The organism is Pseudomonas sp. HP_14 (assembly GCF_055283875.1).
Window position 1 is genome coordinate 1 of the sequence record NZ_JBTOQI010000042.1, and the last position, 57,671, is coordinate 57,671.

At 58.1% G+C, this 57,671-nt stretch carries 48 protein-coding genes and 1 pseudogene (1 of these 49 running past the window's edge); 26 read left to right on the forward strand and 23 right to left on the reverse strand.

The window, feature by feature from the left end:
* Positions 1 to 145: 145 nt before the first annotated feature.
* From bioF to ACYASS_RS20670, 9 genes are all read left to right on the forward strand, one after another.
* Positions 146 to 1,336: an 8-amino-7-oxononanoate synthase gene (gene bioF, locus ACYASS_RS20630; protein ID WP_463587497.1), complete on the forward strand. Its 1,191-nt coding sequence runs from the start codon at positions 146 to 148 to the stop codon at positions 1,334 to 1,336.
* Positions 1,329 to 2,060 carry an alpha/beta fold hydrolase gene (locus tag ACYASS_RS20635; protein WP_463587498.1) on the forward strand — a complete coding sequence of 244 codons (732 nt, stop codon included), beginning with the start codon at positions 1,329 to 1,331 and terminating at the stop codon, positions 2,058 to 2,060. The genes bioF and ACYASS_RS20635 overlap by 8 nt, the downstream gene beginning before the upstream one ends.
* Positions 2,053 to 2,865: a malonyl-ACP O-methyltransferase BioC gene (bioC, locus tag ACYASS_RS20640; RefSeq protein ID WP_463587499.1), complete on the forward strand. Its 813-nt coding sequence runs from the start codon at positions 2,053 to 2,055 to the stop codon at positions 2,863 to 2,865. The genes ACYASS_RS20635 and bioC overlap by 8 nt, the downstream gene beginning before the upstream one ends.
* A gap of 28 nt (positions 2,866 to 2,893) precedes the next feature.
* Entirely contained in the window at positions 2,894 to 3,574 is a 681-nt protein-coding gene (gene bioD, locus ACYASS_RS20645; RefSeq protein ID WP_243244345.1) for a dethiobiotin synthase, read from the forward strand.
* 292 nt (positions 3,575 to 3,866) lie between these two features.
* The gene (locus tag ACYASS_RS20650; RefSeq protein ID WP_122664119.1) at positions 3,867 to 4,163 is read left to right on the forward strand and encodes a pyrroloquinoline quinone biosynthesis protein PqqE; all 297 of its coding nucleotides are present in this window, start codon (positions 3,867 to 3,869) and stop codon (positions 4,161 to 4,163) included.
* 376 nt (positions 4,164 to 4,539) lie between these two features.
* Positions 4,540 to 6,345, forward strand: coding sequence for a phenylacyl-CoA dehydrogenase (locus ACYASS_RS20655; protein ID WP_243244226.1), 1,806 nt, complete (start codon positions 4,540 to 4,542; stop codon positions 6,343 to 6,345).
* A 412-nt stretch (positions 6,346 to 6,757) separates the two neighbouring features.
* Positions 6,758 to 8,050, forward strand: coding sequence for a GGDEF domain-containing protein (locus tag ACYASS_RS20660; protein WP_463587500.1), 1,293 nt, complete (start codon positions 6,758 to 6,760; stop codon positions 8,048 to 8,050).
* Positions 8,051 to 8,333: 283 nt separating this feature from the next.
* Positions 8,334 to 10,112 (forward strand): acyl-CoA dehydrogenase C-terminal domain-containing protein, encoded by a 1,779-nt coding sequence (locus ACYASS_RS20665; protein ID WP_463587501.1) that lies wholly within the window; start codon positions 8,334 to 8,336, stop codon positions 10,110 to 10,112.
* 378 nt (positions 10,113 to 10,490) lie between these two features.
* A complete protein-coding gene (locus tag ACYASS_RS20670) occupies positions 10,491 to 10,652 on the forward strand; it encodes a YqaE/Pmp3 family membrane protein (RefSeq protein ID WP_049826708.1) in 162 nt (53 codons plus the stop codon).
* A gap of 111 nt (positions 10,653 to 10,763) precedes the next feature.
* Here ACYASS_RS20670 and ACYASS_RS20675 read toward each other — a convergent pair whose 3' ends face one another.
* From ACYASS_RS20675 to ubiE, 12 genes and pseudogenes are all read right to left on the reverse strand, one after another.
* Positions 10,764 to 12,707 (reverse strand): methyl-accepting chemotaxis protein, encoded by a 1,944-nt coding sequence (locus ACYASS_RS20675; RefSeq protein WP_463587502.1) that lies wholly within the window; start codon positions 12,705 to 12,707, stop codon positions 10,764 to 10,766.
* A gap of 420 nt (positions 12,708 to 13,127) precedes the next feature.
* Complete coding sequence (locus tag ACYASS_RS20680; protein WP_463587638.1) at positions 13,128 to 13,991, reverse strand: methyl-accepting chemotaxis protein; 864 nt, start codon at positions 13,989 to 13,991, stop codon at positions 13,128 to 13,130.
* A pseudogene (locus ACYASS_RS20685) lies at positions 13,983 to 15,041 on the reverse strand (methyl-accepting chemotaxis protein); the annotation flags it as partial. The gene ACYASS_RS20680 and the pseudogene ACYASS_RS20685, both read right to left, overlap by 9 nt.
* Positions 15,042 to 15,215: 174 nt before the next feature.
* Positions 15,216 to 15,923: a 16S rRNA (uracil(1498)-N(3))-methyltransferase gene (locus ACYASS_RS20690; RefSeq protein ID WP_463587503.1), complete on the reverse strand. Its 708-nt coding sequence runs from the start codon at positions 15,921 to 15,923 to the stop codon at positions 15,216 to 15,218.
* Positions 15,920 to 16,714 (reverse strand): twin-arginine translocase subunit TatC, encoded by a 795-nt coding sequence (tatC, locus tag ACYASS_RS20695; protein WP_111754659.1) that lies wholly within the window; start codon positions 16,712 to 16,714, stop codon positions 15,920 to 15,922. The genes ACYASS_RS20690 and tatC overlap by 4 nt, the downstream gene beginning before the upstream one ends.
* A complete protein-coding gene (gene tatB / locus ACYASS_RS20700; RefSeq protein ID WP_463587504.1) occupies positions 16,711 to 17,202 on the reverse strand; it encodes a Sec-independent protein translocase protein TatB in 492 nt (163 codons plus the stop codon). Before tatB ends, tatC begins: the two co-directional genes overlap by 4 nt.
* Positions 17,203 to 17,212: 10 nt before the next feature.
* Positions 17,213 to 17,485, reverse strand: coding sequence for a twin-arginine translocase TatA/TatE family subunit (locus ACYASS_RS20705; RefSeq protein ID WP_027901648.1), 273 nt, complete (start codon positions 17,483 to 17,485; stop codon positions 17,213 to 17,215).
* A 40-nt stretch (positions 17,486 to 17,525) separates the two neighbouring features.
* A complete protein-coding gene (locus ACYASS_RS20710; protein WP_122664128.1) occupies positions 17,526 to 17,858 on the reverse strand; it encodes a phosphoribosyl-ATP diphosphatase in 333 nt (110 codons plus the stop codon).
* Between the two features lie 3 nt (positions 17,859 to 17,861).
* The gene (gene hisI / locus ACYASS_RS20715; protein ID WP_122664129.1) at positions 17,862 to 18,254 is read right to left on the reverse strand and encodes a phosphoribosyl-AMP cyclohydrolase; all 393 of its coding nucleotides are present in this window, start codon (positions 18,252 to 18,254) and stop codon (positions 17,862 to 17,864) included.
* 68 nt (positions 18,255 to 18,322) lie between these two features.
* Positions 18,323 to 19,942, reverse strand: a complete 1,620-nt coding sequence (gene ubiB / locus ACYASS_RS20720; protein WP_463587505.1) for a ubiquinone biosynthesis regulatory protein kinase UbiB — start codon at positions 19,940 to 19,942, stop codon at positions 18,323 to 18,325.
* Positions 19,939 to 20,562: a ubiquinone biosynthesis accessory factor UbiJ gene (locus ACYASS_RS20725; RefSeq protein ID WP_463587506.1), complete on the reverse strand. Its 624-nt coding sequence runs from the start codon at positions 20,560 to 20,562 to the stop codon at positions 19,939 to 19,941. Before ACYASS_RS20725 ends, ubiB begins: the two co-directional genes overlap by 4 nt.
* Positions 20,562 to 21,332, reverse strand: coding sequence for a bifunctional demethylmenaquinone methyltransferase/2-methoxy-6-polyprenyl-1,4-benzoquinol methylase UbiE (ubiE, locus tag ACYASS_RS20730; RefSeq protein ID WP_463587639.1), 771 nt, complete (start codon positions 21,330 to 21,332; stop codon positions 20,562 to 20,564). The genes ACYASS_RS20725 and ubiE overlap by 1 nt, the downstream gene beginning before the upstream one ends.
* A 143-nt stretch (positions 21,333 to 21,475) precedes the next feature.
* On the opposite strand from ubiE, the gene ACYASS_RS20735 reads away from it, so the two are divergent.
* The 3 genes from ACYASS_RS20735 (at position 21,476) to ACYASS_RS20745 (ending at position 23,317) form a co-directional block, all read left to right on the forward strand.
* Positions 21,476 to 21,754, forward strand: a complete 279-nt coding sequence (locus ACYASS_RS20735) for a polyhydroxyalkanoic acid system family protein (protein ID WP_243244238.1) — start codon at positions 21,476 to 21,478, stop codon at positions 21,752 to 21,754.
* A 272-nt stretch (positions 21,755 to 22,026) separates the two neighbouring features.
* A complete protein-coding gene (locus tag ACYASS_RS20740) occupies positions 22,027 to 22,452 on the forward strand; it encodes a phasin family protein (protein WP_243244239.1) in 426 nt (141 codons plus the stop codon).
* 10 nt (positions 22,453 to 22,462) lie between these two features.
* Positions 22,463 to 23,317: a phasin family protein gene (locus ACYASS_RS20745; protein ID WP_463587507.1), complete on the forward strand. Its 855-nt coding sequence runs from the start codon at positions 22,463 to 22,465 to the stop codon at positions 23,315 to 23,317.
* Between the two features lie 183 nt (positions 23,318 to 23,500).
* On the opposite strand, the gene ACYASS_RS20750 is transcribed toward ACYASS_RS20745, so the two are convergent.
* From ACYASS_RS20750 to ACYASS_RS20795, 10 genes are all read right to left on the reverse strand, one after another.
* The gene (locus tag ACYASS_RS20750) at positions 23,501 to 24,115 is read right to left on the reverse strand and encodes a TetR/AcrR family transcriptional regulator (RefSeq protein WP_463587508.1); all 615 of its coding nucleotides are present in this window, start codon (positions 24,113 to 24,115) and stop codon (positions 23,501 to 23,503) included.
* A gap of 139 nt (positions 24,116 to 24,254) precedes the next feature.
* Positions 24,255 to 25,940 carry a class II poly(R)-hydroxyalkanoic acid synthase gene (phaC, locus tag ACYASS_RS20755; RefSeq protein WP_463587509.1) on the reverse strand — a complete coding sequence of 562 codons (1,686 nt, stop codon included), beginning with the start codon at positions 25,938 to 25,940 and terminating at the stop codon, positions 24,255 to 24,257.
* 156 nt (positions 25,941 to 26,096) lie between these two features.
* Positions 26,097 to 26,951, reverse strand: coding sequence for a poly(3-hydroxyalkanoate) depolymerase (gene phaZ / locus ACYASS_RS20760; RefSeq protein ID WP_122664138.1), 855 nt, complete (start codon positions 26,949 to 26,951; stop codon positions 26,097 to 26,099).
* Between the two features lie 243 nt (positions 26,952 to 27,194).
* Entirely contained in the window at positions 27,195 to 28,874 is a 1,680-nt protein-coding gene (gene phaC, locus ACYASS_RS20765) for a class II poly(R)-hydroxyalkanoic acid synthase (RefSeq protein WP_243244244.1), read from the reverse strand.
* A 340-nt stretch (positions 28,875 to 29,214) separates the two neighbouring features.
* Positions 29,215 to 29,592, reverse strand: a complete 378-nt coding sequence (locus ACYASS_RS20770) for a gamma-butyrobetaine hydroxylase family protein (RefSeq protein ID WP_122398295.1) — start codon at positions 29,590 to 29,592, stop codon at positions 29,215 to 29,217.
* A gap of 139 nt (positions 29,593 to 29,731) precedes the next feature.
* Positions 29,732 to 31,069 (reverse strand): HslU--HslV peptidase ATPase subunit, encoded by a 1,338-nt coding sequence (gene hslU, locus ACYASS_RS20775; protein ID WP_122664141.1) that lies wholly within the window; start codon positions 31,067 to 31,069, stop codon positions 29,732 to 29,734.
* A gap of 68 nt (positions 31,070 to 31,137) precedes the next feature.
* On the reverse strand, positions 31,138 to 31,668 hold the full coding sequence (hslV, locus tag ACYASS_RS20780) for an ATP-dependent protease subunit HslV (RefSeq protein WP_027901992.1): 531 nt from the start codon (positions 31,666 to 31,668) through the stop codon (positions 31,138 to 31,140).
* 387 nt (positions 31,669 to 32,055) lie between these two features.
* The gene (locus ACYASS_RS20785; RefSeq protein ID WP_122664142.1) at positions 32,056 to 32,736 is read right to left on the reverse strand and encodes an SPOR domain-containing protein; all 681 of its coding nucleotides are present in this window, start codon (positions 32,734 to 32,736) and stop codon (positions 32,056 to 32,058) included.
* A gap of 1 nt (position 32,737) precedes the next feature.
* Entirely contained in the window at positions 32,738 to 34,474 is a 1,737-nt protein-coding gene (argS, locus tag ACYASS_RS20790) for an arginine--tRNA ligase (protein WP_463587510.1), read from the reverse strand.
* 136 nt (positions 34,475 to 34,610) lie between these two features.
* Positions 34,611 to 36,830, reverse strand: a complete 2,220-nt coding sequence (locus tag ACYASS_RS20795; protein ID WP_463587511.1) for a primosomal protein N' — start codon at positions 36,828 to 36,830, stop codon at positions 34,611 to 34,613.
* Between the two features lie 176 nt (positions 36,831 to 37,006).
* Here ACYASS_RS20795 and rpmE point away from each other — a divergent pair, with 176 nt between their 5' ends.
* From rpmE to ACYASS_RS20810, 3 genes are all read left to right on the forward strand, one after another.
* Positions 37,007 to 37,234, forward strand: coding sequence for a 50S ribosomal protein L31 (gene rpmE, locus ACYASS_RS20800; protein ID WP_122664146.1), 228 nt, complete (start codon positions 37,007 to 37,009; stop codon positions 37,232 to 37,234).
* A gap of 11 nt (positions 37,235 to 37,245) precedes the next feature.
* Positions 37,246 to 38,061 (forward strand): thermonuclease family protein, encoded by an 816-nt coding sequence (locus ACYASS_RS20805; RefSeq protein ID WP_463587640.1) that lies wholly within the window; start codon positions 37,246 to 37,248, stop codon positions 38,059 to 38,061.
* Positions 38,062 to 38,325: 264 nt separating this feature from the next.
* Complete coding sequence (locus ACYASS_RS20810) at positions 38,326 to 39,594, forward strand: malic enzyme-like NAD(P)-binding protein (RefSeq protein WP_463587512.1); 1,269 nt, start codon at positions 38,326 to 38,328, stop codon at positions 39,592 to 39,594.
* A gap of 152 nt (positions 39,595 to 39,746) precedes the next feature.
* Here ACYASS_RS20810 and ACYASS_RS20815 read toward each other — a convergent pair whose 3' ends face one another.
* Entirely contained in the window at positions 39,747 to 42,203 is a 2,457-nt protein-coding gene (locus tag ACYASS_RS20815; RefSeq protein WP_463587641.1) for a penicillin-binding protein 1A, read from the reverse strand.
* A 221-nt stretch (positions 42,204 to 42,424) separates the two neighbouring features.
* On the opposite strand from ACYASS_RS20815, the gene ACYASS_RS20820 reads away from it, so the two are divergent.
* The 11 genes from ACYASS_RS20820 to ACYASS_RS20870 form a co-directional block, all read left to right on the forward strand.
* Positions 42,425 to 43,489 carry a pilus assembly protein PilM gene (locus tag ACYASS_RS20820; protein ID WP_463587513.1) on the forward strand — a complete coding sequence of 355 codons (1,065 nt, stop codon included), beginning with the start codon at positions 42,425 to 42,427 and terminating at the stop codon, positions 43,487 to 43,489.
* Positions 43,489 to 44,055, forward strand: a complete 567-nt coding sequence (locus ACYASS_RS20825; RefSeq protein WP_463587514.1) for a PilN domain-containing protein — start codon at positions 43,489 to 43,491, stop codon at positions 44,053 to 44,055. Before ACYASS_RS20820 ends, ACYASS_RS20825 begins: the two co-directional genes overlap by 1 nt.
* Positions 44,052 to 44,675: a type 4a pilus biogenesis protein PilO gene (pilO, locus tag ACYASS_RS20830; RefSeq protein ID WP_122664152.1), complete on the forward strand. Its 624-nt coding sequence runs from the start codon at positions 44,052 to 44,054 to the stop codon at positions 44,673 to 44,675. Before ACYASS_RS20825 ends, pilO begins: the two co-directional genes overlap by 4 nt.
* Positions 44,672 to 45,199 (forward strand): type 4a pilus biogenesis lipoprotein PilP, encoded by a 528-nt coding sequence (pilP, locus tag ACYASS_RS20835; RefSeq protein ID WP_243244251.1) that lies wholly within the window; start codon positions 44,672 to 44,674, stop codon positions 45,197 to 45,199. Before pilO ends, pilP begins: the two co-directional genes overlap by 4 nt.
* A 56-nt stretch (positions 45,200 to 45,255) precedes the next feature.
* Complete coding sequence (gene pilQ / locus ACYASS_RS20840) at positions 45,256 to 47,358, forward strand: type IV pilus secretin PilQ (RefSeq protein WP_243244252.1); 2,103 nt, start codon at positions 45,256 to 45,258, stop codon at positions 47,356 to 47,358.
* A gap of 4 nt (positions 47,359 to 47,362) precedes the next feature.
* Positions 47,363 to 47,881: a shikimate kinase AroK gene (aroK, locus tag ACYASS_RS20845; RefSeq protein WP_087271137.1), complete on the forward strand. Its 519-nt coding sequence runs from the start codon at positions 47,363 to 47,365 to the stop codon at positions 47,879 to 47,881.
* Between the two features lie 128 nt (positions 47,882 to 48,009).
* A complete protein-coding gene (gene aroB / locus ACYASS_RS20850) occupies positions 48,010 to 49,113 on the forward strand; it encodes a 3-dehydroquinate synthase (RefSeq protein WP_463587515.1) in 1,104 nt (367 codons plus the stop codon).
* Positions 49,114 to 49,122: 9 nt separating this feature from the next.
* A complete protein-coding gene (locus tag ACYASS_RS20855) occupies positions 49,123 to 50,742 on the forward strand; it encodes an ExeA family protein (protein ID WP_463587516.1) in 1,620 nt (539 codons plus the stop codon).
* A 356-nt stretch (positions 50,743 to 51,098) separates the two neighbouring features.
* Positions 51,099 to 55,547 carry a glutamate synthase large subunit gene (gene gltB / locus ACYASS_RS20860; RefSeq protein ID WP_463587517.1) on the forward strand — a complete coding sequence of 1,483 codons (4,449 nt, stop codon included), beginning with the start codon at positions 51,099 to 51,101 and terminating at the stop codon, positions 55,545 to 55,547.
* Positions 55,548 to 55,668: 121 nt separating this feature from the next.
* Positions 55,669 to 57,087, forward strand: a complete 1,419-nt coding sequence (locus tag ACYASS_RS20865; RefSeq protein ID WP_463587518.1) for an FAD-dependent oxidoreductase — start codon at positions 55,669 to 55,671, stop codon at positions 57,085 to 57,087.
* A gap of 567 nt (positions 57,088 to 57,654) precedes the next feature.
* On the forward strand, positions 57,655 to 57,671 hold the 5' portion of the coding sequence (locus ACYASS_RS20870) for a dermonecrotic toxin domain-containing protein (protein ID WP_463587519.1). The gene runs 3,175 nt beyond the window's last position; 17 of the gene's 3,192 nt are visible here — the first part of the coding sequence; it begins with the start codon at positions 57,655 to 57,657; its stop codon lies beyond the right edge, outside the window.

The window sequence follows — 57,671 nt, forward strand, 5'->3', positions numbered from 1 at the left end:
ACCCGTGGTGTCTCCCCCCTATTAGTCTGGGGGGGGGGGTGGGGGTGGGGGTGGCGCTGGCCCCGTTTTTGGCGCCCCACCCCCCGGCCCCCCCCCCCCGCTCCCACATGGATCTCCAGACAGTTTCCCTCCTTGAGGCCCCCCCATGTCTTTCGATCTGAGCGCACGTCTGGCTTCCCGGCGCGCTGACAACCTCTACCGCCAGCGCCCCTTGTTGCAAAGCCCGCAAGGACCCGAAGTGGTGGTCGACGGCAAGCCGTTGCTGGCGTTCTGTAATAACGATTACCTGGGGCTGGCCAATCATCCCGAGATTATCGCCGCCTGGCAGGCCGGTGCTGACAAGTGGGGTGTTGGCGGCGGTTCTTCGCATCTGGTGATTGGTCATAGCAGCCCGCATCACGAACTGGAGGAAGCGCTGGCCGAGCTCACCGGGCGCCCGCGTGCGCTGCTGTTCTCCAATGGTTACATGGCCAATCTTGGTGCCGTTACTGCGTTGGTGGGGCAGGGCGATACCGTCCTCGAGGACCGGCTCAATCACGCGTCACTGCTGGATGCCGGTTTGCTCAGCGGCGCCCGCTTTTCCCGGTATCTGCACAACGATGCCCAGAGTTTGAGTTCACGTCTGGAGAAAGCCGTTGGCGATACGCTGGTGGTTACTGATGGCGTGTTCAGCATGGACGGCGACATCGCCGATTTGCCGACGTTGGCCCAAACCGCGAAAGCCAAAGGCGCCTGGCTGATGGTCGATGACGCTCATGGTTTCGGCCCCTTGGGAGCCAATGGCGGGGGCATCGTCGAACACTTCGGTCTAGGCATCAATGAGGTGCCGGTATTGATCGGCACGCTGGGCAAGGCGTTCGGCACATCCGGGGCCTTCGTGGCTGGCAGCGACGAGTTGATCGAAACCATGATTCAGTTTGCCCGCCCCTACATCTACACGACCAGTCAGCCGCCCGCGCTGGCTTGCGCAACCCTGAAAAGCCTTGAGCTGCTGCGCACCGAGCATTGGCGTCGTGAACACCTGACGCAACTCATCGCGCAGTTTCGCGCCGGGGCCGAACAGATTGGCCTGACGCTGATGGACAGCTTCACGCCGATCCAGCCGATCCTTATTGGCGATGCCGGGCAGGCGCTGCGACTTTCGGAAATGCTGCGTGAACACGGTCTTCTGGTGACCGCGATTCGTCCTCCTACCGTACCCGTAGGCAGCGCGAGACTGCGCGTGACGTTATCCGCCGCACACAGCACCGCACAAGTGCAGCTATTGTTGAATGCATTGGCGCAGTGTTACCCGCTGCTGGGCATGAGCGAACAGGCGGAGCCAGAGCATGCGTGATCGGTTGATTCTGTTACCGGGTTGGGGCTTGGGTATCTCGCCTCTGGAGCCTTTGGCCGCTGCGTTGCGTGGCCTGGATGATCATTTGCGGGTGGAAATCGAGCCGTTGCCAGATCTGGACAGCAGCGACCCTCGCGAATGGCTCGATGAACTGGATTCGACGTTACCCGATGACGCCTGGCTGGGTGGCTGGTCGCTGGGCGGCATGCTCGCGGCAGAGTTGGCGGCGCGTCGGGGTGAGCGTTGCTGTGGCTTGGTGACGCTGGCCAGCAACGCCAGTTTCGTGCCTCGCGGCGCCTGGCCCAATGCAATGCCTGCCGGAGATTTCGATGCGTTTCTGACCGGGTGCATCGATCATCCTGACGCGACCGTGAAGCGCTTCAGTCTGCTGTGCGCGCAAGGTGCTGAGGATCCACGTGCGATTTCACGCCTGCTCAAGGCTGGCGCGCCACATGGCCCGGTCAACTCGTTGGTGCATGGCCTGCAATTGCTGGAGCAACTCGATACCCGTAGCGCGTTGCAAACATTTCGGGGGCCGCAGTTGCACCTGTTCGCAGGACTGGATGCCTTTGTTCCGGCCGAAGCTGCGAGCGATCTGCTGGCGCTTTTACCCGACGTGGAGGTGGGGCTGATCGAGCAGGCCAGCCACGCCTTCCTGCTGGAAAATCCTCACGGTGTCGCGGCGGCGATCCACGCGTTTCTTCATGAGTCCGGTGATGACTGATCTTTCCAATCCACGGCTGCCAGGCGGTTTGCCAGATAAACGCCAGGTGGCTGCATCTTTTTCCCGTGCAGCGGGCAGCTATGACAGCGTTGCCGAGTTGCAGCGCGCGGTGGGCGGCGAACTGTTTTCACGTCTCCCTGCCGAGCTTAAACCCGCTCGCTGGCTGGATCTTGGCAGTGGCACCGGCTATTTCAGCCGGGCACTGGCCGAGGCGTATGACGGTACCGAAGGGGTTGCGCTGGACATTGCCGAAGGCATGTTGCGCCATGCACGGCCGCTCGGTGGCGCTGAACATTTTGTGGTTGGCGATGCAGAGCGCATGCCGCTGCGGGATGAGCATTTCGGGCTGATTTTCTCCAGCCTCGCGGTGCAGTGGTGCGCGGATTTTGCTGCGGTGCTGGGGGAAGCCCGTCGGGTGCTGCAGCCCGGTGGAGTATTCGCTTTTGCCAGTCTGTGTGTCGGCACACTTTATGAGCTACGCGACAGCTGGCAGGCGGTCGACGGTATGGTTCACGTCAATCGCTTCCGGCAACTCGAGGAATACCGTCGGCTGTGCGCAGCGAGTGGTATGCGCGTGCGCTCCATTGAGGTCAGGCCTCATGTTTTGTACTACCCGGATCTGCGCAGCCTCACTCACGAGTTGAAGGCTTTGGGTGCACACAATCTGAACCCGGGACGCCCAGGCGGTTTGACCGGACGCGCACGGCTACTAGCCTTGATTGAGGCGTACGAAGGTTATCGTCAGCCACAAGGTTTACCGGCGACCTACCAGGTCGTCTACGCGGTGCTGGAAAAAACCGTCTGAGTTCTTCATGTCAAAAGGGATTGCCGAGATGAGCCGTGCGTACTTCATCGCAGGCACCGACACCGATGTCGGTAAAACCACCATCGCTGCGGGGCTGCTACAGGCTGCCCGATCCAGTGGATTGAGTACCCTTGCAGGCAAGCCGGTGGCTTCGGGCTGTGCGGTTGGCCCTGACGGGCTGCGTAACCCGGACGCTCTTGCACTGATGGCCGAGAGTTCTGTGAAGTTGGGTTATGACGAGGTCAACCCGTTTGCCTTCGAGCCCGCCATCGCGCCCCATCTGGCCGCCCGTGAGGCGGGTGTCGCCTTGACGGTGCAGGCGCTGCTCGGCCCGATGCGTTTATTACTGGCCCGCAATGCCGATTTCACCCTGATCGAAGGCGCGGGCGGCTGGCGCGTACCCTTGGCGGATCAGGCCAATCTGTCGGATTTGGCCATCGGCCTGCAATTGCCCGTGATTCTTGTCGTCGGCGTGCGGCTGGGGTGTATCAGTCATGCGTTGCTGACTGCCGAGGCCATCGCTGCAGATGGGCTGCAGTTGGCGGGGTGGGTGGCCAATATCATCGATCCGAAAACCTCACGGCTTGAAGAGAATCTGGCGACCCTTGCTGAGCGATTGCCTGCGCCGTGTCTGGGGCGCGTCCCTAAATTGAAGAAAGCAGGCGCTGACGCGGTGGCGGAGTATCTGCATCTGGAGTTGCTGGATTGATCGCTGCGTGGTTTATGCAGGAGCAGCCGAAGGCCGCGATTGCGGTCTGTCTGACCCACCGCTTCGCGACCGTCGTAACCTCCGATGGCTCCTACCGGGAATCGGTGTGGCTAGAATGTGCGCCACTGCACAAAAAATGATCAATGTAGTGCAGGCCGAAACAGTAAACTGGCCAGGCCAGAAAGACTAAGCCTATGAAGAGGCTTTGTGCCATTAGTCTTTTTGTCGGGTGTTTCACCGGGTTTACTGCTTAAATAAGCCCGTGTTCGCTTTACGAACAGAGGATCGATTTATGCAAATCACCATGAACAACACGCTGTATCCAGGCCTTAGCGCTATGGAAGTTGGGCAGTCGCGTGTCGATCAGGCGGCTACTCAAATCGCCAGCAGCAATATTGAAGTCTCCGGCAGAAGCCAGTCTTCGGACTTCCAGCTGGAAAACCTGCGTTCGGTTGATCGCTCTCAGCGTTCAGATCTGTCCGCTAATCTGGTTGAGATGGCCTCTGGCAAAAACCAGGTTGAAGCCGGTGTAGCCGTGCAAAAAGCCAGCGACGAAATGCTCGGCACTTTGATTGATACTTACGCCTGATTGATACCTGCGCCTGATTCATCCCTCCTTTGTAACTCTCCTTTGCCGTGCGATCTTCGCACGGCACGCGCTGAATTTCCTGCTATCACCCGCTTCTATTTCCTCTGCCCCACCTCTGCAAATTCGCCTCTCTGAACTAGACTCACGCCATCGACGAACGGCTTGTGCTGCGCTGCACGCCTGAATCTGTACGCCCTGCAAACCATCTGAAAATGAAAGGTTGTGGACGCATGCTTGACAAGGTTTGGGCGTAAACGTATGTTTCAAACATCTGTTTGACCGCTAGGCATCCGAGATTGTCCGGTGGTTGGGGAACGTTCCCGCAGCGACCGATCGGTCACACATTTCCAGGTTTCATCAGCAGAGGTTTATCGCTATGCCTGACTACAAGGCCCCCTTGCGTGATATTCGCTTCGTTCGTGACGAACTGCTCGGCTACGAAGCGCATTATCAAAGTCTGCCGGCTTGCCAGGACGCTACTCCAGATATGGTCGACGCCATTCTTGAAGAAGGCGCCAAGTTTTGTGAGCAGGTGCTGGCACCGCTGAATCGTGTTGGTGATCTGGAAGGTTGTACCTGGAGCGAGTCAGGCGTGAAGACGCCGAGCGGGTTCAAAGAGGCTTACAAGCAATTCGTCGAAGGCGGCTGGCCAAGTCTGGCCCACGACGTTGAGCACGGCGGTCAGGGCTTGCCGGAATCGCTGGGCCTTGCGGTCAGTGAAATGGTTGGCGAGGCCAACTGGTCGTGGGGCATGTATCCAGGCTTGTCTCATGGTGCGATGAACACCATTTCCGAGCACGGTACCGAAGAGCAGCAGCACCAATATCTGACCAAGCTGGTTTCGGGCGAATGGACCGGCACCATGTGCCTGACCGAATCCCACTGCGGCACCGACCTGGGCATGTTGCGTACCAAGGCCGAACCACAGGCTGATGGCTCGTACCGGGTTACCGGCACCAAAATCTTTATCTCGGCTGGCGAACACGACATGGCCGACAACATCGTCCACATCGTATTGGCGCGCCTTCCGGACGCTCCAGCGGGTACCAAAGGCATCTCGCTGTTCATCGTGCCGAAATTCCTGCCAAACGCTGACGGCAGCGTTGGCGAGCGCAACGCCGTGACCTGTGGTTCTCTGGAACACAAGATGGGCATCCACGGCAACGCGACCTGTGTGATGAACTTCGACGCGGCTACTGGCTTCCTGATCGGTCCTGCGAACAAGGGCCTCAACTGCATGTTCACCTTCATGAACACCGCGCGTCTGGGTACCGCACTGCAAGGTCTGGCCCACGCTGAAATCGGTTTCCAGGGTGGTCTGAAATACGCACGTGATCGTCTGCAAATGCGTTCCCTGACTGGCCCGAAAGCGCCGGACAAGGCTGCTGACCCGATCATCGTTCACCCCGATGTGCGGCGCATGCTGCTGACCATGAAGGCGTTCTCTGAAGGCACCCGCGCCATGGTGTACTTCACCGCCAAACAGGTGGATATCGCCAAGTACAGTGAAGACGCTGAGCACAAGAAGCAGGCTGACGCGCTGTTGGCATTCATGACGCCGATTGCCAAGGCGTTCATGACTGAAGTGGGCTTTGAGTCCGCTAACCACGGTGTACAAATCTACGGTGGACACGGTTTCATTGCCGAGTGGGGCATGGAGCAGAACGTTCGCGACAGCCGTATTTCGATGCTGTACGAAGGCACCACCGGTATTCAGGCGCTGGACCTGTTGGGTCGTAAAGTGCTGATGACTCAAGGCGAGGCGCTCAAGGGCTTCACTAAGATCGTCCACAAGTTCTGCCAGAACAACGAAGGCGCCGAAGCGGTTCAGGAGTTCATCACTCCGCTCGCAGCTTTGAACAAGGAATGGGGCGAACTGACCATGAAAGTGGGCATGGCCGCCATGAAAGATCGTGAAGAAGTCGGTGCCGCCTCGGTGGACTACCTGATGTATTCCGGTTATGCCTGCCTGGCGTACTTCTGGGCTGACATGGCACGTGTGGCTTCCGAAAAACTGGCTGCCGGTACCAGCGAAGAGGCGTTCTATACCGCCAAGCTGCAGACTGCGCGTTTCTACTTCCAGCGCATCCTGCCACGTACCCGTTCGCACGTTGCCGCCATGCTGTCGGGTGCCAACAACCTGATGGACATGAAAGAAGAGGATTTCGGCCTGGCTTACTAAGCCTCGCCGGTTTCACTCAAAGCCGCTTCTCCTTCGGGGGAAGCGGCTTTTTTTTGGGGAGCGGATCCCGGTAGGAGCGAACTTGTTCGCGAGGCGATGTGTCAGGTATGGCTGTTCGCGAACAAGTTCGCTCCTACCGGTGATGTCATCGCCCATTCGGGTCCTGCGCAAAGCAAATCCGGATGAGGCAGGGATTACGGGTAGGAGCGAACTTGTTCGCGAGGCGGTGTGTCAGGTATGGCATTTCGCTGCCGTCACGCGATCTTCATCTCCTGCCAATAAACATTTCCGGGATCCTGCCGTTAAAGAAAGTAGCCTGCTATTTAGTTCTTCTGAATGCATATCCGAGCGGATGAAGGCACAATGCCAGCTACTGAGTTCTTTACCCTGTGATGGGTAGGAGACATCCCTTTTGTTGCGTTCTTCTGCTGCACGTTTGAGTCATTTTTTGCCGTCGCTATTTTTATTGCTTGCGGGGCTGGCGGCCGCCTATGTCAAAGACTTGAACGTGTTCTTCACGTCCCTGTTCAACGTGCTGCCTACGCTGGTTCTTCTGCTGGGCGGCGCGTATTGCTGTGTCTATCGGCGTCAGCGCGAGCTGTTCTTGATGATCACCGTGTATACCGCTTACTTTCTGCTCGATACCCAGACCGATTATTTCCGCGACAACGGCGTTGTTCGTGAAGACGCGGCTGTGGTGTTCCACCTGGTGTGTCTGCTATTGCCGCTGCTTTATGGCGTTTACGCCGCGTGGGAGGAGCGAACTCATCTGGTTCAAGACCTGATAGCGCGGCTTGCGGTGTTGGTCGCTGTCGGCGCGGTTGCGCTGGGGCTTGAGCAGAGCTACCCCGCGGCATTGCTCGCTTCGCTGGCGGAAATCCGTTGGCCAGCGTTGCATGGCTCGTGGATGAGCCTGATTCAGCTGTCTTATCTGTCCTTCCTGATTGCCTTCGGCCTGTTGATTGCGCAATACGTTCGCAAGCCTCGGCCGTTGCATGCCGCGCAGTTGATCGGGTTGCTGGGGTTATTCTGGGCGCTGCCGAAAACGTTCATTTTGCCGTTCACCCTGAACATCATGTGCAGTCAGGTGATGTTGATGATTGCCGCCGGTGTTGCCCATGAGGCCTATCAAATGGCGTTCCGCGACGAACTGACCGGCTTGCCCGGGCGTCGGGCTCTCAATGAGCGCATGCAGCGTCTGGGGCGTAATTACGTCCTGGCGATGAGCGACGTCGATCATTTCAAGAAATTCAACGATACCCACGGCCATGACGTAGGTGATCAGGTGCTGCGTCTGGTGGCCAGCAAACTGTCGAAGATCACTAATGGCGGCGGCAAGGCTTATCGCTACGGCGGTGAGGAATTCGCCATTGTCTTTGCGGCAAAATCCATCGAGGAATGTATTCCGCATCTGGAAGCCATTCGCGAAGTGATCGCCAACTATGAAATCCAGTTACGCAATCCGGATAACCGTCCAAAAGACGATCAGCAAGGTCGTCAGCGTCGAGGTGCAGGGCCCGCGACCAGCGTGTCGGTGACCGTCAGCATTGGTGTTGCCGAGCGGCTGCCGGAGCACCGTACCCCCGAAGAAGTCCTCAAAGCCGCCGACCAGGCGTTGTATGCGGCCAAAAGTGCGGGGCGTAACTGCGTCATGTCTCACGGGCAGAGCACCAAGCGCGGTGCTGTGCGGACCGCAGCAGCTTAGGCTTTAATTCCTGGCAACCCTTTTCTTGCAGATGTGTAGGAGCGCGCTTGCCCGCGATGCTTTCGCTTGGGCGCCTAATCAGCACTGAGATCAAAATCTAACACGGGCAAGCGTGCTCCTACGGTTACTCTTTAGTGACCAGATCATATAATAAAGTCACAAATCGACCCTATGTGTCGCTCTCGGTGTTCGAGTACACTCGTCCCATCGATCTTGATTTCGTGTGTTTTCTGCGCGATTACTCTACTCCAGACGTTCCGCTCCTGTTCCCGTGAGGTTTGCCATGGCTGACTACAAAGCGCCGCTGCGCGATATGCGTTTCGTACTTAATGAAGTCTTCGACGTCTCGAAGCTTTGGGCGCAGTTGCCAGCGCTGGCCGAAACCGTTGATGCCGAGACAGTCGAAGCGATCCTGGAGGAAGCAGGCAAAGTCACCAGCAAGAGCATCGCGCCGCTGAGCCGCAATGGTGATGAACAAGGCTGCAGCTGGAACGATACTGCCGTCACCACCCCCACTGGATTTCCACAGGCCTATCAAACCTATGCCGAAGGCGGCTGGGTAGGCGTTGGCGGTAATCCTGATTTCGGCGGCATGGGCATGCCCAAAGCAGTTTCGGCTCAGGTCGAGGAGATGCTCAATTCGGCAAGCCTGGCCTTTGGTCTGTATCCGATGCTGACTTCGGGGGCATGTGTTTCGATCAATACCCACGCCACCGAAGAACTCAAGGCGACGTACCTGCCCAATATGTACTCCGGCGCCTGGTCTGGCTCGATGTGCCTGACTGAAGCGCATGCCGGTACTGATCTGGGCATTATTCGTACGAAAGCCGAGCCTCAGGCCGATGGTTCGTACAAAGTCAGCGGTACGAAGATTTTCATCACCGGTGGCGAGCACGACCTGACCGAGAACATCATCCATCTGGTGTTGGCCAAGCTGCCGGATGCTCCTGCAGGGCCTAAAGGCATCTCGCTGTTCCTGGTGCCCAAGTTCATGGTCAATGCCGATGGCAGCCTGGGCGCGCGTAATACCGTGAGCTGCGGCTCTATCGAGCACAAGATGGGTATCCAGGCTTCAGCAACCTGCGTGATGAACTTCGATGAAGCGACGGGTTATCTGATCGGTGAGCCGAACAAAGGCCTGGCGGCGATGTTCACCATGATGAACTACGAGCGCCTTGGTGTCGGTATCCAGGGCCTGGCCTCCGGCGAGCGCTCTTATCAGAACGCTATTGAATATGCTCGTGATCGTCTGCAAAGCCGTTCACCGACGGGCGCTCAACAGCCCGAAAAAATGGCTGACCCGATCATCGTGCACCCTGATGTCCGGCGCATGTTGCTGACCATGAAGGCACTCAACGAAGGCGGCCGTGCGTTCTCCACTTACGTGGCCATGCAGCTGGATATCGCCAAATTCAGCGAAGACGAAATTGCGCGGCAGCGAGCTGATGAGCTGGTGGCGTTGTTGACACCAGTGGCCAAGGCATTTCTGACCGACATGGGGCTGGAAACGACCATTCACGGTCAACAGGTGTTTGGCGGCCATGGCTATATTCGTGAGTGGGGCCAGGAGCAATTGGTGCGTGATGTGCGCATCACCCAGATTTACGAAGGCACTAACGGCATTCAGGCTCTGGATCTGGTCGGTCGCAAGATCGTGGGCAGTGGTGGGGCGTATTACACGCTGTTTGCTGATGAGGTCCGTGGCTTCATCGCTGGCTCTGATGCGTCGTTGAGTGAGTTCACCAAGCCATTGGGTGCGGCACTCGACACGCTGGACGAGTTGACTCACTGGGTTCTCGATCGCGCCCGCAATAATCCTCAGGAGATCGGCGCAGCTTCAGTCGAGTACCTGCATGTATTTGGCTACACCACTTACGCTTACCTGTGGGCGATGATGGCAAAAGCCGCGCTGGGTAAGGAAGCTCAGGAAGATTTCTACGCCAGCAAGCTGGGTACTGCGCGTTTCTACTTCGCTCGCTTGCTGCCACGTATCCACTCGTTGAGCGCGTCGGTCAAGGCGGGAAGTGAGTCGCTGTTCCTGCTGGACGCGGCGCAATTTTGACGACAGAAGCTTTGTAAGCATTTGCTTACAGTGCGTGGTGCTGTTTTGCCTCTATCGCTGTAATGGATCCAAAGTTAATCTTTGTTCCACGGACGTAGCGCAGGAAGCGCAACAAATAACACGGACACGTAAGGATGCCTGCCAGGATGGTGGGGAGAAATGGATGTCAGGGAAACAGTCTGCAAAACCCCGCCTAGGCGGGGTTTTCTTATTGGGGGCGATTTAACTGCAGGCAAGCTGCGGGCTTGATCGATACCGTTGAGGCACCCAGTTACGTTAGGTAATGGCTTGTTGCCAGATCAAAATGGAACCTCTTTCATCACCCATGGGTCCATTCGCTGTGTGGCTTACGAGAGCCATTTAATCTGGAGTTAACCCATGGACATTATTCGCATCATTTTCGCAATTCTGCTGCCGCCCGTGGGCGTCTTCATGCAAGTCGGTTTCGCTGGCGCGTTCTGGCTGAACATCCTGCTGACGATCCTTGGCTACTTCCCCGGCATCATCCACGCTGTGTACATCATCGCCAGCCGTAAGTGATTCGCTGAACATGTTGGAGCGAGGCTTGCCCGCGAATCTATCGCCTCGGTGTGCCTGAAACGCCGCGTTATCGTTCTTCGCGGGCACGCCTCGCTCCAACAGATAAACGCGCTAGCCCACCCGAAACTTCGCCACCATTCCCTGCAAATGCGTGCCCAAGCGCGCCAGCTCGACGCTGGACGCGGCTGTTTGATCGCTTGCCGCAGCCGTCTGCTCTGAAACATCCCTGACACTGATGATATTGCGGTTGATCTGCTCGGCCACCGCGCTTTGTTCTTCGCTGGCGGTGGCGATCTGTTGGTTCATGTCCTGAATGGTCGATACGGTGCGGGTGATCTGCTCCAGCGCGTTACCCGCGCGGCGGCTCAACTGCACGCTGTTGTCGGTCAGGCTGCGGCTGTTGTCCAGTGTCGTGGCCACTTGTTGAGTGCCGCTCTGCAGTGCTGCGATCAAGTCTTCGATTTCCTCGGTGGACTGCTGGGTGCGTTGCGCCAGACCGCGAACTTCATCGGCAACCACGGCAAAGCCCCGTCCCGCTTCCCCGGCTCGCGCGGCCTCGATGGCGGCGTTAAGCGCCAGCAGGTTGGTTTGCTGCGAGACTGATTTAATGACATCCAGCACACCACCGATTTTGTCGCTTTCCAGCTTCAGCAGATTCATGGCCTGAGTCGATTTCTTGACCTCCTCTGCCAACTGCTCAATTTGCCCGATGGCCTGCCCGACGACCTGGTCACCTTCCCGGGCCTGCTGGTCGGCTTGCGCGGCTGCTTGAGAGGCGTCTTGAGCACTGCGCGCCACTTCATGCACGGTAGCGGTCATTTCGTTCATGGCTGCGGCCACCTGATCGGTCTCGTCTTTCTGACTGTTGACCCCGATGCTGGTCTGTTCGGTCACGGCAGACAGTTGCTGCGCCGCATCGGTAATCTGCGCGACGCCCTGGCTAATCCCGCTGATTAACTGTCGCAAGCTCATCGTCATGGCCTGCATGCTGCCTTGCAGTTGTCCCATTTCGTCTTTGCGCTGGACCTGCAGGTCTTTGCTCAAGTCGCCCTTGGCGATTCTTTCTGCGGCCGCCAGAGTTTCGCGCAGCGGCGCGATAATCTGTTGCGTCATGACCCACGCGGCAAGCAAGCCAAGCAGCATGGCCATTGCTGCAACGCTGCTGAGTGTGGTGCGTGAGGCGCCGGCTTCTGTGTCGCGTTGCTGGCTTTGCAGGGCAAGCAGTTCGGCGACACTGCTCAGCATTTTGTCACCGAGGTCTTCGAGCGTTTCCTGAGCGGCTTCCACTTTGACCTGGCTGTCCTTGAACTGAGTGAGCTGAGCACGATAGCGCTCAAGCGCCTCTTTAGCCGGTTGCAAGCCTTTCAGGCTGGCGTCGGCCTGATCCTGGCCAATCTGCTGCACCTCTTTCAATGATTCGTCGATAGCCGCGATAGCTGCTGTTTCGTAGGCCTCGTGCGCAGTGAAGGTGTAGGCCTGCACCTGAAAGCGAGCATTCTGAATCTGCTGTTTGAGTTGTGAGATGTTGGTGAACTCTTCCAGCCTTTCGCCATTGTCCTGTTCCTGGCTAACCGCTTTGAGCACTTCACTCTCAACCAGCGCAACGGCCTGCACCGCTTGTTCCGATTGTTGCTCAAGCTGGGTTCGGGACAGGTCTCGCCGGTGGTTCTCTTCACTGAGCGTCGTGAAGGTGTGCTCCATGTCGGATACGATTTTGCTTTGCCCGGTCAGTAAGTTAACGCTGGTACTGTCGTCGGTTTCTTTCCGCAAGGTGGCCAGATGGCTCTCTAGCCCATTGAGCTGATTGACCACCTTGTTCGCATTTTCAGAGCTGTTTTTCTGGCGATAGATGATGCGGTCAGTCCGCAAGTCTTTGGTCATGTTGCTCAGCAGCCCGATGGAAGTCAGGGACTCCGAGCGCTCGATCATGGTGTCCAGGCCATGCCAGCCCGTCAGGGTGATGGCCATCGTGAGCATCAGTACCAGACCGAAACCCAGCGATAACTTGAGTCTCACGCTGGCATTGCCAAGTGTGTGATTGATCCATCGAAACATCGGGAAGCTCCTGCAAATGTGCGAAACAGGTAGGCACCTGGATAGCCAGGGCCTACGTTGTCAGCGCATCGGCTGGAGAAAGAAGAGCGCGACCTGAGCAGGTCGTAGGGGGATTCTGAGTGGAGTGTGTGAATGGGGTTACACGGTTTATGTCGGAGCTGCCCCGGTGTCTATGTCTCCCCGCTGTCTCGCGGCAAACATGGGATCTGTTGGAGCGAGGCTTGCCCGCGAAGAACGATAACGCGGTGCATTTGGCCTATCGAGTCGACTGGTTCGCGGGCAGGCCTCGCTCCAACACAAAAACCTCACTTATTCAGTAAGTTGTAATTTGTTCGAAAGCGCTTCCGAAGGCTGCGAAGCGCTTATCCTGACACTCCGCTATCGCAGCCTTCGGCAGCTCCTACAGATGATTCTGAGCTGTTAAACCTTGAACTTGCTCACCATCACCTGCAAATGATTACCCAGCCGCGCCAGTTCAACACTGGACGCTGCGGTTTCTTCGCTGGCTGCTGAGGTTTGCTCGGAAACGTCGCGCACGTTAAGAATGCTGCGATTGATCTCTTCGGCGGTAGCGCTTTGCTCTTCTGCGGCAGCGGCAATTTGCTGGTTCATCGCCTGTATCGCCGAAACGGTCTTGGTGATGTTTTCCAGCGAGCTACCGGCCCGGCGCGTTAACTCCACGCTGCTGACGGTCAGTTCCCGGCTGTTATCCATGATGGTCGCTACTTGCTGTGTGCCACTCTGCAGGCCTGCAATCAGTTGCTCAATCTCTTCAGTGGACTTCTGAGTGCGCTGGGCGAGGCTGCGCACTTCGTCAGCGACCACTGCGAAACCACGTCCGGCTTCACCGGCACGCGCGGCTTCGATTGCGGCGTTGAGGGCAAGCAGGTTGGTCTGTTGTGCCACCGACTTGATCACATCCAGCACGCTGCCAATCTTGTCGCTTTCGCGCTTGAGCTCGTTCATCGCTTCGGTAGAGTTGCCCACTTCCGAGGCCAGACGTTCGATTTGGGTTATCGCTTCGTTAACCACGCGATCACCTTCACGAGCCTGCTGATCGGCTGCGACGGCCGCTTCAGATGCTTCCTCGGCGTTACGCGCGACTTCCTGCACAGTGGCGGTCATTTCGTGCATCGCGGTGGCCACTTGATCGGTCTCGACTTTCTGGCTGTTCACCCCGGCGCTGGTTTGCTCCGTCACTGCAGATAGCTCTTCTGCCGCGCTGGCAATCTGGGTCACCCCGTCGAGAATCCCGCTGATCAACTGGCGCAGGTTGACGGTCATGCGCTGAATGCTGGTTTGCAACTGACCCATCTCGTCGCGGCGATCAACGATCAGGTCATGACTCAAGTCGCCGTTGGCAACGCGCTCGACAATGTTCAGGGTCTGCAGCAATGGAACGACGATCTGACGGGTGATGATCCAGGCCGCGATTGCGCCGAACAGCAGGGCCAGCACGGTGACCAGCGTCAGGGTCGATTTGGCTTTTGAACTCTCCGCTTCGCGCTTCTTGTACTGGTCACCGTTAAGTTTTGCGCTCAGGTCGAGCAGGTCCGTACCTTCTTTGGTCATGATTGCCAGCGCTTCTTTACTGGCGGCCTGTGCGTCGCGGTATTGATCCACCGCTGACTGATAGGCTTTCAAACCGGCTGTTGCGCCCTGCAGGCCCGACAAGTAGGTCGACGGGATGCTGCCTGCCAGCGTATTGATACCGACCAGCGCTTCATCGATGGCGGCTCTGGCGTTCTTTTCGAACTCCGGTTTACCGCTGTAGGTGTAGCCCCGGACCTGAAAGCGGGCTTGCTGGATCAGTTTGCTGACTCCGACGGCATCGTTGAACTGCACAATACTGTCACCCTGCAGCAAAGCTGCTTCGATTTTGTCGATTTCGACAACAGCTCTGTCGGCCGCATCCCCCATCAAGCTCCGGCTGGCTTCACGAGCGGTGATGGCCTTGATCATTTCGTTGAACGTTTTGCGATAGTCATTGGCCGATTGTTGCTGCTCTTCCAGCCACTGCTGGCTATCGAGGCTGACGACCATGCCGCGCGCTTTCTTGATGCTGGCGTCGACTTTATCGAGGGTGGCATTCATGGCTGCAGCAGCTTCAGCATCGTACTGACGCTCATAGACCAGGCGACGGATACGCAGCTCCATGGTTTGGTTGGCGACATCCGCGATCGCTCCTAGCTTGTCGCCACGTTCGATCAGTGCTCCGACGCTGAGCCAGCCGGTCACTGTGATCAATGCGGTCAACAGTAAAACCAGGCCGAAACCAAACCCGAGTTTTAGACGGACGCTCATATTGCCGAGACTTTTGCCGAGCAAACCCATGCGGAACTCCTTGGGATGAACTTGTTATAGGTATTTTCCTACAACCTGCATCGGCAGGGAGAAGTCGAACTGAAGGGCGGAACGTTATGGTCACTCCTACAGAGGTCGCGTTTACCTCGCGCTAGTGCTATGCGAAAGGCAAAGGGCAGCGTCTACAAAAGTGTTTGCTGTCTATCAGAACAACCGGGCCAACAACGCAGTCACCGCCGTTTCAACCCGCAGGATGCGGTCGCCGAGTTGCACCGGTTGCAGGCCTGCTTTGCTGAGCAGGTCAATTTCATAGGGAATCCAGCCGCCCTCGGGGCCAATGGCCAGGGTGACTTGCCCGGTTACAGCGCGTGGGCAGGCGGGGAAGGTGCCGGGATGTCCGACCAGACCCAACGTGCCTTGGGCCAGTTGTGGCAGGCGATCCTCGACAAACGGTTTGAAGCGCTTTTCGATAATAATCTCGGGCAACACACTGTCGCGTGCTTGTTCAAGGCCGAGAATCAGTTGCTCGCGAATAGCTTGAGGTTCAAGGAATGGCGTCTGCCAGAAGCTTTTTTCCACACGATAACTGTTGAGCAGAATGACCTTGGGCACCCCCATGGTCGCAACCGTCTGAAACACCCGACGCAGCATTTTCGGGCGGGGCAGGGCCAATAACAGGGTTAGCGGGAGTTTGGCGGGCGGGGCGCTGTCGAGGGTAACGCGCAACTCGGCTTCATGTGCTTCGAGTCGCAGCAGTTCGGCGCTGCCCAGCAGGCCGTCAATACGGCCTACGCGCAAGGTGTCGCCGACTGCTGCGCGATGCACCTCTTGCATGTGCTTGAGGCGCCGGTCGCGCAGTACGACCCGGTCAGCCGCAACAAAATCGGCGTCTTCGAGAAGCAGCAGGTTCACGGCTGAGTCGCGGGCGGCTGGTCTTGCTTGTCTTGTTCGGGCTGATCATCGGCATGATCGCCGCGTTTGGTGATCAGCGAACTGCACAACACCCCAATCTCGAACAGCAGCCACATCGGCACAGCCAGCAGTGTCTGGGAGAAGATGTCCGGTGGTGTCAGGATCATACCGACCACGAAGCAACCGATGATCACGTAAGGGCGGATCTTTTTCAGGTACTTCACGTCAACGATGCCGATCCACACCAGCAGCACGACGGCTACTGGAATCTCGAACGCCACACCGAACGCAAAGAACAGCGTCATGACGAAGTCCAGATAACTGGCGATGTCCGTCATCATCGAAACGCCTTCCGGCGTCACGCTGGCGAAGAAGTGGAATATCAGCGGGAAGACCAAGTAATAAGCGAAGGCCATGCCCGAATAGAACAGGATGATGCTCGACACCAGAAGCGGTACCGCGACGCGCTTCTCATGCTTGTACAGGCCTGGTGCGATAAAGCCCCAGATCTGATGCAGGATCACCGGCATGGCCAGGAACAGCGCCACCATCATGGTCAGCTTGAACGGCGTGATGAACGGCGAGGCCACATCGGTGGCGATCATCGTTGCACCTTCGGGCAGGAAAACCCGGAGCGGCGCCGAAACGAAGGTGTAGATCTTCTGGGTGAAGTAAAACAGGCAGGCGAAGATCACGAAAATCGCCAGTACGCATTTCAGCAGGCGCGAACGGAGTTCTGTGAGGTGCGAGACCAGCGGCATTTGCTGGTCGTTTTCCGGAATATCGCTCATGGGGCTCGCGGTGGCAGTGACGAATCGTTGGCGGAAGATGCGTTGGGTAATGGCGCTGCTGGCGACACGTGCGCAGGTTCAGTCTCGACATGGGGCGTCGGTTCAGCAGCGGGCGTAGTGCCCGCCGGAGCAGCCGGACCCAGATCAGCGGCAGGTGTCACAGACGGCGTGTTCGGGATGGTCGAAACCACCGGCTCAGCAGGCGTCTGCTCAGTTGCCGGAGGCGGATTGGCCGGCTGCTGCTGCGGAGACATGATCTTGCGCGCTTCTTCTTCCAGCGACAGGATGTGCTCGTTATGCAGTTGCCGACGGATTTCATCGGCGCCTATTTCGCGTTCAACTTCCTGTTTGATCGCATTGAAACTGCGCTTGAGCCGACCGATCCACAGGCCGGCGGTACGCGCAGCGCCCGGCAGACGCTCGGGGCCAAGCACCAACAGGGCGACGAGACCGACCAGCAGCAGTTCAGAGAAGCTGATACCAAACATTCAATACGACCTAGTCTTTGCGGATTGGCTCTTCGACTTTATGCGCTTGCGCGTCGATGGTGTGCGGCTGGTTCAGGGGCGAGCCCTGTGGCGCAGCTTGCGGCGGTTGCTGAGGTTGCACCGGCGGTTGCTCGGCAGGCTTCTCATCATCGTTCATGGCTTTACGAAAGCCCTTGATCGACTCACCGACATCGCTGCCCAGACCCTTGAGCTTCTTGGTGCCGAACACCAGTACCACGACAACCAGAATGACGATCCAGTGTTTCCAGTCAAAAATACCCATGAAGCAATCCTCGTAGAAATTTCAAGCTCGAAAGTGAAAGTCAGTCAGCGGTGCGTGCGGCTTTTTCCGCATGCCCGGACAAGCCGAAACGACGGTCCAGTTCATCGAGCACTGCCTGTGGATGCTGACCGAGTGACGCAAGCATCACCATGCTGTGGAACCAGAGGTCAGCGGTTTCGTAGATGACATCGCTGCAATCGCCGCTGACAGCGGCATCCTTGGCGGCAATGATGGTTTCGACCGACTCTTCGCCGACCTTTTCCAGAATCTTGTTCAGTCCCTTGTGATACAGGCTGGCGACGTAAGAGCTGTCGGCAGCGGCACCTTTGCGCGACTCCAGCACTTCGGCCAGGCGGGTCAAGGTATCAGTCATGTTTCAGTGTCCTGCGTGATAAATAGCTTCAGGATCTTTCAGAACCGGTTCAACGGTCTTCCAGGTGGCGTCTTCATAGACGCGGTAGAAGCAGCTTTCGCGCCCGGTATGGCAGGCAATGCCGCCAATCTGCTCAACCATCAGGATGATCACATCGGCATCGCAGTCCAGACGCAGTTCATGAAGCTTCTGCACATGTCCCGATTCTTCGCCTTTACGCCAGAGTTTGCCACGCGAACGCGACCAATAGATTGCACGATTCTCTGCGGCGGTAAGGCTGAGGGCCTCACGGTTCATCCAGGCCATCATCAGAACGCGCCCGGTCTTGTGATCCTGAGCAATGGCAGGCACCAGACCGTCGCTGTCCCACTTGATTTCGTCCAGCCAGTCTTTCATATCTACTCCGGCAGCCGGGCTTCAGGCCTCGGCGGATTCAACAGTGTGCCAGCGGCCAGCGCTGCTGGCTATCGGCGGATGACCAGATACAGGCCCGCCACCAGCATGATCCAGGCGGGCCAGGCGATCGGCGCCACCAGTGCAGTGCCTTCAGCGAACAGCGTCGAGGCCATTACCGCACCGCCGCCCAGCAGCGCCGAACCCAGCAAGCGCAACGCCCAGCCATCACCGCGCTCGCGCCAGGGCGGCGGCGGATCGGCCTTGTGCGGTTGCGACATGCGCTCCAGCAGGTCGCGAGTCATGTTGGCCAGGTGAGGTATTTGCTCGACCTGAGATTGCAGATTGCCGAACAATGTTTTCGGGCTGACGCGTTCACGCATCCAGCGCTCCAGAAACGGCTGCGCGGTGCTCCACAGATCCAGATCCGGATACAACTGACGGCCCAGGCCTTCGATATTCAACAGGGTCTTCTGCAACAGGACCAGTTGCGGCTGGACTTCCATGTTGAAGCGCCGGGCCGTCTGGAACAGACGCATCAGCACCTGACCGAAGGAAATATCCTTGAGTGGCTTCTCGAAGATCGGCTCGCATACGGTACGAATCGCGGCTTCAAACTCGTTGAGTTTGGTTTCTGCTGGCACCCAACCCGAATCGATGTGCAACTGGGCAACGCGACGATAATCGCGTTTGAAGAAGGCAAACAGGTTACGGGCCAGATAATCCTGATCTTCCGGTGTCAGGCTGCCGACGATCCCGCAATCGATAGCGATGTATTGCGGGCTCCACGGGTTGACTGTGCTGACGAAAATATTGCCGGGGTGCATGTCGGCGTGGAAGAAGCTGTCGCGGAATACCTGGGTGAAAAAAATCTCCACGCCGCGTTCGGCCAGCAACTTCATGTCGGTGCGCTGATCCGCCAGGGTGGCCAGATCGTTGACCTGAATCCCGTAGATGCGCTCCATGACCAGGACTTTCGGGCGGCACCAGTCCCAGTACACCTGAGGCACGTAAAGCAGTTCCGAGCCTTCGAAATTGCGTCGCAACTGGCTTGAGTTGGCCGCCTCGCGGAGCAAGTCCAGTTCGTCGTAGATAGTCTTCTCGTAGTCGGCAACCACGTCGACCGGGTGCAGCAGACGGGCGTCAGCGGACATTCGCTCAGCGGTACGGGCCAGAATGAATAGCCAGGCGAGGTCCTGGCCAATGACCGGCTTGAGGCCCGGCCGCACAACTTTGACAACGACTTCTTCGCCCGTCTTCAGGCGCGCCGCGTGGACCTGCGCCACCGAAGCCGAGGCCAGCGGTGTTACGTCGAAACGACTGAACACCTCACTGATTTTCGCACCCAGTTGTTCCTCGATCAGTTTGATCGCCACTTGTGGGTCGAACGGCGGAACGCGATCCTGCAACAGCATCAGTTCGTCGGCGATGTCCTCGGGCAGCAGGTCGCGGCGGGTAGACAGTATTTGCCCGAACTTGATGAAGATAGGACCAAGGTCCTGCAGCGCCAGACGCAGGCGCGCCCCTCTAGGCAACTCGGCGTTATTGCGCGGCAGCAAGCGCCACGGCATGACGAAACGCGTGGCTTTCATCCACCAGGGCAGCGGCAGAGCGAACAGCAAGTCATCGAGACGGTAGCGGATCACGACACGCTGGATACGAAACAAACGGCGGACGGCAAGCAGCTTCATGCGTTATCGCTGGAGTCAGAGGATTGGGCGAGACGCTCAAAGCGCGCCTCAAGGCGTTCCAGATCAAGTTTGATCCGGTCTAGTTCGGCAAAACGTGCTTCAGCTTCGTGTTTCCCCACCAGCGTGCGCGACTCTTCGTTCAAATAGTCCGCAAGGCTCTGGCTGAGGTTGGTAAAGCTGTCTTTGCTCCAGCGTGCGCGGCTGCGCAGGTGATCACCCAGCAAGGTAGTGGCTACCGGGCCGAGCCAGCGGGACAGCTCGTACTCCCAGTCCAGTTCGAGATCCTGAAGGATGCCGACCAGTTCCAGTAACACGCCACTGTCGCCGTCCAGTTCGACATCGGGACCATGCAGCACCGCGCTCTTGTCCTGGCTCACAGCCAGCCTCATCAGGCTGGCCGCAGGCGCGCGCAGTGTGCAATCGGCCTCGACCTCCCAGTGGGAGGCCAGCAGCAGGCCTTCATCGCTGGGCATGATGAACAGCTTCAGCGACGGGTTACGGCAATCCACCGCAATCACTTTGCCCGACAGACGCTCAAGGCGTGGCAATGCGGTGCTGTCCAGACGCAACACGCGGTTGATGCCGTGCTCGACGCTGGCGAGCAAGCCGCTAAGCAACATCAGGGTTTGATGCCGCGATGCAGTGCCACGACGCCTGCGGTCATGTTGTGGTAGGTCACGCGGTCAAAACCGGCTTCGACCATCATCGACTTCAGGGTTTCCTGATTCGGGTGCATGCGGATCGACTCGGCCAGATAGCGATAGCTTTCCGAGTCATTGGTGACCAGCTTGCCCATCAGCGGCATGAACGCGAAGGAGTAAGCGTCATAAGCCTTGGACATCAGCTTGTTGGTCGGCTTGGAGAACTCCAGCACCAGCAGGCGACCGCCCGGCTTGAGTACGCGCAGCATCGAGCGCAGCGCATCTTCCTTGTGAGTGACGTTACGCAGGCCGAAAGCGATGGTCACGCAGTCGAAATGGTTGTCAGGGAACGGCAGCTTTTCAGCGTCGGCCTGAACAAATTTGACGTTGCCTGCCACGCCCAGGTCCAGCAGACGGTCGCGACCGACCTTGAGCATGGACGCGTTGATGTCAGCCAGCACCACTTCGCCGGTAGGGCCAACAAGGTGGGCAAACTTCTTGGTCAGGTCGCCTGTACCGCCCGCGATATCCAGCACACGGTTGCCGGTGCGAACGCCGGAGAGTTCGATTGCGAAGCGCTTCCAGAGGCGATGCATGCCGCCGGAGAGCAGGTCGTTCATCAGGTCGTACTTGGCTGCGACGGAGTGGAACACCTCCGCAACTTTCTCGGCCTTCTGGCTTTCCGGCACGTTTTTGTAGCCGAAGTGAGTAGTAGGTTCGGCATCGCTGCCTTTGCGCGGATCATTCATATCGCGTTCACCGGAATAAAGTGTTGCCATTCTAATCGCCGTGGCTGGCTTTGTCTTGACAAGGCTCACCGCCAACAGTTTCTTCATCCGGGGTGGCTGTTATAGTTGCCCCACGATTTACCTTGCGCTGAAGGAGCCCCTGGATGGCCAAAATTACTGTTGAACGCCCGCACACGCTGGGTAAGGAAAAGGCCCGCGAGAAGGCTGAGTTGCTGGTCGAGAAGCTGGCCGACAAGTACGGTATCGAGCACGAATGGAAAGGCGACGTCGTCAAACTGGAAGGCAAGGGCGCCAAAGGGACTGTTGATGTTGAGGACGCGCTGGTGCGCGTTAACCTGGAGCTGAATTTTTTCCTGTCGGCCATGAGCGGGCAGATTCAGGCAGAAGTCGAGCGGCAACTGGATAAGGCGTTATTGGCCTGATGCGACAACATGCCGGTGGCTGGCAAATTTCTCTGTAGGAGTGAGCTTGCTCGCGATGGCGTCAGGTCCGCCAAATAAGATTTGAATGACCTATCGAATCGCGAGCAAGCTCACTCCTACAGAATTAATTTTTGCAGCGGCGTCGCGATTTCCTACACCCCTTCAACACCACCCAAACCTAGGGTGAGCATTCTAATTTTTCCGGCTAATTTCGTGTCCATGCCCCGTTGTCCCTGGGGGCGATCCTCAAACATTCGAGCGTGAGGTTCATCATGGCCAAAGTTACGTTGAAGAAAAAAGTCAAAGACGTAGAAACCAAGTCGGTCTCCGACGTCCGCCTGTATGCCCGCAAGGTCTGGCTGGCGGGGCTGGGTGCCTACTCCTGGGCGGGTCAGGAAGGCGCTGAATACTTCAAGGAGCTGGTCAAAGTTGGCGAGCAGACCGAGAAGAAAGCCAAACAGGTGATCGACGATAAGGTTGATGCAGCCAACAGCGAGATCGATTCCGCTAAAAGCGAGCTGACATCGGTCAAGGGGCGAGTCGAGTTGCAACTCGACAAAATCGAAAGCGCATTCGATCGACGGGTCGCCAGCGCCTTGAATCGCATAGGTATACCGTCTAAACATGATGTGGAGACACTCTCTGCTAAGCTCGATGAGCTGACGGCATTGCTTGAACGTGTCGCGCGTAAACAATAAGGAGAGCAGGATGGCTGGCAAGAAAAAAATCGAGAAAGAAGGCAGCTCCTGGATTGGCGAGGTCGAGAAGTACTCCCGCCAAATCTGGCTGGCTGGTTTAGGCGCTTACTCCAAGATCAGCAATGACGGCAGTAAGCTTTTTGAAACCTTGGTAAAAGATGGCGAAAAGGCCGAAAAACAGACCAAGGTCGAAGTCGATAAACAAGTCGATTCGGCCAAGGACTCTGCCAAGGCTGCGAAGTCTCGTGTGGGTGATGTCAAAGACCTCGCGCTGGGCAAATGGAGTGAGCTGGAAGGGGCTTTCGACAAGCGCCTGAACAGCGCCATTTCGCGTCTGGGCGTACCGAGCCGCAATGAAGTAAAGGCATTGCACAGCAAGGTTGATCTGCTGACCAAGCAAATCGAGAAGCTGACAGGTGCGTCGGTAACCCCTGTTTCAAAAGCGCCTGTTTCCAAGGCCGCGGCGTCTAAACCAGCGACCAAAACCACCGCCAAACCACTGGTTAAGGCCGCCGCGAAACCGGTTGCCAAGGCCGCTGATAAAGTTGCCGCGAAAACCGCAGCAGCCAAACCGGCCGTGAAAGCAGCAGCGGCCAAACCCGTTGCCGCCGCTAACAAGGCTGCGACTAAAACCGCGACCAAGGCCAAGTCCGTAGCGGCCAGCAAACCGGCTGCGGCGAAAAAACCGGCCGCTGCCAGGAAACCTGCTGCGCCAAAGGCGGCACCGAAGGCTGCGGCTAAACCTGCACCGAAACCTGCACCGAAACCCGCAGCCGCACCAACCGCAACACCAACGCCCGCGGCGACCAATACCGCAGCAGCACCGGCATCGACTACGCCGTCGACACCGGCCAGCCAGTCCTGATTCGAGGGCTGTAATGCAAAAGCCCGATCTGCGAAAGCAGGTCGGGCTTTTTTGTGCCGCCGGTCCGGGCAAACACAGATTCTGTAGGCGCGAGCTTGCTCGCGATGGCGGTCTGTCAGTCGATGAATATATCGACTGTGCTGGCGCTATCGCGAGCAAGCTCGCTCCTACAGAAAATGCATTTCATTCCTCCAGATAATGCCTCGCCAGTTGCTGCGCCGCATACCGTGAACCCGGCGTCAGATGCGGCGCGACAAGCATCATGATCTGGTAAACCACGACCCTCACTTCAGCTTCACGCCCCAGAATTCGTTGGTAGTCCAGCGAGAACAGCAAGGTCATGGTGATTTGCTCCACCAGTTGCCCCAATGCCTGGGTATCACTAATGACCTGGCCTTCCGCTTTCAGGCGTGCCAGTAACGACGCCAGCGTGCGCTTGAGGCTATTGAGCAGGTTGCGAATACCGCGAGCCAGTTTGGGTAGTCGCCCCGCCAGGTTGGACAAGTCCTGAAACAGGAAGCGGTAGTCGGCCAGCCGCTCGACGATCAAATGCAGGAACAACCAGTAATCCTCGGCGGCCAGTTGTGCATCTTCGGGTGGGTTCAGCAGTGGCGAAAGCTCTGCCTGGAAACGCTCGAACAGGCCGAGCACCAAAGGCTCCTTGCCGTGGAAGTGGTAGTAAAGATTGCCAGGGCTGATGCCCAGTTCGTTAGCAATTTCCAAGGTCGAGACATTGGGTTCACCCTGTTGGTTAAACAACGTCAGGGCGCATTCAAGGATTCGGTCGCGGGTTTTCATCCGGTCTTCTTGTTGGCAGATAATTTCGAATGGAAATGTGTGCACTTGTAGGAGCTGCCGAAGGCTGCGAATAGGGCCCTCATGGCACACCGCTTTCGCAGCCTTCGGCAGCTCCTACAAGGGATTAGTGCCAAGCGTTTTACCGAACATGGACATAAGTCCCCGGTGCAGCCTCCATGGGCGTGTAAGTAGTGTTGCCCAGCGCCATCCGGGTCTCGCGCTGAGTGCCCGACCGGGCTTGTATCCATTCCAGCCAGGCTGGCCACCAACTGCCCTCATGGTTTTTCGCGTCGTAAATCCATGCGCGTGGATCACTGCTGAGTTTGCCGCTCTCGACGTAATTGGCTTTGGGGTTACCCGGCGGGTTGAGAATACTCTGCACGTGGCCACTGTTGGCCAGCAGGAAACGACGGTCGCCACCCAGCAGCAGTGTCGAACGATAAACCGCGTCCCATGGCGTGATGTGGTCGTTGATGCCCGCAACATTGAAGCTGTCCACAGTCACCTTCTGCAGGTCAATGGGTGTGCCACAGACTTCCAGTCCGCCGGGGTGAGTCAGCGGGTTGTGCTTGAAGAAGTCCAGCAGATCGCCGTGCAGCGCGGCGGGCAGCCGGGTGCTGTCGTTGTTCCAGTACAGAATGTCGAAAGCGGGCGGTGCCTTGCCCAGCAGGTAGTTGTTGATCCAGTAACTCCAGATCAAATCATTCGGGCGCATCCAGGCGAAGATCTTCGCCATGTCCCGACCGTCCAGCACGCCTTGCTGATAGGAGCGACGCTTGGCGGCCTCTAGTGTCGTTTCGTCGATGAATAACGTCGCGGCGCTTTCGATCTGACTGTCCAGCAGGCTAACCATGTAAGTCGCGCTGGCGACTTTGCGCAGTTGCCGCTTAGCCTGCAAATGCCCTTGCAGCGCGGCGATGGTCAGTCCTCCAGCGCACGCACCGACCAGGTTTACTTCTTTGGCTCCGGTGATGGACCGGCATACAGCCATCGCTTCTTCGGTGGCTTGAACGTAGGTGGACAACCCCCATTCACGGTGCCGCACATCCGGGTTACGCCAACTGATCATGAACGTCTGCAAACCATTCTTGAGGCAGTACTGGACGAAGCTGTTGGCTGGGCTCAGATCAAAAATATAGTACTTGTTGATTTGCGGAGGCACGATCAACAGTGGCCTGGCGTACTGTTTTTCGCTCATGGGCTTGTACTGGATCAGCTCCAGCAGTTCGTTACGAAACACCACCGAGCCTTGAGTTGCCGCCACCGTGCGGCCTACTTCGAAAGCGTCTTTGGTGGTTTGTCGGGGCAGGCCGTTGTTGTGCAGCAGGTCATCGAACATGTGACCAAGGCCCTTGACCACGCTGTTGCCGCCGCTATTGAACAGCTCTTTGACCGCCATCGGGTTGAGCAAGGTATTGGAGGGTGAGAGGGCATCGTTGAGTAGCGAGAAAATGAAGTGTGCCCGTTCGCGATCATCCTTGGACAGGTCAGTCTCATCGATCCAGTGCCTGACCTGATGCTGCCATGCCAGATAAGTTTGTAGCCCGCGACGATACAGCGGGTTCAGGCTCCAGGTCGGGTCGGCGAAGCGGGTGTCGCGGGCAGGTAACTGATAGGGCGTCTCGCCCAGCAGCATGACACGGCCGACTTGCTTGCCCAGAGCCAGCGCGTGCCGGGCGCTGCGCAATGGATGCTGCAAGCCTTGGGCTGCGACCTTGCGCAACGTCGAAAACAAATCCTGGCCACGCAGACCAGTAATCGCGCTTTGTGCATTGATGTAAGTCGCCGGAGTGGTCTCGGCGCCTTTGGTTGATCGTTCTCGCATGGGGGCAACACTCCTTCGTTGTGCCATCGACCGATACATCTGTGCAGACGCGCCCCTTGAGGGCATGCGTCGTTCTGCGCCGTATAACTTCCATTCAAACGGCGCAGTCGGTGAAGCGTTGGTGCTGTGTCGGGAATCCTTGTGTGTCTGTGATAGTCAGTGTGCGCTCGGTGTCGGATGCGGATGCATCACGGCGCGCTGACGTTCCTGCTGGAGAAACTTCATGATGATGGGGGCAACTGCTTCAGCGCGGGTGATCAGGAACAAATGACCGTCATCGATTATGTGTAGCTGGGCGTTGGGGATCCGCCAAGCCAGAAGGCGCATATTTATTAACGGGATCAGTGGATCATCGTCGCCTGCCAGCACCAATGTAGGCTGATGAATCTTGTGCAGCCAGTGGATACTGGTCCATCCCATGCCTGCAAACAGTTGCCAGTAATAGCCCAGCTTGCCGGACGAACGGACCTTCGCGGCATGGTTGGCGGCCAGATGGGGATCACGCCGGAACGCACCGCCGTAGATTTCCGGTGCAATACGAATGACGTGAGACGGTTGTATGTAGCGCCGCGGGCTGGCCATCAACCAGAGCACTCGCGGTTTGCCCGGGACCATCACTGCCCCCGCAGCTGTCGCCGCCAGCACCAGCTTTTTGCAGCGCTCCGGGTAGTCGTAAGCGAACTGTTGAGCCAGCGCACCGCCCCATGAAACGCCGATAGCGTTGACCTGGCCGTAGTCCAGATAGTCGAGCATGCGTGCCGCCAGTTTTGCCAGACCGGGAAACCGGTATGGGCGACTGGGTGTTGAGGAGCCGCCGACGCCGGGCACATCGAAGGCGATGATTTCCAGGTCCGGGTCCAGCGCGTCAACGAAAGGGAACACCAACTCGAGGTTGGCGCCAATACCATTGAAAATCAGCAGTGGAGTCAGATGACTCTTGCCTGGGCGTACAGCAGTCCGGATGCTGTGGCCATCCAGATCAATGGTGCGAAAAATAAACGGTTGCGGCATGCGCGAAGCCCTGTGGGTTAAACCGCTGGAAAAGCCGTCCTGCGCTTTGACCAGATCGCCCGAGGCCGGGCGCCGATGTGGAATGTCAGTGGTTACTGTAGGAGCTGCCGAAGGCTGCGAAAGAGGCTGAAAATGCTTCGCAGCCTTCGGCAGCTCCTACAGTTTTCTGTCTGCCGCGAGATCGCTCCTGCCTTTGTAACGGCCATCGGCAGCCGTTCCTGACGCCACCCGTCGCATCAAGCCCTAGCGTTCATGCACATAGGTCCCCGGTGATGCCTCTCCGGCCGGGAAAGCCTTGCTGCCCAGAATCGCCGGGGATTTTCTGAGTTTGCCGGAGCGTTCGCTCAGCCAGTTCTGCCAGTGCAGCCACCATGAGTCGGTGTGCTTGGTGCCGTTTTCCTGCCAGACCTTCGGATCGACCGGCAACTCGCTGTTGGTCATGTAGCGTGCCTTGGGGTTACCGGGCGGGTTGAGAATGCTCTGTATATGGCCACTGCTGGACAGTACAAATTCTGTCTTCCCACCGAACAGCCGCGCTGATTTGTAGCAGGAGCCCCATGGCGTGATGTGATCGTTGGTCCCGGCCAGACAAAACACATCGCTGGTGACCTGTTTAAGGTCGATAGGCGTACCGCACACTTCAAGCGCATTGGGGCGGATCAGCGGGTTGTTCTTGAACATCTCGATCAGGTCGCCGTGGAAGGCGGCGGGCAGGCGGGTGGTGTCGTTGTTCCAGAACAGGATGTCGAACACTGGCGGCTCGTTGCCGAGCAGGTAGTTGTTGACCCAGTAGTTCCAGATCAGGTCGTTGGGCCGCATCCAGGCAAACACCTTGGCCATGTCGCTGCCTTCGAGTACTCCCGCCTGATACGAGTGGCGCTTGGCCGACTCCAGCGTTTGCTCGTCGACGAACAACGCGACGTCGGTGTCCAGCGTGGTATCGAGCACGCTGACCAGCAAGGTCAGGGCATTGACCTTCTGATCGCCCAATGCGGCGTAATGGCCGAGCAGCGCTGTGCAGGTAATGCCGCCTGAACAAGCACCAAGCATATTCACGTCTTTGCTGCCGGTGATGGCCGTGACCACATCGACAGCCTCCTTGAGCGCATCGATGTACGTCGACAAACCCCATTCACGCTGAGCCTTGGTCGGGTTACGCCAGCTGATAATGAACGTCTGCACATTACTGCGCAGACAAAAACGCGCCAGGCTTTTTTCCGGGCTCAGGTCGAACACGTAGAATTTGTTGATTTGCGGCGGTACTACCAGCAGCGGCCTTTCATGCACTTGCTCGGTGATGGGCTTGTACTGAATCAACTCAAGCACGTCGTTGCGAAACACCACCGAGCCTTCGCTGGTGCCCAGACTTTTGCCAACTTCGAAGGCGTCCATGTTGACCTGGCTGGGCATGCCGCCGTTGTGCACCAGATCCTTGGCCAGGTGAGACAGGCCGTCGAGAACGCTTTTGCCGCCGGTTTCGAAGAAGCGTTTGATTGCTGCCGGATTAGCTGCGGTGTTGGTGGGCGACATGGCTTCGGTCATCAGATTGATGACGAAGTGGCCGCGACTGATTTCCTGAGGGGAAAGATTGCTGTCGCCGATCCAGTCATGCAGTTCCTTGCGCCAGGCCAGATAGGTCTGCAAGTAACGGCGGTAAACCGGGTTCTGACTCCAGGCCGGGTCATTGAAACGCCGGTCTTCCGGAGCAGGCTGCAGGGCTGATTTACCCAGAAGCACGTTCTTGAGTTCGACGCTCAAGTGCGCAATGTGTTTGGCGCTATGAAAGGGTTGTTTCAACGCCTGGCGCAGAACCATACGGGCAGTGGTCAGCAAGTCCTTGCGCCGCAGGCCAACCACCGGATTCAAACCCAGCGTGTGTTCCGAGGCTTGTTGCTGCAGGTCATCGTTGTTTCTGCTACTCATTCACGACGCTCCATTGTCCTGTGGTGAGTACCGCTTCCCTGTGAATCAGTGACACAGGCAAATGCCGGTACTACTGCTCGGGTGACCGATGATGGCTAAACCGCTTATCCCTGAAGAGGTGGCCGTCGCGGTGGACGCGTGAACAATTGCGCTCCTTGCGACGACTTCTTTGCAAACCTTTCAACTGCATTTGAGGATGCAGGGAACTTGCCAAAACCATTGGTTACGCGAGATTGCGAAAAATCGCAAGCAGCACCCGTCATTGGCCGCTGCGCGGCACATTCAAACAAAAGGAATTAGAAAGCGCGTCCTAAAACGCCGGGCGGCTCAGGGGTGCGGGTTAGAGCATCAGCCGAATGACTTGCTCGGAAGGGTCGCGGGACTTGCCAGCGTTTTTCAGCTCAAGCAGATAGTCATTCCACAGGTCTTCCTGGCGTTGCGCCAGTTCGTAAAGATACTCCCATGTGAACAGTCCGCTGTCATGACCGTCGTCGAAGGTCAATTTCAGTGCGTATTGCCCGGCAGGTTCGACTTTGGTAAGTCCTACACCGAGTTTGCCGAATTGCAGGATCGGCTTGCCATGGCCCTGAACTTCGGCAGACGGCGAATGCACCCTCAGAAACTCTGCAGGCAGGTGATATTCCTCGCTTGGCCCGTACTTGAGAGTCAGGGTTTTCGAGGCTTTGTGGAGCTGGATGGCTGTGGGGAGTTTGGGCATGTCACACCGGATGATATCTGTAGGAGTGAGCTTGCTCGCGATCGGCTGCGAAGCAGTCGTGACTTAGTGAATTCACCATTGCTAAAAGGTCGTGCCGACCTTATCGCGAGCAAGCTCACTCCTACAGTAATTTTTTGCGTTACAGGATATACCGCGACAGATCCTCATCCTTGGCCAGTTCGCCAAGGTGACTGTTCACGTACTCGGCATCAATGCGGATCGGCGCTGCATCCGGATCAGTCGCCAGGTCACCGGCGCTGAACGACACTTCTTCCAGCAAGCGCTCAAGCAGTGTGTGCAGACGACGCGCACCGATGTTCTCGGTCTTCTCGTTGACCTGCCAGGCAATCTCGGCGAGACGCTTGATGCCGTCTGCTTCGAACGCGATGTTCAAACCTTCAGTTTTCAGCAGTGCGCAGTATTGCTCGGTCAGGGACGCGTGCGGCTCGCTGAGAATACGTTCGAAATCCTGTGGCGACAGCGCCTTGAGTTCTACACGGATCGGCAGACGGCCTTGCAGCTCTGGCACCAGGTCACTCGGCTTGCTCAAGTGGAATGCACCGGAAGCGATGAACAGGATGTGGTCAGTCTTGACCATGCCCAGCTTGGTGTTGACCGTGCAGCCTTCGATCAGTGGCAGCAAGTCGCGTTGTACGCCTTCACGAGACACATCGGCACCGCCGACGTTGCCGCGCTTGGCAACTTTGTCGATTTCGTCGATGAACACGATGCCGTGCTGTTCGACGGCTTCCAGCGCCTTGGCCTTGAGTTCTTCTTCGTTGACGAGGCGACCTGCTTCCTCCTCACGTACCAGCTTGAGTGCTTCCTTGACCTTGAGCTTGCGGCTCTTCTTCTTGCCCTTGCCCATGTTGGCAAACAGGCTTTGCAGCTGGTTGGTCATCTCTTCCATGCCCGGTGGCGCGGAAATGTCGACGCCAACGGCTTCGCTGACTTCGATCTCGATTTCCTTGTCGTCCAGCTGACCTTCACGCAGACGCTTGCGGAATAGCTGACGAGTGTTCGAGTCGTTGCTCGGCGCTGCCTCTTCCTGGAAGCCAGTGCGGGCAGGCGGCAGCAGGGCGTCGAGGATGCGGTCTTCGGCCGCGTCTTCGGCGCGGTGGCGAACCTTGATGATTTCCTGTTCGCGCAGCAGCTTGATCGCCGCGTCGGCCAGATCACGAATGATCGACTCAACGTCGCGGCCGACATAGCCGACCTCGGTGAACTTGGTCGCTTCGACCTTGATGAACGGCGCGTTGGCCAGCTTGGCCAGACGACGGGCGATTTCGGTTTTACCGACACCGGTCGGGCCGATCATCAGGATGTTCTTGGGCGTTACTTCAACGCGCAGCTCTTCAGGCAGTTGCATCCGGCGCCAGCGATTACGCAGGGCGATGGCAACGGCGCGCTTGGCATCGTCCTGGCCGATGATATGGCGGTTCAGTTCGTGGACAATTTCACGGGGAGTCATTGACATGGTATTTGGCGGTCCTCCAGCTGATTCAGATTCGGCATGGCCGCTGGTTGCAGCGGCCATGACGAGGCTTACTCAGCGAGGTCCTGCTCCTCAATGGTGATGTTGTGGTTGGTGAACACGCAGATATCGCCAGCGATATGCAATGCGGTTTCGGCAATTTCACGCGCCGACAGGTCGGTCTTTTGCAGCAGGGCGCGAGCCGCAGCTTGAGCGAAAGCGCCACCAGAGCCCATGGCAATCAGGCCGTCTTCGGGCTCAACTACGTCGCCGTTACCGGTGATGATCAGCGACGCGTCTTTATTGGCAACCGCCAGCATGGCTTCCAGGCGGCTCAGGGAGCGGTCGGTTCGCCAGTCTTTGGCGAGTTCAACGGCGGCACGCACCAGATGACCTTGGTGCTTTTCAAGTTGCCCTTCAAAGCGTTCGAAAAGAGTGAACGCATCGGCCGTGGCACCGGCGAAACCGGCAATTACTTCACCGTGGTACAGACGACGCACTTTCTTGGCGTTGCCTTTCATGACGGTGTTGCCCAGAGAAACCTGGCCGTCGCCAGCCATGACGACTTTGCCGTGGCGGCGCACTGAAACGATGGTGGTCAAGGGAGAGTCTCCACACAGCGGGGCGAAAATGCCCTGGTGAAAACTCATATGGGGGTGTGGGAAAGGATTTCAACCGTGGGGGATGAGTGGTGATGAGGGGCGAGCATAACAACTGTAGGAGTGAGTTTGCTCGCGATGGCGTCAGTTCATGCGATAAATTCGTCGACCATGAAATCCGATCGCGAGCAAGCGCACTCCTACAGGGGCCGCGTTTGCTGCACGGCATTGCGGGGTCTGGACGACTGGGGCGCTCCTACAGGCCAGCATTTCGGCAGTGACCTGTGGGAGCGAATTCATTCGCGAAGGCGTTTTGTCAGGCACCGATGATGCAAGACGTGGCGGCCTCTTCCCGAATGAATTCGGTCCCACGGGATCCGGATGCGGTAGTTACTTACTGCGCTGCTGCAACAACAAGTTACTAAAACCACCACTCGCCAACTGCTTCTGGGCCACGGTCAGTTGCTCGCGGTTGCTGAACGGTCCGACCAGCACGCGGTACCAGGTTTCATCTTTGACCGTACCTGACTCAACGGCTGCGCTCTGGCCGAGCAGGATGATCTGCGCGCGCACCTTGTCGGCATCTTCTTTTTTACGGAACGAGCCCGCTTGCAGGAAGAATTGTGTCACCGCTGCCGGTTTGGCCACAGGCGGTGCCGGTGGCGGAGTCAGGCCGCTGAGCGCTGCCTGAGCGCGTGCGGTGTCGATCTTCGCGGCTTGCTCAGGCGTGACCGGCGCAACCACTGGTGGCGGGGTTTTCTCCGGCACGGCCTCGTTAGGCACGATGACTTCCGATTCCGGCAGCAGCGTGTAGAAGTCGTACTTGGGCTTGACCGGCGCGGTCGGGCTCGGTGGCGTCTTGTTCGCTTCGGCGATTTTTGCCGCCTTGGCATCAGCCCTGACTCGCTTGATGTCGTCGCCGCCGGGTTCGAGCTTCATCAGAAAAACGACGAAGGCACCGACGCTGAGACCGATTGCCAGCCACAGCCATCCAGGAATCGGCTTCTTCGCGGGTGCCTGATAACGGCTGGCGCCGCGCTTGGGAGCAGGTTTCTTTTTCGCAGCAGCCAACTTACATACGCTCCAGAGTTTCCAGACCCAGCAGTTGCAGGCCTTGCTTGAGGGTGCGGCCGGTCAATGCAGCGAGGCGCAAGCGACTCTGCTGTTGTTCGGCATTCTCGGCGGCCAGGATAGGGCAGTTCTCGTAAAAGCTGGAGAACAGGCCGGCGAGGTCGTAAATGTATGCGCACAGAACGTGCGGCGTGCCTTTGTCGGCGACGTTGTTGAGGATTTCCCCAAACTGCGCCAGGCGTGCAGCCAGCTCCTGCTCCTGTGGTGCCTCAAGGACGATCTGGCCCTTACTGGCATCAAAGGGCGTACCCAGCTTGCGGAAAACGCCTGCAACTCGTGTGTACGCATACAGCAGATACGGTGCGGTGTTGCCTTCGAAGCTGAGCATCTGGTCGAAGTTGAAGCTGTAGTCGCTGGCCCGATGCTTGGACAGGTCGGCGTACTTCACCGCGCTGATGCCTACGGCCTTGGCGATGGTGCGCAGTTCGTCTTCAGGCAGCTCGGGGTTCTTTTCCTTGACCAGTGTGTAGGCACGCTCCTTGGCTTCTTCAAGCAGGTCGATCAGTTTGACCGTGCCGCCATCGCGAGTCTTGAACGGGCGGCCGTCGGCGCCGTTCATGGTGCCGAAGCCCATGTGTTCCAGTTGCATGCCTTCGTGAACGAAACCGGCACGACGTGCCACTTCGAATACCTGCTGGAAGTGCAGCGCCTGACGCTGGTCGACGAAATACAGGGCGCGATCAGCCTTCAATACGTTGCTGCGATAGCGGATCGCAGCCAGGTCGGTGGTCGCGTACAGATATCCGCCACCGGCCTTTTGCACAATCACTGGCAGCGGGGTGTCGTCGGCTGTTCTGAATTCTTCGAGGAAGACGCACTGTGCGCCGTTGCTCTCAACCAGCAGGCCGGCTGCTTTCAGATCGGCAACTACGTTGGCCAGATCATCGTTGTAGGCACTTTCGCCCATCACGTCTGCCGGGGTCAGTTTGACGTTCAGCAGGTCGTAGACTTTCTGGCAGTGCGACAGCGAGATGTCTTTGAATTTGGTCCACAGGTTAAGGCATTCAGCGTCACCGGCCTGCAGTTTTACCACCAGCCCACGGGCGCGATCGGCGAACTCTTCGGATTCGTCAAAACGTTTTTTCGCGGCGCGGTAGAAGTCTTCCAGGTCCGACAACTCGTCACTGGTGGCTGGCTGCTCTTGCAGATAAGCCAGCAGCATGCCGAACTGCGTACCCCAGTCGCCCACGTGGTTCTGGCGGATGACGGTGTCACCGAGAAACTCCAGAACGCTGGCAACGCCGTCGCCGATGATCGTCGAGCGCAGGTGACCTACGTGCATTTCCTTGGCGAGGTTCGGTGCCGACAGATCGACAACCGTGCGCTGCGCCGGACCGGCTTTGCGCACCGACAGCTGGGCGTCGGCCAGCGCGGCGTCAAGACGTGCGGCCAGAGCCTGAGTGTTCTGGAAGAAGTTCAGAAAGCCGGGACCGGCGATTTCAACCTTGCTGATCTGCTCATCGGCAGGCAGCGCGGCGATCAGCTTTTCAGCCAGATCACGGGGCTTCATACCGGCTGGCTTGGCCAGCATCATGGCGATGTTGCTGGCGAAGTCGCCGTGGGTCTTGTCCTTGGCATTCTCCACCTGAATCACTGGCGACAGGCCTTCTGGCAAGACGCCTTCGGTGACGAGTTGGCTCAGGGCTTGTTGGATCAGTTGGCGAATGATGTCTTTCATGATGCTCTCTTTCGACCGCAAGCGCGGCAGCGCCTGGATGCGCGGGTGGAAAAACTGGGCATTATCCGTTGCCGGAGCCACCTTGCCAACCGCGTTGGATGTGCGGTCTGAAATTTCCCCTGTGGGAGCTGCGCGTTTAATACAAATCCACCGGATCCACATCCAGCGACCACCTGACCTGCCTGCCACTCGGCATCTGTTCCAGCGCCAATAGCCAGGAAGCAAGCAGCCGATGCAGCGGCGCGCGGGCGCTGGATTGCAGCAGCAATTGCGCTCGATAACGACCGGCACGGCGCTCCATCGGTGCTGGAACCGGGCCGAGCAGTTCGATACCGCCCAGATTCATGTCGTTCAACAGTTGCTCGGCAACCGAGCAGGCTTCATCAAGGAATCCTTCGGCCTGACCCGGTTTATGCGCTTCTGCCCGTAAAAGCGCCAGATGCGCAAAAGGCGGCAGGCCTGCCGCTCTGCGCTCGCTTAGCGCTTGCTCCGCGAAGGCGAAATAACCTTGTTCGGTGAGCTGAATCAGCAGCGGATGGTCCGCCAGATGCGTCTGGATGATGACCCGGCCAGGCTCTTCAGCGCGTCCTGCACGGCCTGCGACCTGAACTATCAACTGCGCCATGCGCTCGCTGGCGCGGAAATCCCCGGAAAACAGCCCCCCATCGGCGTCCAGAATCGATACTAATGTCACGCGCGGAAAGTGGTGCCCTTTGGCGAGCATCTGCGTACCGACCAGAATGCACGGCTGGCCGCGCTGTATGGTCGCAAACAGTTGATTCATCGCGTCCTTGCGCGAGGTGCTGTCACGGTCGACCCGCAGTACCGGGTAATCCGGAAACAGAATGGCCAGACGCTCTTCGGCACGCTCGGTGCCTGCACCAACCGGACGTAAATCCACTTTGCCGCATGACGGGCATTGGCGCGGTACGCGTTCGACATGGCCGCAATGGTGGCAGCGCAATTCACCGGAGCGTTGGTGGACCGTCATTCGCGCATCGCATCGCGGGCAGCCCGACAGCCAGCCGCAGTCGTGACACAGCAGTGTCGGCGCAAAGCCGCGTCGATTGAGGAATACCAATACTTGCTGGCCAGCTTCGAGGGTCTGGCCGATGGCTTGTTGCATCGGCCCGGAAATACCACTGTCCAGCGGCCGGCTTTTCACGTCCAGACGCATGAACTTTGGTTGCTGTGCCCCGCCAGCCCGCTGGTTGAGGCGTAGCAGGCCGTACCTTCCGGTGTAAGCGTTGTGCAGGCTTTCCAGCGAGGGCGTGGCCGAGCCGAGCACGATGGGAATGTTTTCCTGGCGGGCGCGCACCAGTGCCAGGTCCCGGGCGTGGTAGCGCAGGCCTTCCTGCTGTTTATAGGAGCCGTCGTGCTCTTCGTCGATGATGATCAGGCCGGGGTTCTTCATCGGTGTGAACAGCGCCGAGCGGGTACCGATAATGATGTCGGCCTCGCCGTCCCGCGCCGCCAGCCAGGCGTCCAGCCGGTCGCGGTCATTGACCGCAGAGTGCAGCAAGGCGATGCGTGCGTTGAAGCGTTGTTCGAAGCGCGCGAGGGTTTGTGGGCCGAGGTTGATTTCCGGGATCAGTACCAGCGCCTGTTTACCGGCTTCCAGTGTTTCGCGGATCAGCTGTAAATAGACTTCGGTCTTGCCGCTGCCGGTAACGCCTGCAAGCAGGAACGCGTGAAAGCTGTCGAACCCGGCGCGAATGGCCTCGCAGGCTGCCCGTTGTTCGGTGTTGAGCGGTAGCTCCGGCTGCGCCAGCCAGTGCTCGTGCCGTGCCGATGGTGCATGGCTACGCACTTCGACCTGAACCAGCTCTTTGGCCAGCAACAGGTTCAGGCTCTCTTTATTAAGCATCAGTTTGCTGAGCAACTGATGGGCAACGCCGTGAGGATGCTGGGCCAGCGTCATCAGGGCTTCACGCTGTTTGGGCGCCCGGGCGATGCGCGGGTCGTCCACGCTAGCGTTTGGCGCGACCTGCCAGAAGCGTTCCTGACGCGATTCCGCCGGTTCACCCTGGCGCAGCAGGACCGGCAGGGCCCAACTCAAGGTGTCACCGAGGCTGTGCTGATAATACTGAGAGGTCCAGAGACACAGCTTGAACAGTGAAGGTGGCAGAGGTGCTTGCTCGTCCAGCAGCGCAATGGCGGGCCTGAGCTTGTCGGCAGGCACTTCGCTGTGGTCGGCGATCTCGATCAGGATGCCGATCATTTCCCGGCGGCCGAACGGCACTCGCAGACGCATGCCTGGTTGCAAGGCGCTGCGCAGCACTCCGGCGGGGGCTCGATAGTCGAACAGACGCCGCAGTGGCGAAGGCAAGGCAAGGCGCAGAATAGCGTCGGGCACGCGGGGTTTCCCTGTTACGGTATGTGACGGATGCGCGATCTTAGCAGACGCAAGCGGACGACCGGCTTAAAGGTTTACTTGCGCGATCTGCATTGTCTGGTAAGATTCGCGGCCTATTTACGTGCGGTATTCGACAATAGTGTTGGATGGCGGCACGCTAGCCCGAGGAAGTACCGATGAAAGCTGATATCCATCCAGTTTACGAAGCCATTGACGCTACTTGCAGCTGCGGCAATGTCATCAAAACCCGTTCGACTCTCGCCAAGCCTCTGAGCCTGGACGTTTGCAACGAGTGCCACCCGTTCTACACCGGCAAGCAGAAGACTCTTGACGTTGGCGGCCGTGTTGACAAGTTCAAGTCGCGCTTCGGTGCGTTCGGCGCGACCAAGCCTGCTGCCAAGTAAGGTCGGTCGTTCTGGAAAATCCAACGGGTTTCTCCAGGCTGCTTAAAAAGGCGTCCCTCGCGGGCGCCTTTTTTGTGGCCGCGATTTGGCTGCCCGTCGCTCAGGCTCTGTGTCCGGCGCCATCTTCGCTCCCTGTAGCGCAGGTCGAGCGGGTGGTCGATGGCGATACCCTGCGCCTGAAGGATGGCCGCAACGTACGCATGGTTGGCCTCAATACGCCCGAGACGGGCAAGAAAGGCCGCTCTGCCGAGCCGTTTGCTGAAGCGGCCAAACGCCGTCTGCAAAACCTCGTGGACGAGAGCGATGGTGCGGTGAGTTTGCGGGTCGGGCAGCAAGGCAAGGATCACTACGGTCGTGTGCTGGCCAATGTCTATGATCGCAATGGCGCGAATCTCGAAGCGCAGCTGTTGAGCGAGGGGCTGGGTTATCTGGTCGCCGTATCGCCTAACGTAGCGCTGGTGGATTGCCAGCAGGCTGCTGAGCGGGCCGCCCGTCAGGCAGGTCTTGGTCTTTGGCGTAACTCGCCGGTGCAACCGGCAAGCCAGATCGATAAAGGCGGTTTTGCGCTGGTCTCCGGGCAGGTCGTCGATGTGCAGCGTAATGGCGGCGGCATGTGGATTGAATTGCAAGGCTCGCTGGTGCTGCGTATCGCCCCTGATCTGGTCAGCCAGTTCGACTCCAAAACACTGAGCCGTCTGAAGGGCCAGCGTATCGAGGCGCGTGGCTGGGTCGTTGATCGCTCTCGTCGCGGTGGTCTCAAAGATGGCCAGGCACGCTGGATGATGCCGATTACCCATCCGGCGATGCTTGATCTGTCAGCCCTCTGATTAGTTGCTGAACCCCCTGTAGGAGTGAGCTTGCTCGCGATAGCGGTGTGTCAGTGAAAAATTTTCTGGTTGAACGCTATCGCGAGCAAGCTCACTCCTGCAGGGCGCGCGCGGTGTGCTAGCGCTTCAACCTCCTCGCCTCTAAGCGTAAAGTCTTAGTCCTCGCCTATTGACAGTTGTGACTGGCCAGTCTTGTTAGGACTTTGCATCTTGCGTATCCTCGGCGGTCCGTCTGTCCCACAGTAAAAAAAGCGGAATGCCCACATGTCTGATTTGAAAACTGCCGCGCTTGAATATCACGCCAATCCTCGTCCGGGGAAACTGAGCGTAGAACTCACCAAGCCCACCGCAACCGCTCGTGACCTGGCCCTGGCTTACAGCCCTGGTGTTGCCGAGCCTGTGCGTGAAATCGCCCGTGACCCTGAGCTGGCCTACAAGTACACCGGCAAAGGTAACCTGGTAGCAGTTATTTCCGATGGCACCGCAATCCTTGGCCTGGGTGATCTGGGTCCATTGGCTTCCAAGCCAGTGATGGAAGGCAAGGGCGTTCTGTTCAAGCGTTTCGCCGGTATTGACGTATTCGATATCGAAGTTGATTCGGAAAGCCCACAGGCTTTCATCGACACCGTAAAACGCATCTCCATCACCTTCGGCGGTATCAACCTCGAAGACATCAAGGCGCCTGAATGCTTTGAGATCGAGAAAGCGCTGATCGAACAATGCGACATCCCGGTTTTCCACGATGACCAGCACGGTACCGCGATTGTTACCGCGGCCGGCATGATCAACGCCCTGGAAATCGTCGGCAAGAACCTCGCTGACGCCAAGATCGTCTGCCTGGGTGCTGGCGCTGCGGCCATCTCCTGCATGAAGTTGCTGGTGAGCATGGGCGCGAAGATTGAAAACATCTTCATGATCGACCGTTCCGGCGTGATCCACTCCGGCCGTACCGATTTGAACCAGTACAAGGCTGTGTTCGCTCACGCGACTGAGAAGCGCACTCTGGCTGACGCCCTTGACGGCGCAGACGTGTTCGTTGGCTTGTCCGGTCCGAACCTGCTGAGCGCTGAAGGTCTGAAGTCGATGGCCAAGGATCCGATCGTGTTCGCTTGCTCGAACCCTGATCCAGAAATCGCTCCAGAGCTGGCTCACGCTACCCGTAGCGATGTGATCATGGCGACCGGTCGTTCCGACTACCCGAACCAGGTCAACAACGTACTGGGCTTCCCGTTCATCTTCCGTGGTGCTCTAGACGTTCGTGCCAAGCGCATCAACGAAGAAATGAAGATCGCCGCGGCTAACGCCCTGCGTGAACTGGCCAAACTGCCAGTGCCTCAGGAAGTGTGCGATGCCTACGGTGGTATCAAGCTGGAATTCGGTCGTGAGTACATCATCCCGAAACCAATGGACTCCCGTCTGCTGGGCCTGATCGCTGATGCTGTCGCCAAGGCAGCCATCGAGAGCGGCGTTGCAACCCTGCCGTATCCAAAGCACTACCCGCTGACCAGCGTTGATGACGTTTTTAACGGCTAACGTTGTTAGCGGACCCATAAAAAACCCGGCCATTAGCCGGGTTTTTTTATGGGGAAGTTTCAAGCTACAAGCTGCAAGCGAAAACAACGCAGCATTCCGGTTCTCCGCTGCTTTTTCTTGTGGCTCGCAGCTTGAAGCTTGTAGCTGCTTGCCTAGAACAAATCGATCGGCGCTGACTCATCCGCTGGCAGCGGGCTGCCCGGTGCCTGGCCGCCCAGTTCGTTGACGCTCGGCGGCGTGTCTTCGCTTTTGAACAGCTCGAAGAATGCGTTAGGCGTACTCGGAGTCGCTGCGCGGCCACTGATCGGGTCTACACGCAAGCTCAGGATGCCATCTGGTTCAGCCTGCTGATGCGGTGGCTTGTCCTTGAGCGCGGCGCTCATGTAGTTCATCCAGATTGGCAGGGCAACGGTACCGCCAAATTCATGACGGCCCAGGCTTTCGGGTTGGTCGAAGCCTGTCCAGACAGTGGTCACGTAATCGGCGTTGTAGCCAGTGAACCAGGCGTCCTTGGATTCGTTGGTTGTACCGGTCTTGCCTGCGATGTCCGGACGGTTCATTGCCAGGGCACGGCGACCGGTACCGCGTTTGATGACGTCCTGCAGCATGCTGTTGAGGATGAACGTAGTGCGCCCATCCACAATGCGCGGTGCAATGGCTGGCGCTTGAGGATCAACCGGTGGGGCAGGCTGTGCCGGGCCCTCGGTCGACGATGTAATCAACGCTGGGCCATTCGGTACCGCTACCGTGTTGGCATGGGGCGCAGGCTGGCTGTCGACCGCTGGCACGCTTGGCGGGTTTGCCTCAAACAAGGTCACACCGTCGCGGCTTTCAATGTTCTGGATCAGGTAGGAGTTCACCTTGTAGCCGCCGTTGGCGAACGCTGACCAGCCTGTCACGATTTCCATCGGGGTCAGGGTTGCGGTGCCGAGCGCGAGCGAAAGGTTGCGCGGCAGGTCGCTTTTGTTGAAGCCAAAGCGTGTGATGTAGTCAATCGAAGTGTCGATACCCAACTGCTGCAGCAGGCGGATCGATACCAGGTTACGCGACTTGTACAGCGCTTCACGCAGGCGGATCGGACCAAGGAAGGTATTGGTGTCGTTCTTCGGACGCCACACCTTATCGAGATATTCGTCAACGAACACGATTGGCGCGTCGTTCACCAGGCTCGACGCGGTGTAGCCGTTGTCCAGTGCGGCGCTGTACAGGAACGGCTTGAAGCTCGAACCTGGCTGACGCTTGGCTTGCAGGGCGCGGTTGTAGTTGCTCTGCTCGAAGGCGAAGCCACCGACCAGCGCGCGAATCGCACCATTCTGCGGATCAAGGGAAACCAGTGCGCTTTGTGCGGCAGGAATCTGACTGAACTTGAGAGAGCCATTTTCCTGACGTTGCAGGCGAACCAGATCGCCGACATGCGCTACGTCAGCAGGCTGTTTTGGGTTGGCGCCCAGACTGTTGGTGTTCAGATACGGACGTGCCCATTTCATGCTTGCCCAATCAACAGTCTCTTCCTTTTCACCTGTACGCGTGAGGACGCGCAGACCGGTCTTGTCGACCTGGGTGACGATGGCAGGCTCCAGGCCGCTGATAGGACGTTGCTTGGTCAGCTCTTGCACCCAGCCTTCGCGGGTCATGCCCGGGAAGCGGCTTTCAGGGCCGCGATAGCCGTGGCGCTGGTCATAGTCGATCAAGCCTTCCTGAACAGCCGTGTTGGCGTGTTCCTGAAGGTCGCTCGGCACGGTTGTAGTGACACGGAAGCCTTCTGTATAGGCGTCGCTGCCATAGCGACCGACCATTTCTGCACGGGCCATCTCGGCAATGTAAGGCGCGTTAACTTCTGGCGTCGGTACGTGGTAGCTGGCATTGAGCGGTTCGTTGAGAGCCGTCTGATAGGCGTTCTGGTCGATTTTGCCCAGCTTGTACATGCGGCCCAGAATCCAGTCCCGACGCTCTTTGGCACGAGTTGGATTGGCCAGCGGATTGAAGCGCGAAGGCGCTTTAGGCAGGCCCGCAATCATCGCCATTTGCGCAAGCGTTACGTCGCGAATCGATTTGCCGTAATACACTTGCGCCGCCGCTTCGATCCCGTAGGCTCGGTTGCCCAGGTAGATCTTGTTGACGTACAGCTCAAGAATTTCATCTTTGGTCAGTTGGCGCTCAATTTGCAGTGCAAGAAGAATCTCGGTGGTTTTGCGCGAAAAACTGCGCTCACTCGTCAGAAAATAGTTCTTTGCGACCTGCATGGTGATGGTGCTGCCACCCGACTGGATATGGCCGCTTTTCACGAGTTGCGAAGCTGCACGCATCAAGCTGCCGGGGTCGACGCCGTAGTGATTGGCGAAGTTGTCGTCTTCGGCCGAGAGCAAGGCGTTGATGAAGTTGGGCGGGATTTCGGCAAAGCGGATCGGGGTACGGCGCATTTCGCCAAACTCCGCGATCAACTTGCCATCGCTGCTGTACACGCGCAGAGGAATTTGCAGCTGAATGCTGCGCAACGCTTCAACAGACGGAAGGTTCGGACTCAGGTAAAGAAAGGCACCGCTGAGGCCGAGTAACAGCGCACAGAATACGGCAACGAGAGACCACCACAAAAACTTCAGCAGGCGTATCAAGGCTTTTAGGTTTCCAGAATAAAGAACAGAAAAAAGAATGAGTTAAGCGCGGACACTAACAAACAGACACGCCTTGAAGCTTGGTTAAACGAAAAAAACGCTGGGCATTATAAGCATTTTTCGTCTCCGAGCGTTATTTGCGCTACTGTCAAGACTGCCGACAGCGGCGTTGGACAACAAATAATCCGTAAGTGACGGAAACTCATAGGAAACAGGTTGTGTTCGAACTCTTCGGTAAGAAGGCCAACACCCTTCTAGGGATCGATATTAGCTCTACATCGGTGAAGCTCCTTGAATTGAGTCGTTCCGGCACACGCTACAAGGTCGAGTCTTACGCGGTTGAGCCGCTTCCGGCGAACGCCGTGGTCGAAAAGAATATTGCCGAGCTTGAAGGTGTCGGCAATGCGCTGTCGCGTGTATTGATCAAGGCCCGTGCAGGCGTCAAATCTGTGGCGGTTGCTGTCGCCGGGTCGGCAGTGATTACCAAGACCATCGAAATGGATGCTGGCCTGTCCGACGACGACATGGAAAACCAGCTGAAAATCGAAGCCGATCAATACATTCCTTATCCGCTGGAAGAAGTCGCAATTGATTTCGAGGTTCAGGGCTATTCGGTGCGTAATCCTGAGCGGGTCGAAGTCCTGCTTGCTGCCTGCCGGAAAGAAAATGTCGAGGTGCGCGAAGCGGCTTTGGCACTCGCAGGCCTGAGCGCGCGGGTTGTCGATGTGGAGGCCTACGCGCTGGAGCGTGCTTTTGGATTGTTGTCGGCGCAATTGGGCAATGGTCACGATCAACTGACCGTGGCGATCGTCGACATCGGCGCAACCATGACCACGCTGAGTGTGCTGCACAAAGGTCGCATCATTTATACCCGCGAGCAGTTGTTCGGTGGGCGTCAGCTCACTGAAGAGATCCAGCGCCGTTATGGCCTTTCAGTGGAAGAGGCCGGGCTTGCGAAGAAGCAGGGCGGTCTGCCGGATGATTATGTCTCCGAAGTCTTGCAGCCGTTCAAGGATGCCGTGGTGCAACAAGTTGCCCGGTCGCTGCAGTTTTTCTTCGCCGCAGGGCAATACAACTCGGTCGACTACATCATGCTGGCCGGTGGCACGGCGTCGGTTTCCGGCCTGGATCACCTGGTTCAGCAGCGCATCGGCACCCCGACCCTGGTTGCCAACCCGTTTGCAGATATGGCGCTGGGGCCCAAGGTCAATGCTGGCGCCCTGGCCAGTGACGCGCCTGCTTTGATGATCGCTTGCGGTCTGGCCCTGAGGAGCTTCGACTGATGGCCCGGATTAACCTTCTCCCCTGGCGTGAACAGCTTCGCGAAGAACGCAAGAAGCGCTTCCTGGTTGCTCTGGCGGGCGTATTTGTCGCTTCGATCGGAGCGTTGTTCTTGGTCAATCAGTATTTGAGCAGCGCGATTACCCATCAGGCGGCGCGTAATGCGTTCATTCAGAACGAAGTCGTACAGCTCGACGAGCGCATCAAAGAGATCAGTGATTTGCGAGCTCGACGCAAGCAACTGCTGGAACGTATGAAGATCATCCAGGACCTGCAGGGTAACCGTCCGATCATTGGCCGGGTGTTTGACCAGATGGCGCGCACTCTTCCGGACGGGGTGTACTTCTCGAACGTGAAGATGGCTGACAACCTCATCAGTATCACCGGCGCGGCCGAATCGAATAATCGTGTCTCGGACCTGATGCGTAATCTGGACGCCTCCGACTGGCTTGAAGCGCCAAGTCTGACCGAAGTCAAGGCAACAACCGCTGGCGCGCTGGATCAGGCCAACGTGTTCCAGCTGACAGTGCGCCAGACCCAGCCGGGCATTGATGGAGCCAAGCCATGAATCTTTCTGAGTCGCTGGAAGGGCTGCGCCGGATCGACCTTGGCGACCTTGACGTCAACAACCTTGGCTCATGGCCTGCGGCGGTCAAAGTCGTGGCGGGCATGTTGTTGATGGTGCTGGTGCTGGCCCTCGGTTACTTTTTCTACATTCAGGATCTTGAGAGTCAGCTCGATGCTGCACGCGCCAATGAAGGTACGCTCAAGGAGCAGTTCACCAACAAGGCTTTCCAGGCCGCGAACCTGCAGCCTTACAAGGTGCAGATGACTGAAATGGAAAACACCTTCGGTGCTTTGCTGAGGCAGCTGCCCAGCGATACCGAGGTACCAGGCTTGCTTGAAGACATCACCCGTACAGGGCTAGGCAGTGGGCTGGAGTTCGAAGAAATCAAATTGCTGCCTGAAGCTGCTCAGCAGTTTTACATCGAATTGCCGATACAGATCACCGTAGTCGGCGCTTATCACGACCTGGCAACTTTTGTCAGTGGCGTTGCGAGCTTGCCGCGGATCGTTACCCTGCACGACTTTGAGATCAAACCTGTTGACGCTTCCAATCCCTCCAGGTTGCGCATGAACATTCTTGCCAAGACCTATCGCTATAACGATGAAGGGCTCAAGAAATGAGGCTGGCGCGATTGTTGTGCGCCAGTGTGGCGTTGATCAGTCTGGCCGGTTGCAACGATGACTCGTCGTTCGCCGACCTGACGACCTTCATGGATGAGGCGCGGGCCCGACCGACGGGCACCATCGAGCCGCTGCCCAAGTTTCGTCCTTACGAGGCGTTTACCTATAACGCGGCGAATATGCGTAGCCCGTTTCAGCCACCGATAAAGGCTGATCTGGTCAATCGCTTGAAAGGCTCTCGATTGGTAGCACCTGATGAAACCCGGCCTAGGCAGTTTCTGGAAGGTTTCAATATCGAGACGTTTGAGATGGTCGGTACTATGGCCAATGACACCGGCACCTTTGCCTTGCTTAAAGGCGCTGGCGGCGTATACCGGGTGAAGGTAGGCGATTATCTGGGGCGTAATAATGGCCGGATTGTCTCAGTCGATGAATCTCGGGTTGATGTCGTAGAAATAGTTCCTGACGGAGAGGGGGCATGGTTGGAAAGGCCGCGCAGTATTTCCCTGAAAGAACGCTCATGAAACGAGCACAGCCAAGCACGCAAAACACCCTCGGGTTTGCAGGACGGAAAATGATCATGACCAGGATTCTTTCGGCTATCGGTGTATCGCTATGGATTGCGATGATTTCGCCGGTGCTCCAGGCCGCCACTCTCAAAACGCTGGATGTGGCTGCATTGCCCGGAGACAGGATCGAACTCAAACTGAGTTTCGACTCCCCTGTGCCTGCGCCCAAAGGCTACACCACCGAGCAACCTGCTCGTATTGCACTGGATCTGCCCGGAGTTACCAGCCAGCTGGCGACCAAGAGCCGTGAGTTGGGCAGTGGTAACGCCCGTAGCGTGGTGGTGGTTCAGGCCCAGGATCGCACGCGGGTCATCATCAACATGACCGCGCTTGCGCCCTATAGCTCGCGGGTTGATGGCAATAACCTGTTTGTCGTGATTGGCCAGGGCGCCGCAGCGGCACAGGCCTCGCAGCCGACTACAGCTCAGGGCGCCGCACGTGTTGCCGTGCCGCCACCAGCCCCGGCGAAGCCCAAGGCCTATGCGCCCGTCGGCAAGGCAATCAGGAATGTCGATTTCCAGCGTGGCGAGCTGGGTGAAGGCAATGTGATCATTGATCTGACCGACTCCAGCGTCGCCCCTGATATTCAGGAGCAGGGCGGCAGAATTCGTGTTGATTTCGCCAAAACCCAATTGCCTGAAAAGCTGCGTGTGCGCCTGGACGTCAAGGACTTCGCCACGCCGGTGCAGTTCGTCAATGCCAGTGCTACTGGCGACAAGGCCAGTATCACCATCGAGCCTTCAGGGCCTTTCGATTATTCGGCTTACCAGACGGAAGGCAAACTGACTATCAGTGTGCGTCCGTTGACCAACGAGGATCTGGACCGTCGCAATGCTGAAAAGCTGGTCTACACCGGTGAAAAGCTGTCGCTGAACTTTCAGGACATCGACGTGCGTTCGGTGCTGCAGCTAATCGCCGACTTCACCAGCCTCAATCTGGTGGCCAGTGACACGGTGCAAGGCGGCATCACGCTGCGTCTGCAGAATGTGCCATGGGATCAGGCGCTGGACCTGGTGCTGAAAACCAAAGGTCTGGACAAGCGCAAGATCGGCAACGTGCTGTTGGTGGCGCCAGCCGACGAAATCGCGGCTCGCGAGCGTCAGGAACTGGAGTCGCTCAAGCAGATTGCCGAGTTGGCACCGCTGCGTCGTGAACTGTTGCAGGTCAACTACGCCAAGGCTGCGGATATCGCCAAGCTGTTCCAGTCGGTGACCAGCGCCGAGTCGAAAATCGATGAGCGCGGCTCGATTACTGTGGATGACCGCACCAATAACATCATTGCCTACCAGACTCAGGACCGCCTGGACGAACTGCGCCGTATCGTTTCCCAACTGGACATTCCGGTGCGTCAGGTGATGATCGAAGCCCGAATTGTCGAGGCCAACGTCGGTTACGATAAGGCGCTTGGGGTCCGCTGGGCGGGCGACACCAACCGCAACAACAACCATAAATGGAGCGGTTACGGTCTGGATGACAATGGGGACGAAGCCGGTAACACGGGCGATGCGCTGACTTCCAATGTGCCGTTCGTCGATCTGGGTGCAGCCAACGCAACCTCCGGCATCGGTATCGCGTTCATGACCGATAACGTTTTGCTCGACCTTGAGCTCAGCGCCATGGAGAGAACCGGTAACGGGGAGATCGTCTCGCAACCCAAGGTCGTGACCTCGGACAAGGAAACCGCGAAGATTCTGAAAGGTACCGAGATTCCTTATCAGGAATCCAGCTCCAGCGGCGCTACCACCGTTTCTTTCAAAGAGGCCTCGCTGTCGCTGGAGGTGACTCCGCAGATCACCCCGGACAACCGAATCATCATGGAGGTCAAGGTCACCAAGGATGAGCCGGATTACCTCAATACCGTGCTGGGTGTGCCGCCTATTCGCAAAAACGAAGTCAACGCCAAGGTGCTGGTCGCCGACGGCGAAACCATCGTAATTGGTGGTGTGTTCTCCAATACGCAAAGTAAAGTTGTCGATAAGGTGCCATTTCTTGGCGATGTGCCGTATGTTGGCCGCCTTTTCCGGCGCGATGTGGTCTCGGAAGCAAAATCCGAGCTGCTGGTGTTCCTCACTCCGCGTATCATGAACAACCAGGCGATTGCTGTGAGTCGTTGATTCTGTGCGAAATTTAATACTTGTAGGGCCGATGGGGGCTGGCAAAAGCACCATCGGCCGTTTGCTGGCCAAAGAGCTGCGCCTGCCGTTCAAGGATTCCGACAAGGAAATTGAACTGCGCACGGGTGCCAATATCCCGTGGATTTTCGACAAGGAAGGCGAGCCGGGCTTCCGTGACCGTGAGCAAGCGATGATCGCTGAGCTGTGTAGCGTGGACGGCATTGTCCTCGCGACCGGCGGCGGCGCAGTCATGCGCAGCGAAAACCGTCAGGCCCTGCACCAGGGAGGGCGCGTGGTTTATCTGCATGCGTCGGTAGAGCAGCAAGTCGGGCGTACTGCCCGTGACCGTAACCGTCCATTGTTGCGCACAGCTGATCCGGCGAAGGTTTTGCGCGATCTGCTGGAGATGCGCGACCCGCTTTATCGGGAGATTGCCGATCTGGTGGTTGAAACCGATGAGCGGCCGCCACGAATGGTGGTTCTTGATATCCTTGCGCGTTTGGCGGAGCTTCCTCCCCGTTAAAGCCCAGGCAGAAATGCGCTATCCTCGGCGACCAATAAAAAACAGGACGAGGCACTGCCTTGAGCCACATTTTGCGTGAGTGCCAAAAGCGCTCACAGCGACGTATCCGGTAATCAACGTGGGGACACATGCAGACACTTAAGGTCGAGCTTGGCGAGCGCAGCTACCCGATTCACATCGGCGAAGGCTTGCTGGATCGTTTGGATTTACTCGCTCCGCATATCGTCGGGCGGCAAGTGGCGATTGTTTCCAACACCACCGTCGCACCGCTTTACCTTGAGCGACTGACCCGTACGCTGGCCGATTATAAGGTCCTGCCCGTCATTCTTCCCGACGGTGAAGCTTTCAAGAACTGGGAAACCCTGCAAACCATTTTTGATGGCCTGCTGGGTGCTCGTCACGATCGTCGTACCACCGTGATTGCTCTCGGTGGCGGTGTCATTGGTGACATGGCCGGCTTTGCCGCTGCCTGCTATCAGCGGGGGGTGAATTTTATTCAGATCCCTACTACCTTGCTGTCACAGGTCGATTCGTCGGTGGGCGGCAAGACCGGTATCAACCATCCGCTGGGCAAGAACATGGTCGGCGCTTTCTATCAGCCGAGCGTTGTGCTGATCGATACCACCAGTCTCAACACCTTGCCTGAGCGCGAGCTGTCTGCAGGTCTTGCCGAGGTCATCAAGTACGGCCTGATCAGCGATGAACCGTTCCTGACCTGGCTTGAAGAAAACATTGACCGGCTGCGCGGGCTGGACCAAGCCGCATTGACTGTCGCTATCGAGCGCTCCTGTGCTGCCAAAGCCTTGATCGTCGGCGCTGATGAGCGAGAAACCGGCGTGCGTGCCACGCTTAACCTCGGCCACACTTTCGGGCATGCCATCGAAACTCATATGGGTTACGGCGTCTGGCTGCATGGTGAGGCAGTAGGTGCAGGCACTGCCATGGCGTTGGAAATGTCTTCCCGGTTGGGCTGGATCAGCGAACAGGAACGCGATCGCGGTATCCGCCTGCTGCAGCGTGCCGGTTTGCCGGTGGTGCCACCGCAGGAAATGACCCCGGAGCATTTCCTTGAGCACATGGCGGTCGACAAAAAAGTCCTGGATGGTCGTATGCGTCTGGTCCTGCTTAGCCGTATGGGCGAAGCCGTGATCACCGACGAATATCCAAAAGAAGTATTACAGGCCACGCTGGCGGCGGATTACCGCGCCCTCGTGGATCAGCTCAGAGGTTAATGAAAATCCATGACGAGTAGCTTGCACGCCGACGAGGCCTTCCTCGGCCATTACCAGTTGAGTCATGACCCCTTCGCGGCGCGGGTACCTGGCTTCAAATTTTTCCCTGCCCAGCGCAAGCCGGTACTGGGGCAACTGCATCATCTGGCGCGTTACAGCCAGCTGTTGCTGGTTGTGACCGGGCCAAACGGCAGCGGCAAGACATTGTTGCGTCAGGCGCTGGTCGCCAGCACCAACAAGCAATCGGTTCAGAGCGTAGTGATTTCGGCGCGCGGCGCCACCGATGCGTCCGGCCTGCTGCGTCAGGTTGCCCAGGCGCTGAATGTCGCCCAGCCAGAGATGCATGCCATTCTTGCTCAGATCGTGCAGTTGGCGCTGACCGGGCAAGAAGTCTATTTGTTGGTCGATGATGCCGAACAACTGGGCGAATCTGCACTCGAAGCACTGCTCGGTCTGGCTGATGGAAGTCCTGAAGGCCGTCCGCATGTGTTTCTGTTCGGTGAAGCCTCGCTGATCGATCGACTCGATCAGCTGTGTGCAGAGGCAGAAACCGAGGGCGAGCGCTATCACGTCATCGAGCTGGCACCTTACACGGAAGACGAAACACGGGAATATCTGGAGCAGCGACTGGAAGGTGCCGGACAAGGCATCGAATTGTTCACGGCCGAGCAGATAACCGATATTCACGAGCATTCCGGTGGATGGCCTGGCGCTATCAATCAGGTTGCCCGGGACTCAATGATCGAGGCGATGATCGCCAGCCGTTCGGCGGTCAAACGCCCAAGTGTGGGATTCAAAATGCCGAAGAAATATGTAATGGCACTGGGTGCTGTGGTTGCAGTCGGGGTATTGGCAGCAGTGCTGATCCCGGGCCGTGGCGGCAATTCCGGTGCTCCAGCGACGCAGCCTGCCAACTCTCAGGCGCAATTGCCTCTGGGGCAGGGCACGCCAAGCGCCCAGCAGTCCAACAATGGTGGCCCTGCTATCGAGTTCGCAGGTAACTCGCAGCCGATGCCGTTGCCACTGGTGGGCAACTCTCAGCCTGTCATGCGTGGCCCGCTTGCCGAAGCGGCTGGCGCAAGTGATGGCGACGATGATGGTGTACCGGTTGGTTCGGTTGAGCAGCCGCCGACCGTGACCACCACCGCGCCGCCTGCCGGTGTGCCGGCCGGTGCTGCACCTTCCACGCCTCGCTCGTCTATTGCGCCGCCAGCGGCCGCTACTGCTCCGAAGCCTGCCGCACCTGCGGCGACCGCTCCGAAGCCAGCAGCGCCAGCTCAGGCTCCTGCACAGGTCGCAACCGCCAAACCAGCACCCGCTGCCGCTGCGAAACCTGCGGCCGGTAGCAGTTGGTACGGCAGTCAGCAACCAGGTCGTTACGTTGTGCAGATTCTGGGCACCAGCTCAGAGACCACTGCTCAGGCCTTCGTTGCAGAGCAAGGTGGCGAGTACCGTTATTTCAAGAAAACGCTTCAGGGCAAGCCGCTGTATGTGATTACTTACGGCAACTTCTCTGATCGCGCAGCTGCCCTTGCAGCTATCAAGGGATTGCCAGCGAAGGTTCAGGCTGGTAAACCTTGGCCTCGTACTGTCGCCAGTATCCAACAGGAACTCGGCGCAGCTCGCTGAAGTCGCAGCGGCCTTACCCTGGCCGCTCACCCAGCAACCTGTTTGACCTCTTGAGCGTGCTGCCACTGGCAGCGCGCCTTGTGGTGTCTGTATCACAGGCACCTTAGGTATTCAGAACGCTTCTGGTCAGAACGATAAAAAAATCTTTCGGCTAGCACAGCATCCAGCTATAAACGTTCATAAATGCGACACGAATTTACGACTGTTCGTCGTTAAATTTGTGAGGCTTTGTGTCGCTGTGTACAATGACCTCCCTTTTGCCCCCGCTAAGCTGGCGTACGTTCAGCGCGAGAGGTAACTGGTTGAATTGAAAAGAAATTTGTCTCTTTTAGAGGCAGCCTGGTGAGAAAGTGTCTATGAAAGCAGGTCTGTACCATCCAGATGAATTCAAGGATAACTGTGGTTTCGGCCTGATTGCCCACATGCAGGGCGAACCCAGTCATCACCTGTTGCAGACGGCTATCCAAGCCCTGACCTGCATGACCCACCGTGGTGGGATCAACGCCGACGGCAAGACCGGTGACGGTTGCGGGCTGTTGATTCAAAAACCGGACGCGTTCTTGCGCGCCGTTGCCAAGGAAACCTTTGGCAACGAGCTGCCGCGTCAATACGCCGTGGGCATGGTGTTCCTCAATCAGGACGACGCTAAAGCCGATGTCGCCCGCGAGAACATGAATCGCGAAATCCTTGCCGCAGGCCTGACCCTCGTCGGCTGGCGCCAAGTGCCCATCGACACCAGCGTGCTGGGTCGTCTGGCGCTGGAGCGTCTGCCGAAAATCGAGCAGGTGTTCATCGGCGGTGAAGGCCTGAGTGATCAGGAGTTCGCGATCAAGCTGTTCAGCGCGCGCCGCCGTTCGTCGGTCGCCAACGCTGAAGACACTGATCACTACATCTGCAGCTTTTCTCACAAGACCATCATCTACAAAGGTCTGATGATGCCGCGCGACCTGACGGCATTCTTCCCGGACCTGAGCGACGAGCGTCTGCAGACCGCGATTTGCGTGTTTCACCAGCGCTTCTCGACCAACACCCTGCCGAAATGGCCGCTTGCGCAGCCTTTCCGCTTTCTCGCTCACAATGGCGAGATCAATACCATCACGGGGAACCGCAACTGGGCGCAGGCCCGTCGCACCAAGTTCGCCAACGAACTGATTCCGGATCTGGATGAGTTGGGCCCGCTGGTCAACCGCGTGGGTTCCGACTCCTCAAGCATGGACAACATGCTGGAACTGATGGTCACCGGCGGCATCGACCTGTTCCGTGGCGTGCGCATGATTATTCCGCCTGCGTGGCAGAACGTTGAGACCATGGACCCCGATCTGCGGGCGTTCTATGAGTACAACTCCATGCACATGGAGCCTTGGGATGGTCCGGCCGGTGTCGTGATGACCGAAGGCCGTCATGCAGTGTGCCTGCTTGACCGTAACGGTTTGCGTCCAGCGCGCTGGGTCACCACCAAGAATGGATACATCACCCTGGCGTCGGAAATCGGCGTGTGGGACTACAAGCCGGAAGACGTGATCGCCAAAGGCCGTGTCGGCCCGGGTCAGATCTTTGCCGTGGACACTGAAACCGGCCAGATCCTCGACACCGACGCCATCGACAACCGCTTGAAGTCGCGTCACCCGTACAAGCAATGGCTGCGCAAGAACGCCCTGCGTATCCAGGCGACCATCGAAGACAATGACCACGGTTCGGCTTTCTACAATGCCGACCAGCTCAAGCAATACATGAAGATGTATCAGGTCACCTTCGAAGAGCGTGATCAGGTATTGCGTCCGCTCGGTGAGCAGGGCCAGGAAGCGGTCGGCTCGATGGGGGACGACACGCCGATGGCGATTCTGTCGCAGCGCGTACGTTCGCCTTACGATTACTTCCGTCAGCAGTTCGCGCAGGTGACCAACCCGCCGATCGATCCGCTGCGTGAAGCCATCGTCATGTCGCTGGAAATCTGCCTCGGTGCCGAGCGCAACATTTTCCAGGAGTCGCCTGAGCACGCCTCCCGCGTGATCCTCAGCTCGCCGGTCATTTCCCCGGCCAAGTGGCGCTCGCTGATGACCCTGGAGCGTCCAGGCTTCGAGCGGCAGATCATCGACCTGAACTACGAAGAAAGCATCGGCCTTGAAGCGGCTGTGCGTAACATCGCTGATCAGGCTGAGGAAGCCGTGCGTGCCGGTCGTACCCAGATCGTGTTGACCGACCGTCATATCGCTCCGGGCAAGCTGCCTGCTCACGCGTCCCTGGCTGTCGGTGCAGTGCACCACCGCCTGACCGAAAAAGGCCTGCGCTGCGATAGCAACATTCTGGTCGAAACCGCCACCGCTCGTGATCCGCATCACTTCGCGGTATTGATCGGCTTCGGTGCGTCGGCGGTGTATCCGTTCCTCGCTTATGAAGTGCTGGGCGACCTGATCCGCACGGGCGAAGTACTGGGCGACCTCTACGAGGTGTTCAAGAACTACCGCAAAGGCATCACCAAGGGCCTGCTCAAGATCCTGTCGAAGATGGGTATCTCGACCATCGCGTCGTACCGTGGTGCGCAGTTGTTCGAGGCCATCGGTTTGTCCGAAGCGGTCTGCGACCTGAGCTTCCGTGGTGTGCCAAGCCGCATCAAAGGTGCGCGCTTCGTCGATATCGAAGCCGAGCAGAAGTTGCTCTCCAACGAAGCCTGGAGCCCGCGCAAGCCGATCCAGCAAGGTGGCCTGCTCAAGTTCGTGTTCGGCGGCGAATACCACGCCTACAACCCGGACGTGGTCAGCATGCTGCAAGCCGCTGTGCAGCAGGGCGACTACAGCAAGTTCAAGGAATACACCTCGCTGGTGGACAAGCGTCCGGTATCGATGATTCGCGACCTGTTCCAGGTCAAGACCCTCGACACACCAATGTCCATCGACGAAGTCGAGCCGCTGGCTGAAATCCTCAAACGTTTCGACTCGGCCGGGATCTCCCTGGGCGCACTGTCGCCGGAAGCTCACGAAGCGCTGGCCGAGGCCATGAACCGTCTGGGCGCACGCTCCAACTCCGGTGAGGGCGGCGAAGACCCTGCGCGCTACGGCACCATCCGCAGCTCGAAAATCAAACAGATCGCCACCGGCCGTTTTGGTGTGACCCCTGAGTATCTGGTCAACGCTGACGTGTTGCAGATCAAGGTCGCTCAAGGCGCCAAGCCGGGCGAGGGCGGGCAACTGCCTGGCGGTAAAGTGAATGGCCTGATCGCCAAGCTGCGTTATGCAGTGCCGGGCGTGACCTTGATTTCGCCACCGCCGCACCACGACATCTATTCCATCGAAGACTTGTCGCAGCTGATTTTCGACCTCAAGCAGGTCAACCCGGAGGCTCTGGTTTCGGTGAAACTGGTAGCTGAAGCGGGCGTGGGTACGATTGCGGCCGGTGTGGCCAAGGCTTATGCCGACCTGATCACTATTTCCGGGTACGACGGCGGCACCGGTGCATCGCCGCTGTCGTCGATCAAATACGCGGGCGCTCCGTGGGAACTTGGCCTGGCCGAAACTCACCAGACCCTGCGCGGCAACGACCTGCGCGGCAAGGTTCGGGTACAGACCGACGGCGGTCTGAAAACCGGTCTGGACGTGATCAAGGCTGCAATTCTCGGTGCCGAAAGCTTCGGTTTCGGTACCGCGCCAATGATCGCGCTGGGCTGCAAATACCTGCGTATCTGCCACCTGAACAACTGCGCCACCGGCGTTGCGACTCAGAACGACAAGCTGCGCAAGGATCACTACATCGGCACCGTCGACATGGTGATCAACTTCTTCACTTATGTGGCTGAAGAGACCCGTGAGTGGCTGGCCAAGCTGGGCGTCCGCTCGCTGGAAGAGCTGATCGGCCGTACCGATCTGCTCGACATCCTGCCGGGCGAAACCGCCAAGCAACAGCACCTGGACCTGACGCCACTGCTGGGCAGCGACCACATTCCGGCTGATAAACCTCAGTTCAGCCTGGTGGATCGCAACCCGCCGTTCGACAAAGGCCTGCTGGCTGAACGTATGGTTGAAATGGCCAAACCGGCCATCGAAAGCCTGAGCGGCGGTGAGTTCGAGCTGGAAATCTGCAACTGCGACCGTTCCATTGGCGCACGGATTTCCGGCGAAATCGCCAAGCTGCACGGCAACCAGGGCATGAACAAGGCACCGATCACCTTCCGCTTCAAAGGGACGGCTGGTCAGAGCTTCGGTGTTTGGAACGCCGGTGGCCTGAACATGTATCTGGAAGGTGATGCCAACGACTATGTCGGTAAAGGCATGACTGCGGGCAAGCTGGTGATCGTTCCGCCTAAAGGCAGCCCGTTCAAGACCCAGGACAGCGCCATCATCGGCAACACCTGTCTGTACGGCGCCACCGGTGGCAAGCTGTTCGCGGCAGGTACCGCAGGCGAGCGTTTCGCGGTGCGTAACTCCGGTGCTCACACCATCGTGGAAGGCACGGGCGACCACTGTTGCGAATACATGACTGGCGGGTTTGTCTGCGTATTGGGCAAGACCGGCTATAACTTCGGTTCCGGGATGACCGGTGGTTTCGCCTACGTGCTGGACCTGGACAACACCTTCGTTGACCGGGTTAACCACGAACTGGTTGAAATCCAGCGGATCAGCGGCGAAGCGATGGAAGCTTATCGCAGCCATCTGGAGCGTGTACTGGCCGAGTATGTCGAGGAAACCGACAGTGAGTGGGGTCGTAACGTCTGGGAAAACCTGGACGACTACCTGCGCCGCTTCTGGATGGTCAAGCCTAAGGCAGCTTCGTTGAAGTCCTTGCTCTCCAGCACCCGCGCGAATCCGCAGTAACTGCAGCTTTAAGCGGCAAGCTTCAAGCCGCAAGTTAACAGCAGTGCGTGATTTGCCTGCGAATATGATTCTGGCAGCTTCAGGTTTGTCGCCTGAAGCTGCCATGTAGAGGTTCAAGAGAATGGCCGAACGTCTAAGTAACGACTTCCAGTTCATCGATGTCGGGCGTAAAGATCCGAAGAAGAAACTGCTGCGTCAGCGCAAGAAAGAGTTCGTGGAAATCTACGAACCTTTCAAACCGCAACAGTCAGCCGATCAGGCTCACCGTTGCCTGGGTTGTGGTAACCCGTATTGCGAATGGAAATGCCCGGTTCACAACTTCATCCCTAACTGGCTGAAGCTGGTCGCCGAAGGCAACATCCTGGCGGCTGCCGAACTGTCGCACCAGACCAACACCCTGCCGGAAGTCTGCGGTCGTGTGTGTCCGCAGGATCGCCTTTGCGAAGGTGCCTGCACCCTGAACGACGGCTTCGGTGCGGTGACCATTGGTTCGGTGGAGAAGTACATCACCGATACAGCGTTTGCCATGGGCTGGCGTCCGGACATGTCCAAAGTCGTGCCGACCGGCAAACGCGTCGCGATCATCGGTGCCGGTCCTGCCGGGCTGGGCTGCGCAGACGTGCTGGTGCGTGGCGGCGTGACTCCGGTGGTGTTCGACAAGAACCCGGAAATCGGCGGCTTGCTGACGTTCGGCATCCCCGAGTTCAAGCTGGAAAAAACCGTACTGAGCCATCGTCGCGAAGTCTTCACCGGCATGGGTATCGAGTTCCGTCTCAATACCGAAGTCGGCAAGGACGTGACCATGGAGCAACTGCTCGAAGAATACGATGCTGTGTTCATGGGCATGGGCACCTACACCTACATGAAAGGTGGCTTTGCCGGTGAAGACCTGCCAGGCGTGCACGATGCACTGGATTTCCTGATCGCCAACGTCAACCGCAATCTGGGCTTCGAAAAGTCGCCGGAAGATTTCGTCGACATGAAAGGCAAGAAAATCGTCGTGCTCGGCGGTGGTGACACGGCCATGGACTGCAACCGTACTTCGATCCGCCAGGGTGCCAAGTCGGTGACCTGCGCTTATCGTCGCGACGAAGAAAACATGCCGGGCTCGCGCAAGGAAGTGAAGAACGCCAAGGAAGAAGGCGTGAAGTTCCTCTACAACCGTCAGCCGATCGCTATTGTTGGCGAAGACAAGGTTGAAGGTGTGAAGGTGGTCGAGACCCGTCTCGGTGAGCCTGATGCCCGTGGCCGTCGCAGCCCTGAGCCGATTCCGGGTTCCGAAGAGATCATCCCGGCTGATGCCGTGGTCATCGCATTCGGTTTCCGCCCAAGCCCGGCCCCGTGGTTCGAACAGTTCAGCATCCAGACCGACAGCCAGGGCCGCGTAGTCGCCCCGGAGCAGGCACAGTACAAACACCAGACCAGCAACCCGAAAATCTTCGCTGGTGGCGACATGGTGCGCGGTTCTGACCTGGTGGTGACCGCAATCTTCGAAGGCCGTAATGCAGCTGAAGGGATTCTGGATTACCTGGGCGTTTGATGTAGCAGCGCGGCTCCTATAAACGAGATGCAATTTTCAGCGTTGACTCAAATCCTGTAGGAGCTCACCGAGGTTACGAGGCCAGCGATAGCGGTTTGTCTGACACACCGCCATCGCTGGCCTCGTAACCTTGGTGAACTCCTACAGTCTATTGTTTGCTCCGCGACAACGTGGTGTCAGGATCGCCGGGCGACTCCCACGGAACCTGTAGGAGTGAGCTTGCTCGCGATGAATGATGACGCGGTGAGTCTGAAGGACTGCGGCGTCCAGATATCCGGCAAGCCCGGCCCCACATAATCCTCGCTTCCACTTCAAACCCGGCAACAAATCGGCACCGGGCCCCCGGGCAGAAGTCACTCCCAACCAACCCCCTGCGCTAATAGCCCTCCAGTTTCATCCTCCTCTTTTACCCCATCGGCGCCATCAGATGCTGGCTCGCCAACTGCGTTGCGGTTTATTTCCCCGAAGTATTTCTGCTCTACGGGCAGGCTAGGATCTTTGCCTGACTTAACGGGAACACTGTCGTACAGACTCCCATTTCATACATGTCGCTATAAGGAAATAGCCATGTTTCGAGATACAGC

What these genes read in the sequence shown, in the direction of transcription:
- ACYASS_RS20735 (WP_243244238.1), top strand. Translation starts at nt 21,476, where the DNA reads ATGGCCAAAATTACTGTTGAACGCCCGCACACGCTGGGTAAGGAAAAG.
- gltB (WP_463587517.1), top strand. Translation starts at nt 51,099, where the DNA reads ATGAAAGCAGGTCTGTACCATCCAGATGAATTCAAGGATAACTGTGGT.
- bioF (WP_463587497.1), top strand. Translation starts at nt 146, where the DNA reads ATGTCTTTCGATCTGAGCGCACGTCTGGCTTCCCGGCGCGCTGACAAC.
- ACYASS_RS20705 (WP_027901648.1), bottom strand. Translation starts at nt 17,485, where the DNA reads ATGGGTATTTTTGACTGGAAACACTGGATCGTCATTCTGGTTGTCGTG.
- argS (WP_463587510.1), bottom strand. Translation starts at nt 34,474, where the DNA reads ATGAAAGACATCATTCGCCAACTGATCCAACAAGCCCTGAGCCAACTC.
- phaZ (WP_122664138.1), bottom strand. Translation starts at nt 26,951, where the DNA reads ATGCCGCAACCGTTTATTTTTCGCACCATTGATCTGGATGGCCACAGC.
- ACYASS_RS20655 (WP_243244226.1), top strand. Translation starts at nt 4,540, where the DNA reads ATGCCTGACTACAAGGCCCCCTTGCGTGATATTCGCTTCGTTCGTGAC.
- bioD (WP_243244345.1), top strand. Translation starts at nt 2,894, where the DNA reads ATGAGCCGTGCGTACTTCATCGCAGGCACCGACACCGATGTCGGTAAA.
- phaC (WP_243244244.1), bottom strand. Translation starts at nt 28,874, where the DNA reads ATGAGTAGCAGAAACAACGATGACCTGCAGCAACAAGCCTCGGAACAC.
- pilP (WP_243244251.1), top strand. Translation starts at nt 44,672, where the DNA reads ATGAGGCTGGCGCGATTGTTGTGCGCCAGTGTGGCGTTGATCAGTCTG.
- rpmE (WP_122664146.1), top strand. Translation starts at nt 37,007, where the DNA reads ATGAAAGCTGATATCCATCCAGTTTACGAAGCCATTGACGCTACTTGC.
- phaC (WP_463587509.1), bottom strand. Translation starts at nt 25,940, where the DNA reads ATGCGAGAACGATCAACCAAAGGCGCCGAGACCACTCCGGCGACTTAC.
- ACYASS_RS20855 (WP_463587516.1), top strand. Translation starts at nt 49,123, where the DNA reads ATGACGAGTAGCTTGCACGCCGACGAGGCCTTCCTCGGCCATTACCAG.
- ACYASS_RS20770 (WP_122398295.1), bottom strand. Translation starts at nt 29,592, where the DNA reads ATGCCCAAACTCCCCACAGCCATCCAGCTCCACAAAGCCTCGAAAACC.
- pilO (WP_122664152.1), top strand. Translation starts at nt 44,052, where the DNA reads ATGAATCTTTCTGAGTCGCTGGAAGGGCTGCGCCGGATCGACCTTGGC.
- ubiE (WP_463587639.1), bottom strand. Translation starts at nt 21,332, where the DNA reads ATGAATGATCCGCGCAAAGGCAGCGATGCCGAACCTACTACTCACTTC.
- ACYASS_RS20865 (WP_463587518.1), top strand. Translation starts at nt 55,669, where the DNA reads ATGGCCGAACGTCTAAGTAACGACTTCCAGTTCATCGATGTCGGGCGT.
- ACYASS_RS20740 (WP_243244239.1), top strand. Translation starts at nt 22,027, where the DNA reads ATGGCCAAAGTTACGTTGAAGAAAAAAGTCAAAGACGTAGAAACCAAG.
- ACYASS_RS20650 (WP_122664119.1), top strand. Translation starts at nt 3,867, where the DNA reads ATGCAAATCACCATGAACAACACGCTGTATCCAGGCCTTAGCGCTATG.
- hslU (WP_122664141.1), bottom strand. Translation starts at nt 31,069, where the DNA reads ATGTCAATGACTCCCCGTGAAATTGTCCACGAACTGAACCGCCATATC.
- tatC (WP_111754659.1), bottom strand. Translation starts at nt 16,714, where the DNA reads ATGAGCGATATTCCGGAAAACGACCAGCAAATGCCGCTGGTCTCGCAC.
- ACYASS_RS20675 (WP_463587502.1), bottom strand. Translation starts at nt 12,707, where the DNA reads ATGTTTCGATGGATCAATCACACACTTGGCAATGCCAGCGTGAGACTC.
- ACYASS_RS20665 (WP_463587501.1), top strand. Translation starts at nt 8,334, where the DNA reads ATGGCTGACTACAAAGCGCCGCTGCGCGATATGCGTTTCGTACTTAAT.
- hisI (WP_122664129.1), bottom strand. Translation starts at nt 18,254, where the DNA reads ATGAAAGACTGGCTGGACGAAATCAAGTGGGACAGCGACGGTCTGGTG.
- ACYASS_RS20745 (WP_463587507.1), top strand. Translation starts at nt 22,463, where the DNA reads ATGGCTGGCAAGAAAAAAATCGAGAAAGAAGGCAGCTCCTGGATTGGC.
- ACYASS_RS20710 (WP_122664128.1), bottom strand. Translation starts at nt 17,858, where the DNA reads ATGACTGATACCTTGACCCGCCTGGCCGAAGTGCTGGAGTCGCGCAAA.
- ACYASS_RS20810 (WP_463587512.1), top strand. Translation starts at nt 38,326, where the DNA reads ATGTCTGATTTGAAAACTGCCGCGCTTGAATATCACGCCAATCCTCGT.
- ACYASS_RS20825 (WP_463587514.1), top strand. Translation starts at nt 43,489, where the DNA reads ATGGCCCGGATTAACCTTCTCCCCTGGCGTGAACAGCTTCGCGAAGAA.
- ACYASS_RS20670 (WP_049826708.1), top strand. Translation starts at nt 10,491, where the DNA reads ATGGACATTATTCGCATCATTTTCGCAATTCTGCTGCCGCCCGTGGGC.
- tatB (WP_463587504.1), bottom strand. Translation starts at nt 17,202, where the DNA reads ATGTTTGGTATCAGCTTCTCTGAACTGCTGCTGGTCGGTCTCGTCGCC.
- bioC (WP_463587499.1), top strand. Translation starts at nt 2,053, where the DNA reads ATGACTGATCTTTCCAATCCACGGCTGCCAGGCGGTTTGCCAGATAAA.
- ACYASS_RS20635 (WP_463587498.1), top strand. Translation starts at nt 1,329, where the DNA reads ATGCGTGATCGGTTGATTCTGTTACCGGGTTGGGGCTTGGGTATCTCG.
- ACYASS_RS20680 (WP_463587638.1), bottom strand. Translation starts at nt 13,991, where the DNA reads ATGACCGTCAACCTGCGCCAGTTGATCAGCGGGATTCTCGACGGGGTG.
- aroB (WP_463587515.1), top strand. Translation starts at nt 48,010, where the DNA reads ATGCAGACACTTAAGGTCGAGCTTGGCGAGCGCAGCTACCCGATTCAC.
- ACYASS_RS20725 (WP_463587506.1), bottom strand. Translation starts at nt 20,562, where the DNA reads ATGTTGCTTAGCGGCTTGCTCGCCAGCGTCGAGCACGGCATCAACCGC.
- ubiB (WP_463587505.1), bottom strand. Translation starts at nt 19,942, where the DNA reads ATGAAGCTGCTTGCCGTCCGCCGTTTGTTTCGTATCCAGCGTGTCGTG.
- ACYASS_RS20750 (WP_463587508.1), bottom strand. Translation starts at nt 24,115, where the DNA reads ATGAAAACCCGCGACCGAATCCTTGAATGCGCCCTGACGTTGTTTAAC.
- pilQ (WP_243244252.1), top strand. Translation starts at nt 45,256, where the DNA reads ATGACCAGGATTCTTTCGGCTATCGGTGTATCGCTATGGATTGCGATG.